The 56,093-nt window shown below is 67.4% G+C and carries 53 protein-coding genes and 2 tRNA genes (2 of these 55 running past the window's edge); 39 read left to right on the top strand and 16 right to left on the bottom strand.

Annotated elements, in window-relative coordinates; all coding sequences use genetic code 11:
• Positions 1–503: the 5' portion of a DMT family transporter gene (locus tag RALTA_RS09850; protein ID WP_012353280.1), read on the bottom strand. The gene continues 448 nt to the left of window position 1, outside the view; 503 of the gene's 951 nt are visible here — the first part of the coding sequence; the start codon lies at positions 501–503; the stop codon falls past the left edge of the window.
• Between the two features lie 308 nt (positions 504–811).
• Here RALTA_RS09850 and acs point away from each other — a divergent pair, with 308 nt between their 5' ends.
• From acs to RALTA_RS09835, 3 genes are all read left to right on the top strand, one after another.
• On the top strand, positions 812–2,794 hold the full coding sequence (gene acs / locus RALTA_RS09845) for an acetate--CoA ligase (protein WP_012353279.1): 1,983 nt from the start codon (positions 812–814) through the stop codon (positions 2,792–2,794).
• 108 nt (positions 2,795–2,902) lie between these two features.
• Positions 2,903–4,954, top strand: a complete 2,052-nt coding sequence (locus tag RALTA_RS09840) for a VC_2705 family sodium/solute symporter (RefSeq protein ID WP_012353278.1) — start codon at positions 2,903–2,905, stop codon at positions 4,952–4,954.
• Between the two features lie 61 nt (positions 4,955–5,015).
• A tRNA-Ser gene (locus tag RALTA_RS09835) sits at positions 5,016–5,106 on the top strand.
• Positions 5,107–5,302: 196 nt separating this feature from the next.
• Here the strand turns inward: RALTA_RS09835 and RALTA_RS09830 are convergent.
• The gene (locus tag RALTA_RS09830; protein ID WP_012353277.1) at positions 5,303–6,280 is read right to left on the bottom strand and encodes an alpha/beta hydrolase; all 978 of its coding nucleotides are present in this window, start codon (positions 6,278–6,280) and stop codon (positions 5,303–5,305) included.
• A 190-nt stretch (positions 6,281–6,470) separates the two neighbouring features.
• Here RALTA_RS09830 and RALTA_RS09825 point away from each other — a divergent pair, with 190 nt between their 5' ends.
• The 3 genes from RALTA_RS09825 to RALTA_RS09815 all read left to right on the top strand — a co-directional run bounded on the left by RALTA_RS09825 (position 6,471) and on the right by RALTA_RS09815 (position 8,253).
• Positions 6,471–6,962 carry a GNAT family N-acetyltransferase gene (locus RALTA_RS09825; RefSeq protein WP_012353276.1) on the top strand — a complete coding sequence of 164 codons (492 nt, stop codon included), beginning with the start codon at positions 6,471–6,473 and terminating at the stop codon, positions 6,960–6,962.
• 110 nt (positions 6,963–7,072) lie between these two features.
• Positions 7,073–7,921 carry a D-amino acid aminotransferase gene (locus RALTA_RS09820; protein WP_041232356.1) on the top strand — a complete coding sequence of 283 codons (849 nt, stop codon included), beginning with the start codon at positions 7,073–7,075 and terminating at the stop codon, positions 7,919–7,921.
• 59 nt (positions 7,922–7,980) lie between these two features.
• Positions 7,981–8,253: a hypothetical protein gene (locus RALTA_RS09815; RefSeq protein WP_012353274.1), complete on the top strand. Its 273-nt coding sequence runs from the start codon at positions 7,981–7,983 to the stop codon at positions 8,251–8,253.
• 9 nt (positions 8,254–8,262) lie between these two features.
• Here RALTA_RS09815 and RALTA_RS09810 read toward each other — a convergent pair whose 3' ends face one another.
• From RALTA_RS09810 to RALTA_RS09800, 3 genes are read right to left on the bottom strand one after another with little or no spacing between them, the layout of a single operon-like run.
• Complete coding sequence (locus RALTA_RS09810; protein ID WP_050976448.1) at positions 8,263–8,784, bottom strand: OmpA family protein; 522 nt, start codon at positions 8,782–8,784, stop codon at positions 8,263–8,265.
• 8 nt (positions 8,785–8,792) lie between these two features.
• The gene (locus RALTA_RS09805; RefSeq protein WP_025585661.1) at positions 8,793–10,058 is read right to left on the bottom strand and encodes a diguanylate cyclase domain-containing protein; all 1,266 of its coding nucleotides are present in this window, start codon (positions 10,056–10,058) and stop codon (positions 8,793–8,795) included.
• The gene (locus RALTA_RS09800; protein ID WP_012353271.1) at positions 10,055–10,657 is read right to left on the bottom strand and encodes a YfiR family protein; all 603 of its coding nucleotides are present in this window, start codon (positions 10,655–10,657) and stop codon (positions 10,055–10,057) included. Before RALTA_RS09800 ends, RALTA_RS09805 begins: the two co-directional genes overlap by 4 nt.
• A 305-nt stretch (positions 10,658–10,962) precedes the next feature.
• Between RALTA_RS09800 and RALTA_RS09795 the strand changes: the two genes are divergently transcribed.
• The 6 genes from RALTA_RS09795 to RALTA_RS09770 all read left to right on the top strand — a co-directional run bounded on the left by RALTA_RS09795 (position 10,963) and on the right by RALTA_RS09770 (position 13,441).
• Complete coding sequence (locus RALTA_RS09795) at positions 10,963–11,424, top strand: CopD family protein (protein ID WP_012353270.1); 462 nt, start codon at positions 10,963–10,965, stop codon at positions 11,422–11,424.
• Positions 11,425–11,489: 65 nt separating this feature from the next.
• Complete coding sequence (locus RALTA_RS09790) at positions 11,490–11,894, top strand: lysozyme inhibitor LprI family protein (protein WP_012353269.1); 405 nt, start codon at positions 11,490–11,492, stop codon at positions 11,892–11,894.
• A gap of 68 nt (positions 11,895–11,962) precedes the next feature.
• Complete coding sequence (locus tag RALTA_RS09785) at positions 11,963–12,166, top strand: hypothetical protein (RefSeq protein ID WP_012353268.1); 204 nt, start codon at positions 11,963–11,965, stop codon at positions 12,164–12,166.
• Positions 12,167–12,303: 137 nt separating this feature from the next.
• On the top strand, positions 12,304–12,714 hold the full coding sequence (locus RALTA_RS09780; RefSeq protein ID WP_012353267.1) for a YXWGXW repeat-containing protein: 411 nt from the start codon (positions 12,304–12,306) through the stop codon (positions 12,712–12,714).
• 113 nt (positions 12,715–12,827) lie between these two features.
• Positions 12,828–13,052, top strand: coding sequence for a hypothetical protein (locus RALTA_RS09775; RefSeq protein ID WP_012353266.1), 225 nt, complete (start codon positions 12,828–12,830; stop codon positions 13,050–13,052).
• Positions 13,053–13,150: 98 nt separating this feature from the next.
• The gene (locus tag RALTA_RS09770) at positions 13,151–13,441 is read left to right on the top strand and encodes a hypothetical protein (protein ID WP_025585656.1); all 291 of its coding nucleotides are present in this window, start codon (positions 13,151–13,153) and stop codon (positions 13,439–13,441) included.
• A 54-nt stretch (positions 13,442–13,495) separates the two neighbouring features.
• Here the strand turns inward: RALTA_RS09770 and RALTA_RS09765 are convergent, their stop codons facing one another.
• From RALTA_RS09765 to glpK, 4 genes are all read right to left on the bottom strand, one after another.
• Positions 13,496–13,876, bottom strand: a complete 381-nt coding sequence (locus tag RALTA_RS09765) for a hypothetical protein (RefSeq protein ID WP_012353264.1) — start codon at positions 13,874–13,876, stop codon at positions 13,496–13,498.
• Positions 13,877–13,967: 91 nt separating this feature from the next.
• Positions 13,968–14,354: an MliC family protein gene (locus RALTA_RS09760; RefSeq protein WP_012353263.1), complete on the bottom strand. Its 387-nt coding sequence runs from the start codon at positions 14,352–14,354 to the stop codon at positions 13,968–13,970.
• Between the two features lie 72 nt (positions 14,355–14,426).
• Positions 14,427–16,031: a glycerol-3-phosphate dehydrogenase/oxidase gene (locus tag RALTA_RS09755; protein WP_012353262.1), complete on the bottom strand. Its 1,605-nt coding sequence runs from the start codon at positions 16,029–16,031 to the stop codon at positions 14,427–14,429.
• Between the two features lie 79 nt (positions 16,032–16,110).
• Entirely contained in the window at positions 16,111–17,682 is a 1,572-nt protein-coding gene (glpK, locus tag RALTA_RS09750; RefSeq protein ID WP_012353261.1) for a glycerol kinase GlpK, read from the bottom strand.
• A 56-nt stretch (positions 17,683–17,738) separates the two neighbouring features.
• On the opposite strand from glpK, the gene RALTA_RS09745 reads away from it, so the two are divergent.
• Both RALTA_RS09745 and purU read left to right on the top strand, forming a co-directional pair.
• A complete protein-coding gene (locus RALTA_RS09745) occupies positions 17,739–18,638 on the top strand; it encodes an NUDIX hydrolase (protein WP_012353260.1) in 900 nt (299 codons plus the stop codon).
• A gap of 126 nt (positions 18,639–18,764) precedes the next feature.
• The gene (gene purU / locus RALTA_RS09740; RefSeq protein ID WP_012353259.1) at positions 18,765–19,631 is read left to right on the top strand and encodes a formyltetrahydrofolate deformylase; all 867 of its coding nucleotides are present in this window, start codon (positions 18,765–18,767) and stop codon (positions 19,629–19,631) included.
• Positions 19,632–19,803: 172 nt separating this feature from the next.
• Here purU and RALTA_RS09735 read toward each other — a convergent pair whose 3' ends face one another.
• Entirely contained in the window at positions 19,804–20,574 is a 771-nt protein-coding gene (locus tag RALTA_RS09735) for a DeoR/GlpR family DNA-binding transcription regulator (protein ID WP_012353258.1), read from the bottom strand.
• 156 nt (positions 20,575–20,730) lie between these two features.
• On the opposite strand from RALTA_RS09735, the gene RALTA_RS09730 reads away from it, so the two are divergent.
• From RALTA_RS09730 to RALTA_RS09705, 6 genes are all read left to right on the top strand, one after another.
• Positions 20,731–21,852 carry an ABC transporter ATP-binding protein gene (locus RALTA_RS09730; RefSeq protein WP_012353257.1) on the top strand — a complete coding sequence of 374 codons (1,122 nt, stop codon included), beginning with the start codon at positions 20,731–20,733 and terminating at the stop codon, positions 21,850–21,852.
• A gap of 3 nt (positions 21,853–21,855) precedes the next feature.
• Positions 21,856–22,962, top strand: a complete 1,107-nt coding sequence (locus RALTA_RS09725) for an ABC transporter ATP-binding protein (RefSeq protein WP_012353256.1) — start codon at positions 21,856–21,858, stop codon at positions 22,960–22,962.
• Positions 22,959–23,843 carry a carbohydrate ABC transporter permease gene (locus RALTA_RS09720; protein WP_012353255.1) on the top strand — a complete coding sequence of 295 codons (885 nt, stop codon included), beginning with the start codon at positions 22,959–22,961 and terminating at the stop codon, positions 23,841–23,843. The genes RALTA_RS09725 and RALTA_RS09720 overlap by 4 nt, the downstream gene beginning before the upstream one ends.
• Entirely contained in the window at positions 23,836–24,702 is an 867-nt protein-coding gene (locus tag RALTA_RS09715; RefSeq protein ID WP_012353254.1) for a carbohydrate ABC transporter permease, read from the top strand. The genes RALTA_RS09720 and RALTA_RS09715 overlap by 8 nt, the downstream gene beginning before the upstream one ends.
• A 28-nt stretch (positions 24,703–24,730) precedes the next feature.
• A complete protein-coding gene (locus tag RALTA_RS09710) occupies positions 24,731–25,039 on the top strand; it encodes a DUF2160 domain-containing protein (RefSeq protein ID WP_012353253.1) in 309 nt (102 codons plus the stop codon).
• A gap of 107 nt (positions 25,040–25,146) precedes the next feature.
• Positions 25,147–26,886 carry an ABC transporter substrate-binding protein gene (locus RALTA_RS09705; RefSeq protein WP_012353252.1) on the top strand — a complete coding sequence of 580 codons (1,740 nt, stop codon included), beginning with the start codon at positions 25,147–25,149 and terminating at the stop codon, positions 26,884–26,886.
• A gap of 105 nt (positions 26,887–26,991) precedes the next feature.
• Here the strand turns inward: RALTA_RS09705 and RALTA_RS09700 are convergent, their stop codons facing one another.
• Positions 26,992–28,992 (bottom strand): sensor domain-containing diguanylate cyclase, encoded by a 2,001-nt coding sequence (locus tag RALTA_RS09700; RefSeq protein ID WP_242405228.1) that lies wholly within the window; start codon positions 28,990–28,992, stop codon positions 26,992–26,994.
• 268 nt (positions 28,993–29,260) lie between these two features.
• On the opposite strand from RALTA_RS09700, the gene RALTA_RS09695 reads away from it, so the two are divergent.
• Positions 29,261–29,866 (top strand): cysteine hydrolase family protein, encoded by a 606-nt coding sequence (locus tag RALTA_RS09695; protein ID WP_012353250.1) that lies wholly within the window; start codon positions 29,261–29,263, stop codon positions 29,864–29,866.
• Between the two features lie 202 nt (positions 29,867–30,068).
• On the opposite strand, the gene RALTA_RS09690 is transcribed toward RALTA_RS09695, so the two are convergent.
• The 4 genes from RALTA_RS09690 to RALTA_RS09675 form a co-directional block, all read right to left on the bottom strand.
• Positions 30,069–30,143, bottom strand: a tRNA-Val gene (locus RALTA_RS09690).
• 89 nt (positions 30,144–30,232) lie between these two features.
• Positions 30,233–30,973, bottom strand: coding sequence for a DNA polymerase III subunit epsilon (dnaQ, locus tag RALTA_RS09685; RefSeq protein WP_012353249.1), 741 nt, complete (start codon positions 30,971–30,973; stop codon positions 30,233–30,235).
• A 57-nt stretch (positions 30,974–31,030) separates the two neighbouring features.
• Positions 31,031–31,468 carry a ribonuclease HI gene (gene rnhA / locus RALTA_RS09680; protein ID WP_012353248.1) on the bottom strand — a complete coding sequence of 146 codons (438 nt, stop codon included), beginning with the start codon at positions 31,466–31,468 and terminating at the stop codon, positions 31,031–31,033.
• 98 nt (positions 31,469–31,566) lie between these two features.
• Positions 31,567–32,367, bottom strand: coding sequence for a class I SAM-dependent methyltransferase (locus RALTA_RS09675; RefSeq protein ID WP_012353247.1), 801 nt, complete (start codon positions 32,365–32,367; stop codon positions 31,567–31,569).
• Positions 32,368–32,379: 12 nt separating this feature from the next.
• On the opposite strand from RALTA_RS09675, the gene gloB reads away from it, so the two are divergent.
• The 15 genes from gloB to RALTA_RS09600 all read left to right on the top strand — a co-directional run bounded on the left by gloB (position 32,380) and on the right by RALTA_RS09600 (position 51,936).
• Positions 32,380–33,180: a hydroxyacylglutathione hydrolase gene (gene gloB / locus RALTA_RS09670; protein ID WP_012353246.1), complete on the top strand. Its 801-nt coding sequence runs from the start codon at positions 32,380–32,382 to the stop codon at positions 33,178–33,180.
• A gap of 141 nt (positions 33,181–33,321) precedes the next feature.
• Complete coding sequence (locus RALTA_RS09665; protein WP_012353245.1) at positions 33,322–35,010, top strand: transglycosylase SLT domain-containing protein; 1,689 nt, start codon at positions 33,322–33,324, stop codon at positions 35,008–35,010.
• A gap of 180 nt (positions 35,011–35,190) precedes the next feature.
• The gene (locus RALTA_RS09660; RefSeq protein WP_012353244.1) at positions 35,191–37,083 is read left to right on the top strand and encodes a propionate--CoA ligase; all 1,893 of its coding nucleotides are present in this window, start codon (positions 35,191–35,193) and stop codon (positions 37,081–37,083) included.
• A 175-nt stretch (positions 37,084–37,258) separates the two neighbouring features.
• Positions 37,259–39,613, top strand: a complete 2,355-nt coding sequence (locus RALTA_RS09655) for a bifunctional salicylyl-CoA 5-hydroxylase/oxidoreductase (RefSeq protein ID WP_012353243.1) — start codon at positions 37,259–37,261, stop codon at positions 39,611–39,613.
• A complete protein-coding gene (locus RALTA_RS09650; RefSeq protein ID WP_012353242.1) occupies positions 39,610–40,413 on the top strand; it encodes an SDR family NAD(P)-dependent oxidoreductase in 804 nt (267 codons plus the stop codon). The genes RALTA_RS09655 and RALTA_RS09650 overlap by 4 nt, the downstream gene beginning before the upstream one ends.
• A 28-nt stretch (positions 40,414–40,441) precedes the next feature.
• Entirely contained in the window at positions 40,442–41,293 is an 852-nt protein-coding gene (locus tag RALTA_RS09645; protein WP_012353241.1) for an enoyl-CoA hydratase family protein, read from the top strand.
• Positions 41,294–41,299: 6 nt separating this feature from the next.
• Entirely contained in the window at positions 41,300–42,469 is a 1,170-nt protein-coding gene (locus RALTA_RS09640) for an acyl-CoA dehydrogenase family protein (RefSeq protein ID WP_012353240.1), read from the top strand.
• A gap of 59 nt (positions 42,470–42,528) precedes the next feature.
• The gene (locus tag RALTA_RS09635; RefSeq protein ID WP_012353239.1) at positions 42,529–44,217 is read left to right on the top strand and encodes an AMP-binding protein; all 1,689 of its coding nucleotides are present in this window, start codon (positions 42,529–42,531) and stop codon (positions 44,215–44,217) included.
• A complete protein-coding gene (locus RALTA_RS09630) occupies positions 44,214–44,639 on the top strand; it encodes an acyl-CoA thioesterase (RefSeq protein WP_012353238.1) in 426 nt (141 codons plus the stop codon). Before RALTA_RS09635 ends, RALTA_RS09630 begins: the two co-directional genes overlap by 4 nt.
• A gap of 45 nt (positions 44,640–44,684) precedes the next feature.
• Positions 44,685–45,095 (top strand): RidA family protein, encoded by a 411-nt coding sequence (locus RALTA_RS09625; protein WP_012353237.1) that lies wholly within the window; start codon positions 44,685–44,687, stop codon positions 45,093–45,095.
• Between the two features lie 357 nt (positions 45,096–45,452).
• The gene (gene carA / locus RALTA_RS09620; RefSeq protein WP_012353236.1) at positions 45,453–46,589 is read left to right on the top strand and encodes a glutamine-hydrolyzing carbamoyl-phosphate synthase small subunit; all 1,137 of its coding nucleotides are present in this window, start codon (positions 45,453–45,455) and stop codon (positions 46,587–46,589) included.
• Between the two features lie 49 nt (positions 46,590–46,638).
• Positions 46,639–47,316, top strand: a complete 678-nt coding sequence (gene leuE, locus RALTA_RS09615) for a leucine efflux protein LeuE (RefSeq protein ID WP_012353235.1) — start codon at positions 46,639–46,641, stop codon at positions 47,314–47,316.
• A gap of 89 nt (positions 47,317–47,405) precedes the next feature.
• Entirely contained in the window at positions 47,406–50,654 is a 3,249-nt protein-coding gene (gene carB, locus RALTA_RS09610) for a carbamoyl-phosphate synthase large subunit (RefSeq protein WP_012353234.1), read from the top strand.
• A 246-nt stretch (positions 50,655–50,900) separates the two neighbouring features.
• Positions 50,901–51,377 (top strand): transcription elongation factor GreA, encoded by a 477-nt coding sequence (greA, locus tag RALTA_RS09605; RefSeq protein ID WP_012353233.1) that lies wholly within the window; start codon positions 50,901–50,903, stop codon positions 51,375–51,377.
• Between the two features lie 55 nt (positions 51,378–51,432).
• Positions 51,433–51,936 (top strand): DUF4149 domain-containing protein, encoded by a 504-nt coding sequence (locus RALTA_RS09600; protein ID WP_012353232.1) that lies wholly within the window; start codon positions 51,433–51,435, stop codon positions 51,934–51,936.
• An 85-nt stretch (positions 51,937–52,021) separates the two neighbouring features.
• Here RALTA_RS09600 and RALTA_RS09595 read toward each other — a convergent pair whose 3' ends face one another.
• Complete coding sequence (locus tag RALTA_RS09595) at positions 52,022–52,525, bottom strand: YhbY family RNA-binding protein (protein WP_012353231.1); 504 nt, start codon at positions 52,523–52,525, stop codon at positions 52,022–52,024.
• 259 nt (positions 52,526–52,784) lie between these two features.
• Between RALTA_RS09595 and RALTA_RS09590 the strand changes: the two genes are divergently transcribed.
• The 3 genes from RALTA_RS09590 to folP all read left to right on the top strand — a co-directional run.
• Entirely contained in the window at positions 52,785–53,450 is a 666-nt protein-coding gene (locus tag RALTA_RS09590) for an RlmE family RNA methyltransferase (RefSeq protein ID WP_012353230.1), read from the top strand.
• Between the two features lie 157 nt (positions 53,451–53,607).
• Positions 53,608–55,491, top strand: coding sequence for an ATP-dependent zinc metalloprotease FtsH (ftsH, locus tag RALTA_RS09585; RefSeq protein WP_012353229.1), 1,884 nt, complete (start codon positions 53,608–53,610; stop codon positions 55,489–55,491).
• Positions 55,492–55,694: 203 nt separating this feature from the next.
• A protein-coding gene (folP, locus tag RALTA_RS09580; protein ID WP_232348020.1) for a dihydropteroate synthase crosses the window boundary here: on the top strand, positions 55,695–56,093 show its 5' portion. Its footprint extends 393 nt past the window's final position; the window shows 399 of its 792 coding nt (coding positions 1–399); its start codon is at positions 55,695–55,697; the stop codon falls past the right edge of the window.

Genomic DNA, 56,093 nt, shown 5'->3' with positions numbered 1-56,093 from the left:
GCGCCCATGATCATCAGGTTGCCCAGCCAGGCCTGGCTGCCTGCGCCGGCGCCGTGGGAATCGCCGCGCGCGATGTTGAGCACCGCGATCCCGGCCACTGCCAGCAGCACCGACACCACCGTGCGCCGCGACAGCCGTTCGCGCAGCAGCAGCCACGACAGCAGCGCCACGGTGGCCGGGATAGTGCTGGTGATCACGCCCGCGGCCATGGCGCTGGTCAGCCGCACGCCGTTGAGCATCAGCAGCGTAAACAGGAAGGTGCCGAAGAACGCCTGCAGGAACAGGTTCAGCCATTCGCCGCGCGAGACGCGGCGCATGCGCGCGGGCCGGTACCAGGGCGCCAGGCAGACGATGGCGATGACAAAGCGCAGCAGCGCGAACAGCAGCACCGGCACATGCGCGATGATCGACTTGCCGAGTCCGACGTTGCTGCCGACCAGCGCCATCGAGGCAATCAGGAACAGCACGTAGACGGGAGCGAAGACAGGAGCGTTGGCGGGCACGGGCAGCTTGCCTTGGATGTTCCGGTCGACGGCCGGCGGGATGCACGGGCAAGTGTCCGCGCTGGTCGGTGCGGCAACGCGCGGCAATGGCCGCCGCCGCATTCAGGTATCAGGCTCGCGGCATTATAGCTGTGCTAGCCTAATGGAGAAGGCTGCACTTTCGCGGCGCGCCCCCCGATTTGTCCCGCTGCATTGCAACACGTTGCAGTGCCTGCGCCTGCCGGCCGCGGGGATTTATCGTCAGGTTTAAGTAAGCCGTCGGGCGTAACGTGGCAGCCAAAGCCAGTCCAAAATCAGGAGACGAGTCCATGTCCGCCATCGAATCGGTGATGCAGGAGCATCGCGTGTTCAACCCGCCCGAGGCGTTTGCCAGCCAGGCCGCCATCCCCAGCATGGACGCCTACCGCGCGCTGTGCGACGAGGCCGAGCGCGACTACGAGGGCTTCTGGGCCCGCTACGCCCGCGAGCTGCTGCACTGGAACAAGCCCTTCACCAAGGTGCTGGACGAGAGCAACGCGCCGTTCTACAAGTGGTTCGAGGACGGCGAGCTCAACGCCTCGTACAACTGCCTGGACCGCAACCTGCAGAACGGCAACGCCGACAAGGTCGCGATCGTGTTCGAGGCCGACGACGGCACCGTGACGCGCGTCACCTACCGCGAGCTGCATGCCAAGGTGTGCCGCCTGGCCAACGGCCTGAAGACGCTCGGCATCAGGAAGGGCGACCGCGTCGTGATCTACATGCCGATGTCGGTCGAGGGCGTGGCCGCGATGCAGGCCTGCGCGCGCCTGGGCGCGACGCACTCGGTGGTGTTCGGCGGCTTCTCCGCCAAGTCGCTGCAGGAGCGGCTGGTCGACGTGGGCGCGGTGGCGCTGATTACCGCGGACGAGCAGATGCGCGGCGGCAAGGCGCTGCCGCTGAAGGCGATTGCCGACGACGCGCTCGCGCTGGGCGGCTGTGAGGCCGTCAAGAACGTGATCGTCTATCGCCGCACCGGCGGCAATGTCGGCTGGACCGAGGGCCGCGACCGCTGGCTCGACGATGTCTGCGCCAACCAGCCCGACACCTGCGAAGCCGAGCCCGTCGGCGCCGAGCACCCGCTGTTCGTGCTGTACACCTCCGGCTCCACCGGCAAGCCCAAGGGCGTGCAGCACAGCACCGGCGGCTACCTGCTGTGGGCGCTGATGACGATGAAGTGGACCTTTGACATCAAGCCCGACGACCTGTTCTGGTGTACCGCCGACATCGGCTGGGTCACCGGCCACACCTATATCGCCTACGGCCCGCTGGCCGCCGGCGCGACCCAGGTGGTGTTCGAGGGCGTGCCGACCTACCCGAATGCCGGCCGCTTCTGGGACATGATCGCGCGCCACAAGGTCAGCATCTTCTACACCGCGCCGACCGCGATCCGCTCGCTGATCAAGGCCGCCGAGGCCGACGAGAAAATCCACCCGAAGCAGTACGACCTGTCCAGCCTGCGCCTGCTCGGCACCGTGGGCGAGCCGATCAACCCCGAGGCGTGGATGTGGTACTACAAGAACGTCGGCAATGAGAACTGCCCGATCGTCGATACCTTCTGGCAGACCGAGACCGGCGGCCACATGATCACGCCGCTGCCGGGCGCGACGCCGCTGGTGCCGGGTTCGTGCACGCTGCCGCTGCCCGGCATCATGGCCGCCATCGTCGACGAGACCGGACACGACGTGCCCAACGGCAGCGGCGGCATCCTGGTGGTCAAGCGCCCGTGGCCGGCGATGATCCGCACCATCTGGGGCGATCCCGAGCGCTTCAAGAAGAGCTATTTCCCCGAAGAGCTCGGCGGCAAGCTCTACCTGGCCGGCGATGGCTCGATCCGCGACAAGGACACCGGCTACTTCACCATCATGGGCCGCATCGACGACGTGCTGAATGTGTCGGGCCACCGCATGGGCACGATGGAGATCGAGTCGGCGCTGGTGGCCAACCCGCTGGTGGCCGAAGCCGCGGTGGTCGGGCGCCCGGATGACATGACCGGCGAAGCGATCTGCGCCTTCGTGGTGCTCAAGCGCTCGCGCCCGAGCGGCGAGGAAGCGGCCAAGCTCGCGACCGAACTGCGCAACTGGGTCGGCAAGGAGATCGGCCCGATCGCCAAGCCCAAGGACATCCGCTTTGGCGACAACCTGCCCAAGACGCGCTCGGGCAAGATCATGCGCCGCCTGCTGCGGTCGCTGGCCAAGGGCGAGGAGATCACGCAGGACACTTCGACGCTGGAGAACCCGGCCATCCTCGAGCAGCTCAAGCAGGCGCAGTAATCCGCTGGTGATCCGGCAAGCCGGAGCCCAAACCTGAACCCGCCGCCGCGCATCCGCGCGCCGGCGGGTTTGTTACGATAGCCTCCCACCGACACGGACTGTCCCCTCATGCCCGAAGCCCAGGCGCGCTTTCGCCGGCGGTTGCTGCTCTACTACGGCCTGTTTACCCTGGGGCTGTTCGGCTTCGTGGGCATGATGGGCTTGCTGGAACGCTCCAATGCCGACGCGCTCTGGCTGGGCTACGTCTTCCTGTTCATCACCATCGCGATCTATGCCTGCATCGGGCTGATCTGCCGCACCTCGGACCTCAACGAGTACTACGTCGCGTCGCGGCGCGTGCCGGCCATGTTCAACGGCATGGCGATTGCGGCGGACTGGATGAGCGCGGCATCGTTCATCGGCCTGGCCGGCATCCTGTTTTCCTCTGGCTACGAAGGGCTGGCCTACGTGATGGGGTGGACCGGCGGCTATTGCCTGGTCGCCTTCCTGCTCGCGCCATATCTGCGCAAGTACGGCGGCTACACCATCCCCGACTTCCTCGCCGCGCGCTACGGCAACGGCAAGCCCGGCGGCAACCTGCCGGTGCGCGCGCTCGCGGTGCTGGCCGCCTCCCTTTGCTCCTTCGTCTACCTGGTGGCGCAGATCCAGGGCGTGGGACTGGTGGTGACGCGCTTCATCGGCGTCGAATTTGCCGTCGGCATCTTCTTCGGCCTGGCCGGCATCCTGGTCTGCTCGTTCCTGGGCGGCATGCGCGCGGTCACGTGGACGCAGGTTGCGCAGTACATCATGATGATCGTGGCGTTCCTGGTCACGGTCTCGATGATCGCGTGGAAACATCACCAGGAACCGCTGCCGCAACTCAGCTACGGCACGCTGCTGACGCAGCTGGACGCGCGTGAACGGCAGCTGGAGCGCGAGCCGGCCGAGCAGGCGGTGCGCGACTACTACCGCCAGCAGGCCATCCTGCTGCAGGAGCGCATCGCGCGCTTGCCTGAGTCCTTCGCGCAGGAGCGCGACGCGCTCGATGCGCGCCTTCAGGACCTGCGCACGCGCAACGCGCCGCTGCGCGAAATCAAGGCGCTCGAGCGCGAACGGCTGGAGTTTCCGCGCGATGTCGCGGCCGCGCAGCAGCAATGGCACCAGCAACGCGAAGAGGCGCTGGCCCGCAGCCGCCATTCGATGTCGTCCACCGAACCCTATCCCGCGGCATCCGAGCAGGAGCGCAAGACCAAGCGGCTCAATTTCGTCCTGCTGGTGTTCTGCCTGATGGTGGGCACCGCCAGCCTGCCGCACATCCTGACACGGCTCTACACCACGCCTTCGGTCCGGGAAACGCGCAATTCGGTGGCCTGGGCCGTGTTCTGCATCGCCTTGCTCTATGTCTCGGCACCCACGCTCGCCGCGCTGGTGAAGTACGAGTTCTTCGAGCACCTGGTCGGCACCCCGTATGCCGACCTGCCGCAGTGGGTGGTGCAATGGCGCAAGGTCGACCCACCGGTGTTCGGGATTCGCGACGTCAACGGCGACGGCATCGTGCAATGGGCCGAAATCCTGCTGCAGCCCGACATGATCGTGCTGGCCGCCCCGGAAATTGCCGGCCTGCCATACGTCATCTCCGGGCTGATCGCCGCCGGCGCGCTGGCCGCCGCGCTGTCGACCGCGGACGGGTTGCTGCTGACCATCGCCAACGCGCTGTCGCACGACGTCTTCTATCACATGGTCGACCGCCAGGCGAGCCACCAGCGGCGCGTCACCACCGCCAAGATCGTGCTGCTGGCGGTGGCGCTGTTCGCCTCGTACGTCACATCGTTGCGCCCCGGCAATATCCTGTTCCTGGTCGGCGCCGCCTTCTCGCTGGCGGCCTCCAGCTTCTTCCCGGTGCTGATCCTCGGCATCTTCTGGCGCCGCACCACCGCCGCCGGCGCCTTCGCCGGCATGGTCGCCGGGCTCGGCGTGGCGGTGTACTACATCTTCGTCAACTATCCCTTCTTCACCCGCATGACCGGCATCTTCGGCAACCGCTGGTTCGGCGTCGACCCCATCGCCTCCGGCGCCTTCGGTGTCCCGGCCGGCTTCGCGGTAGCGATCGTGGTCAGCCTGCTGACGCCCCGCAACGCGCCCGTGATCGACAAGCTGGTGACCTACCTGCGCAAGGGCTAGGGAAGGGTGGCGACGAGATACTGGATTCGACGGGCAACTCTGCTATAATCTCGGACTTCCCGGAGAGATGGATGAGTGGTTTAAGTCGCACGCCTGGAAAGCGTGTATGGGTTAATAGCCCATCGGGGGTTCGAATCCCCCTCTCTCCGCCAGTATTCTGTGAGGCTTTGCGGGTTCGGTTCTAACCGCAGGGTCAACAAAGGGCCGGGGTCATTGACCCCGGCCCTTTTTGTTTGCCTGAGCTCGGCTGCGACCCTGCCTTGTGACGGCAGGCCTGGTCTGCTGGCCGAATGGAATCGGCCGTTGTGTCATGGGGCGTTGGTATCCGCGCTGACCTGGACGGCGGCGTCAGTAGGCCTGCAAGGGCCGACTCGGCGCATGGCGCTCCGCAATCTCTCCACAAAACTCCCGGATCGCGTCGATCATCTGGCTCAATCCAGGCTGCTCGATTGGAAAATGTCCCGCGTTTTCTAACATCACGATCCTTATGGGGACATGGCTGACACGCCTGAGGAACGGCTCACTCAGGCGCAAGGGCGTCCAATGATCCTGCGCGGGCTGCGTCAGCAGGATCGGACAGACATCGAAATCGTCCGGCTCTACCGCGGGCACGTAGCGCATGTAGCTGGCCATGAATGCCATCGTGATCCACTTGCCCGCGGAGGTTTTATCCGCCAGAAGCACTTTCAAGGCTGCCTTGTCGTTCACCAGCTCCCGCATTTTGATCAGCGCGGCAGCGGGCAGGCGAAACCCGCCGAAAGGCGTGCGCGCGGTCCATTGTGCAAGCGGACTTCCCAGCCGGCTCATGAGCAGGTTGAACGCGGCCTGGTCCCGCACCGCCTGCAGCCGCGGATCGAAAAAGCCCATGCCGATGATGCCCTTCACCTTTCGGTTCTTCGCAGCAATGTGGAACGTTTCCAGTCCGCCAGCGCTGAAGCCGTACAGCACGATGGGACGATCGTCCTGCTTTGCTTCCAGATCGACGAGGTCGCTGCCGGCCTGAACCCAGTCGTCATACGTTACTGGTTTGCCGGGGCCCACCTCCGTCAGTCCATACTCGGGCATGTCGACAGCGATGGTTTCAAAGCCGGCGCGAGCCAGCGGCGCTCCTACGATCACGGACAGTTGCCGGCCATTGGTACCCAGGCCGTGCAGGAGAATGACCTTGAGCCTTGCGGAGGCAATGCGATAGCAATCGAGGTGGACGCGGTGTTGCTGCCACTGCCACCATGTCTCCTGCGGTGCTTCCTCGTCGGTCAATTGCAAGTCGGCGGGCAGGAAATTCTGGATTGCGCGCCAGTTCGGCTGCTGTGCATACGTTGTCACTTGGCTGCCTCCGGGTTTCCGACGCTGTAAGAGCTAAGATAGCAGCCCGCTGACGGAAATTCGCGCTTTGACCTGGATGAGTTACGTCCGTCGGCTGTCTTGCCTGCATGCCTGGCGGCCAGTCCGATGCTTCGGGCAAGTTTGCACCAGCATTGGCGATGCATCTCCGCTGGCGGTTATGCTCTCGGCCATGCAAAAACTCATCAGCACATTCGAAATCCGCCCCGCCTTGCCCTCAGACGCGCAAGCGGTGGAAGCCATCCTGATCGACACCTACCTCGGCACATGGAAGCCGCAACTGACGCCGGCGGCCGCTGCCGCCTTCGAGCAGCAAGGCAAGACCCGCAGCTACGTTGAAGCACGTTTGCAGGAATTCCATGTTGCCTGCGTGAACGGGGTGCCGGCCGCGATGGTGGATTGGGAAAACAATTTCATCTGGGCGCTGCATGTTGGCCGGACCTGGCAGCGGATGGGGCTGGGCGGGGCGCTGCTGGCGCATGCGGAGGCCGCGGTGGCCCGCGCCGGGCATCGCGAGGTGCGGCTGGAGACGGATACGTTCAACCAGCAGAGCCGCGCCTTCTATCGGCGCCAGGGCTATGCCGAGATCGATTTCTATGCCGACGAAAGCTGGGATAGCGGCTTCACCACGGTGCTGCTGTCCAAAGCGCTGGCGCCAGTCTGAGCACAAGCGAAGGGCGCACGCCTCGCCGTGTTCATGCGTAGATTGCATGACCTTGCCGGGCCGGCCGTGAAAGAATCCGGCATCTCTTTCGAACGGCCCCGATGCATCCCATGTCCGACCCCATCGTCCACCTCAACGGCACCCTGACTCCGCTCTCCGAGGCCCGCATCCCTGTGCTGGACCGCGGTTTTATCTTTGGCGACGGCATTTATGAGGTGATCCCGTACTACCACGGCAAGCCGTTCCGCGGCGCGCAGCACCTTGCGCGCCTGCACCGGAGCCTGGAGGGCATCGGTATTCCCGACCCGTATAGCGCCGCGCAGTGGCTGGAGCGGGTCGACGAGGTGGTCAAGGCTAACGGCCTGTCGGATCAGCTGGTCTATATCCAGGTGACGCGTGGCGTGGCCCGGCGCACGCATGCGTTCCCGAAGGAGGTGGTGCCGACGGTTTTGATCATGACCAATCCGATGGCGCTGCCGTCGGCGCAGATGGTGGAGCAGGGCGTTGCGTGCGTGACGATGGAGGACCGGCGCTGGCTGAATTGCCAGATCAAGTCGATCTCGCTGCTCGGCAACGTGCTGGCGGCGCAGCATGCGGTGGAGCAGGGGGTGACCGAGGCGATCCAGTTCCGCGACGGCTGGCTGACCGAGGCGTCGGCGTCCAACGTGTGGGTGGTGCGCGATGGCCGCGTGTCGGCGCCGCCCAAGGACAACCTGATCCTGGAGGGCATCCGCTACGGCTTCATGGAGGAAATCTGCGCTGCGATGGGGATTGTGCTGGAATCGCGCCGGATCGCCAGGGACGAGGTGTTTGCCGCCGACGAGGTGCTGCTGTCGTCCGCCAGCAAGGAGTTGCTGCCGGTGGTCAGCATCGATGGCCGTCAGATCGGCGCGGGCGCGCCGGGGCCCGTGTTCACGCGCCTGTACGCGGCTTACCAGGCGGCCAAGGCCGCGCTGTAGGCGCCTCCGGTCCCTGACGCGCGTGCTAGGATGCGTTGGGATTCAGCCAGGAGTCAGTCATGGCCAAGCGTGAGCGTGGCCGGCGTGCCCTGCAGGACGAGGTCAGCCGGCGTATCCAGCAGATCGATGAAATCGGCGAAGACGGTGCCCGCATCCGCGTGCCGGCACCGCAGCCTCATCCGCGCGATGCGCGCGGCCGCAACTGGGACATGGCCTTCGACAACCTGCACGGTTATGCGGCCAGCGTGCGTGCGGTGGTCGACAAGGTGCGCGACGAGTTCGACCTGAACGATTCGCTCGAGAACCGTGCGCCCAATCCCTTCGACGACTGAGCGGGCGCGCTAGTCTACCGAAACGATGATGGCGACGCGCCGGTTCTCGGCGCGTCCAGCGGCGGTACGGTTGTCCGCCACCGGACGGGACTTGCCTAGCCCGCGGACTTCGATGTTGTCGCGGGTAAAGCCGGCATCGGCCAGCAGCCTGGCCACGGCTTCGGCGCGCCGCACCGACAGCGACTGGTTGTATTCCGCCGAGCCGGCATCATCGGTATGGCCGTCCACGCGCAGGCGCTCGATGCCCACGCCGCTCAGCGCCCGGCCAATGCGCAGCACGTTGGCGGCGCGGTCCCCTTCGATCAGGTCCTCGTTGAAGCCGAACAGCACCTTGTCGGTGAGGCCTAGTTCCCAGCCTTCCCCGGTCAGCGTGAAACCCTCCTGCTGCAGCACCGCGAGCTGCGCCGGCGACAGCCGGCCTTCGCGCGGCGCGGTCTGGCAGCCGGCCAGCGCCAGGCCGGCCAGCATGACGGCGGCCAGCCAGGATTGCCAGCGAATTCGGTGATCGGTCAGGAAGCGGCTTGCATGCATGTGGTTTCTCACTGCGTGACGTCCAGGCGCGGCTCGGCGCTTTGCCAGATGCCGCCGGAGCGGCGCTTGGCGCCGTACATGGCGGCATCGGCGGCATGCAGCAGCGCCTGGCTGCCTTGCGCGTGGACAGGGAAGACGGCGAGTCCGATGCTGAGCGAGGCCTGCACCGAGCCGCCGTCCGGCAGGTCGATGGGGTGGGCCATTGCCTGCAGGATATGTTCGGCGATCTGGATCGCATCGCGCGGCGCGCGCAGCGCGGTGGCCAGCACCGCGAATTCGTCGCCGCCGATGCGCGCCACGGTGTCTCGGCCACGCAGGCTGGCACGGATGCGCTGGGCCACCGCGACCAGTACCGCGTCGCCGGCGGCATGGCCGTGGCGATCGTTGACGTGCTTGAAATCGTCGCTGTCCAGATACAGCACCGCGGCATACTCATCGTTGGCGGCGGCGTGGCGCACGGCGTGCTCCAGCGCTTCGACGAAGGCGGCGCGGTTCAGCAGTCCGGTCAGGGCATCGTGGTTGGCGCGGTGGGCGAGCGAGCGGTTCTCGTGCTGCATCTGGTTCTGCCAGGTCTGCAGCTCGTCGAGCAGGCCGTTGAAGTCCTCGCTGAGGGCATTGAGCTCGGCGATGCTGGCAGGCGGCGTGCGCTGCGCGAAATCGCGCTGGGAACGGACCGCGTGGGCCACCCGCATCAGGTTGCGCAACGGCTCGATGATCTGTACCAGCAGCCGGCTGGCCAGGTAGTGGGCGCCCACGGCGGTCAGCAGCAGGCAGGCCAGCAGCCCCAGCGCGCCACGCAGCAGGAAGTGCAGCAAGTTGCGCGGATCGCCGCTGACGCGCAGCATGCCCACCTGCTGCGCCTGGTGCAGGATGGGCTGCTCGACGGCATCGGTGCCGAGCCATTCGACCACCGCATGGCGCAGGCCCGTCAGCGGTGTATCGCCGGGCCGCTGCCATACCGCCAGGACGTGGTGGTCGCGGTCATAGACGGTGGCCCGGGCGATGTCTTCCGAGGCCGCGATCGCGGCCAGCGTTTCCGCGGTGGCCGCCTGGTCGCGGAACACCACCGGCGCTTCCAGCGTGTAGGCGATGGAGCGCGCCACCAGCCGCGCGTTGTGGTCGGCGTAGACACGCAGCGCGGTCACGCCGATCGCGGTCAGCGCCAGGCCGGCGGTGCATACCGCGATCAGTGCCACGCCCAGGTGGATGCGGCGCAGGACGCTGTACAGGGTGGGGCGCGCGCGATGCCCGCGCACCGGCTGGCGCTGGCTCATGACGGCGCTCCCTTGCGGCGGCCGAGCTGCAGCACGCCGGGATGCATGTGCACGCCGCTGCGGGCGAGGGCGTCGAGGTTGACGCGGAACGAGACCTGGTTGTCGCGGATATTGAGGCAGAACATGCTGCCCACCTCGCACTCGAAGTCTTCCTCGGCGATGACCAGCACCGGGCGGCCGGTCAGTTCGGCCGACAGCCGTTTGCGGCGCGGCTCGTTCATGGTCCCGACGTAGAGCGCATCGCACGCCGGATGCAGCATGTCGGCCAGCACGTCGACCTGTCGGGTCTGCACGGTGCGGCCATTGGCGAGCGTGCCGCCTTCCTTCAGCCGCGCCGCATAGCGGCTGGCGTGATCCACGCACAGGCGCACGGGATCGCGCTCCACCGGCCAGCGCGCATAGCCGAGCAGGCTGATGACCACGCGCGCAACCAGGTCGGCCCGCTGCGGGGCAGGCTGCGCAGTGACCGCGGGCGGCAGCATGGCCGGCAGCACCGCCAGCGTCACAGCGAGCAGTAGCGCGGTCAGGCCGCGGCGCAGCCGCGTCCGTGCACGGGAAGCGGGCGCGGTCGGAGGGAGGCTGGCTGGGGCAGGCGCCATGGTCTGGAGTGAAGGGGGCGGAGCGGCCGGTTGCGTGGTTGTGGTCTGGCCGCGCGTATTGTCTGGGGCCGGGTTCCGGACGGTCAAGCGTCCGGCCTCGCGGTGAATCTGGCGAAAACAGCCAGCGCGAGCGGTAAATTCCTAGGCCTGGCTCGTGGCGCGGCGTGATACGAGAATGTTTATCGGCCCGGTGTTGCTTTCCTGAAGCCCGCCTTGACCGCGGACGCATGCTTGCCGGTTTCGCCGTGGCGGGCACAACACTTAGAATGAGGTCATTGCCCCAACGCGCCCTGGCGCCTGCCATCATGACCGCCGATCCCCTTTTGCGCTTGCTGCACCTGACCGGCGTCGCGGTCTGGGTCGGCGGCATGTTCTTCGCTTACCTGTGCCTGCGGCCGGTGGCCGGCAGCCTGCTGGAGCCGCCGCCGCGGCTGCGCCTGTGGCGCGGCGTGTTTGGCCGCTTCTTTCCATGGGTGTGGGCGTCGGTGGCGGCGATCCTGCTGAGCGGCGGCGCGATGATGACGGCCGTGGGCATGGCGGGGGCGCCGCGCAACTGGCACATGATGCTGGGCATCGGCGTGGTCATGGCGGGCATTTTTTGCTACGTGTGGTTCGGCCCCTACCGTGTGCTGGGCCGCGCCGTGGAGGCGCAGGACTGGCCAGCCGCCGGTGCCGCGCTGAACCGCATCCGGCAGGCGGTAGGAACGAACCTGGTGCTGGGGCTGGTCAATATCGTGGTGGCGACGCTGGGCCGCTGGCTCGCCTGAGCGGCCCGGCGCAAGGCCCGGGGGGCGGGCTCATCTTGTCACGATCACGCAAACGGAGAGCTGCTATGCGTGTCCTTGCCTGTGTTGCCGTCGCCGGACTGGCCGTGACGGCCATCCCGCTTGCCGCCGCGCAGAACGGCGGCCTGAGCGCCGACTATGAGCGCTGCACCGGCAAGGCCGTGTCGACCGCGGACATGCTCGGCTGCGCCGCCCAGGAGATGCGCGTCCAGGACGCGGCGCTGAACGGCGCCTACCAGTCGCTGCTGCGGCGGCTGGAAGCGCCGCGCACGGGGCAGTTGCGGGTGGCGCAGCGGGTGTGGCTGGAATACCGTCAGGCAAATTGCGCTTTTGTATCCAATCCGGGCGGCGGCAGCGCCGCGCGCCTGGCCGGCGCGAGCTGCATGCTCGAGATGACGGCCGCGCGGGTGCGCGAATTGCGTGGCTTCACCACCGAGGCCGGCGGCCGGTGAGCCCGCGGGCCTTGTGCTAGAGTTGCCTGACCCCCTGTGCTGCGGCACGTCCGAACCGGAGATGGATCATGGCCAATGAATCGCGCCACAACCTGAAGGCTTTCGTGCAGACCGCCCCCCAGGCGGGGCGCTACGTGTGGGTCATCGCGCTGGTGGATTTCGGCGCGCAACAGGTCAGGCGCGCCATCGTGTCGGACGATACCTTTACCACCTCGGATGCCGCGCGCGTTGCCGGCGAGGCGCAGCTCAAGGCGATGGCCGAGGATCACTAGGGCCGCCTGCGCGCAAGCCGGCTTGCGCGACAGTGTTGCGCGCCGGCATCCGTGGCCGGCCGATAGCGATTCTTGCCTTGCCTGAGGCTCGCGGAGCACTAGACTATGGGCATGTTCCTCCACAAGAAAGGACTCCCATGACGGATTGCGTGCTTCGCCCGGCCAGGGCCCTGCTGCTGGCCGCGTTGCTTGGTTCGGGCCTGACGCTCAGCGCGGCGTCGATGGCCCAGGTCTCGGTCAACATTGCCATTGGTGTCCCGCCGCCGGCGCCGATCTACGAGGCCGTGCCCGCACCGCGCAGTGGCTATGTCTGGGTGCCTGGCTACTGGGACTGGGACGATCACCACCGCAAGCATGACTGGAAGAAGGGCCGCTGGGAGCGCGAGCGGCCCGGCTATGTCTATGAGTCGCCGCGCTGGATCCAGGCGCGCGACGGCTGGGTGCTGGTGCCGGGACGCTGGGACCCGGGCGGGTACAAGGGCAAGGGCAAGGGCAACGACAAGGGCTACCATTGCCCGCCCGGCCATGCCAAGAAGGGCGAGTGCTGACGCGCCCGCCACCCGGCGCCGCACGGTGACGCCGGGCGGCCTTGCCATGCTACGATCCCCGCCATGACACCCGCGCCCGCGCGGCGCATTGGCAGCGGATTCCGGAGGTAGCGATGGCAAGGCACGTCTTCACGCGCGCGCAGTATCTCGACATCCTCAACGACAGCCTGCGCAAGCATCCCGGCTGGCAGCCGGGCATGGCCTTTGTGTTCCTGCCGCCCGGCGCCGATGCCAGCCAGGCCACGGCGGTGGGCTGCACCGGCCCGATGGACGCCATACCGGTCTATGCCGAAATCCAGCGGGTGGCGGCCGAGCTGATCGAAGTCAGCGACGAATAGGCGCTCACTAACCATCCAGCACCCCGCAACGCCACCGCAGCCCCGACAGGCGGGTGCCGAGGACTGCGTACAATACCGCCCTCTACAGACTTTCGGAAATTGCCGTGAAGAAAACGGACCTGGAAAAAAACAAGGGCCTGAAGATCGCCAACAGCCTGAAGCAGGCGGCGGCAGCGCGGGGCGGCATTCCCGCTGCCGCGCCGCGACTGGACCGGCGCGAGCAGCGCCGGCTGGACCAGGAGCAGGGTCTGGTGCCGTTCGCGTGCAAGCTCGACGGCACGCTGGTGAAGCGCCTGCAGGCGCTTGCCGCCGATCACCCGGGCGGCATGACCGGGTTGCTCAATGAAGTGCTGGCCGGCGCGCTGCCGCCGGAACCGGGCCAGGCCTGAACATCGTGCGTCGCCGCGCCGAGGCCGGCGCGGGCGTCGCCCCGGTGACCTGCCTCAGTCCTCTTCCTCGTCGTCGAGGAACTCGCGGCGCAGCATCCAGTTGGCGATGGCTTCGTCGCAGATGCGTTTGAATTTCTGCTTGTCCGGCATCTTGTCGAACAGCTGGAAATTGACCAGCGCCATGCCGGCATCGGTGATGTAGAACATGCGGCTCGGGTCGTCGTCGTGGACGATGCGGCCGTCGATGGCGTCTTCTTCGCTTTCGGCCGGCATGTCCTCCAGCTCGACCACGCGGCAGGTGAAGCGCGGGCTGCGGGTGTGGGTCAGGTACTCGAATTCATCGTGCATGACCTCGCCGCCCTTGCCCGCGATCACGGCGAAGCCCCAGATAAAGCGGGGCATCGGCAGATCGGACAGATCTTCAATCTCGTCCATGGTGTTCTCCCTGATTCAATCCCCGCATTATCGCCCGGAACGCCGCGGCTTCCAAAGGTGGCGCGGTGCGACCGTGCCGCTACCGTGCCAGTCATGGCGCGGCGTGGCAGTTTGCCAGCGCCGGCGGGGCGTTCTCCGCCTGCATCAGGTCGCGCAGCGTGCCTGACTCGCCCTTGGTCCACCATTCGTAGCGGCCGCCGACATAGCGCGCGCCGGACGCCGACACCGTGCTGACCGCCAGCACCGGCTTGCCTTCGATGCGGAACACCGCGGCCTGGTTGTCCGGGCTGTTGAAATAGCGCACCGTCAGCGCCTTGCCGCCATCGCACTGGTAGCGCACGGTGCGCACTTCGGGAAAGCGTACGCCGTCGATGCCGGGCGCGCGGGCGGCCTGGGCCGGGGCGCTGGCGCACAGGGCGGCCAGGGCGGCCAGCAGGGCAACGATGGGCAGGCGGGACAGCATCGGTCGATCGGGCATGGCGTGGTCTGGTCGAAGGTTGGTGTTCGGGTGGATGGCGCAGGATCCCGGCGGCACCGGCCCGGCAAGCGTTCAGCCCAGCATGTAGCCGGCGGCGAGCGCGCGGAAGCTCTCCACCTCGCGTGCCTGCCAGGCGTCATCTTCGCCGAGTTCTTCGGCCAGGACCGCCGCCACCGCCGGTGCCGCCTCGACCGCCGCGCGGGCGTCCAGGAACAGCGCGCGGTTGCGCCGTGCCAGCACGTCCTCGACCCGGCGCGCCAGTTCATGCCGGGCGGCAAAGCGTACATGGGCCTCGGTCAGCCCCGATGCGCCCGCGAGCATCCGGTCGTGCCCCGGCAGCGCGCGCAGCAGCCCGAGCTCGTTGCCGTAGTAGCGGTCCGGCGAACCGGAATCCGGCGGCGGCAGGTCGGTGGGCAATCCGGCGGCGCCGTGCAGCGGCAGCTCCGCCGTCATGCACGGCGCCGCGCGCACCATCTGGCGCTGGATCGCGGTCTCGATCACGTCTTCGGCCATCTTGCGGTAGGTGGTCCATTTGCCGCCGGTGACGGTGATCAGCCCGGCCCTGGACACCAGGATCGTATGCTCGCGCGACAGCGAAGCGGTCGAGGCCTCGCCAGTCGCCCGCACCAGCGGCCGCAGGCCGGCCCAGACGCTGGTGACGTCGGCGCGGGTGGGGTCCCTGGCCAGGTAGCGCGACGCCGTTTCGAGGATGAAATCGACATCGTCGGCGCCGGCATCGGGCTCCAGCGGCAGGTCGCGGCGCGGCGTGTCGGTGGTGCCGACGATGGTGTGCCCGTTCCACGGCACCACGAAGAGCACGCGCCCGTCGTCGGTCTTGGGGATCAGGATGGCACGCTCGCCCGGCAGGAAACTGCGCGGCAGCGTCAGGTGCACGCCCTGGCTGGGCGCGACCATGGTGCGCGCATGCCCGTCTTCCATCTGGCGGATGGCATCGACCCACACGCCGGTGGCGTTGATCACGCAGTCGGCGCGCAGCCGGTAGGTGCCGCCGCCGAGCACGTCCTGCACCGTCACGCCGCTGATCACGCCGCCTTGCTGGCTCAGCCCGGTCGCGCGCAGGTAGTTGAGCGCGGTGCCGCCGACGTCGAACAGCGTCCGCATCAGTGCCACCGCCAGCCGCGCATCGTCGAACTGGCCGTCGAAGTAAAGGTTGCCGCCGCGCAGCGGGCGCCCGCCGACATGTTCGGCCAGGTTGGGCGCGGCGGCCAGCACCTCGCGGTGGTTCAGCCAGCGGCTGCCGGACAGGTTGAGGCTGCCGGCCAGCATGTCGTAGAGCTTGAGGCCGATGCCGTAGAAGGGCTGGTCGAACATCTGGTAGGCCGGCACCACGAAGCCCAGCGGCCACACCAGGTGCGGCGCGTTGCGGGCCAGCAGGCCGCGCTCGTGCAGCGCCTCGCGCACCAGGCTGATATTGCCCTGGGCCAGGTAGCGCACGCCGCCGTGCACCAGCTTGGTCGCCTTGCTCGAGGTGCCCTTGGCAAAGTCCGCGGCTTCGACCAGCAGCGTGCGGTACCCGCGCGAGGCGGCATCGACCGCCGTGCCCAGGCCGGTGGCGCCGCCGCCGATGACGATCACGTCCCAGCGCGGCTCGCGCTCAAGGGTGGCGAGCAGGGCGGCGCGGCTGGGCGGCTGGATCGGGGTGGGAAGGCTGTGCATGACGCTGGTTTCTGGTGTGTGCTGGCTAAGGTGTCGAGGTGGCCCGCGCGGTGCACGGGGCGGGTTTGACGGGCCGCGGTCAGCCGGGGCCGGCGCCGGCATCGTCCTCGCGGGCCCAGTCGCGCGCGCGCGCGACGGCCCGGTGCCAGCGCGCGAGCCGGTGGCCGCGCTCGTCGGCCGACAGGTTGGGCTCGAAGCGCCGCTCCACCTGCCATTGCTGCGCGATCTGCACCGGATCGCTCCAGTAGCCGGTGGCCAGGCCGGCCAGGTAAGCGGCGCCCAGCGCCGTGGTCTCGGTCACGCGCGGCCGTACCACCGGGGTGCCGAGCAGGTCGGCCTGCATCTGCATCAGCAGGTCGCTGCGCGACGCGCCGCCGTCCACGCGCAGCTCGGCCAGCGCGATGCCCGCGTCCTTCTGCATGGCCTCGAGCACGTCCACGCTTTGCAGCGCGATCGATTCCAGCGCCGCCCGCGCGATCTGCGGCCGGCCGGTGCCGCGCGTCATGCCGACCAGCGTGCCGCGCGCAAAGGCGTCCCAGTGCGGCGCGCCCAGCCCGGCAAAGGCCGGCACCAGCACCACGCCGCCGCTGTCGTCGCACTGGCGCGCCAGCGCCTCGGCCTCGGGCGCGCTCTGGATGATCTTCAGGCCGTCGCGCAGCCACTGGATGGTGGCGCCGCCCATGAACACGCCGCCCTCCAGGCAATACTGGGTCTGGCCGCGGTACTGCCAGCCGATGGTGGTCAGCAGCCGGTTGCGCGACGTGACCGGCTGCGCGCCGGTATTCATCAGCAGGAAGCAGCCGGTGCCGTAGGTGTTCTTGGCCATGCCCGGCACCAGGCAGGCCTGGCCGAAGGTGGCGGCCTGCTGGTCGCCGGCGATGCCGGCGATCGGGATCGGCATGCCGAACAGCCGCGCCGAGGTCCGCGCGACCTCGCCGCTGGAGGCGACCACTTCGGGCAGCAGCGCGTGCGGGATGTCGAGCAGCGCCAGCAGCGCGTCGTCCCATTCGAAGCTGTGGATGTTGAACAGCATCGTGCGCGAGGCATTGGAGACATCGGTGACATGGCGCGCGCCGTCGGTCAGTTGCCAGATCAGCCAGCTGTCGACGGTGCCGAAGGCCAGTTCGCCGCGCTGCGCGCGCTCCCGCGCGCCTTCGATGTTGTCCAGCATCCAGCGCAGCTTGGTGCCGGAAAAATAGGCGTCGATGACCAGGCCGGTCTTCTCGCGGAACAGCTCGCCGTGGCCGGCGGCCTGCAGCGCCTCGCACATCGGCGCGGTGCGGCGGTCCTGCCAGACCAGCGCGCGGCCGACCGGCTCGCCGGTCTTGCGGTCCCACAGCACGGTGGTCTCGCGCTGGTTGGTGATGCCGATGGCGCGCACCTGCGACGCGCTGATGCCGGCTTCGGCCAGCACCGTGTGCGCCACCGCCAGCTGCGACTGCCAGATCTCGTAGGGATCGTGCTCGACGTGGCCGGGATGTGGGTAATATTGGCGGAACTCGCGCTGCGCCAGGCGCACCACGTTGCCGGCATGGTCGAACAGGATGGCCCGCGAGCTGCTGGTGCCCTGGTCGAGCGCCAGCACGTATTGGGGCTTGGCGGGAAGCTGGGACGGGGCAGGGCGCTGGTCCTGCGCGGCTGGCTGGTTCATGCGATCGATCCTGACAATGACAAGGCGCGCCGGCGCGGCCGGTGCATGGAATCCTGATGGCTGCAATGTTCTCTTTGCCGGCCGCCGATGCCGGCGGCAACTCCGCCGCCGATGCCGCGGCACGGATCGCCGCCTCGCTGGCGGCGCGCAGCGGCTTCGATGCCGCCGCCAAGCTGCGCCTGATGGCGGACGGCCGGCAGGTCGGCTGGCTGCCGCGCGCGCATGCTGCAATCCTGCGCGGCTTCGGCGCCGTGCTCGGGCCGGAGCGGCCGCTCGCCGACGGCTCCGTGGCGGTGGTCTTGCTGCCCGGCCGCGACGATTTCGACGCGCGCAGTGCCGCGCTGCAAACGCTGTCGCGCCAGCTCGCCGATGCCGGCCATGTGCGCGGCTGGCGCGACGAACTGTTCGCGGTCACCGCCGCGCTGAACGCGCCCGCGGTCGCGGTGGTGGAGCGCGCCGCGGCGCGCTTCCTCGGGCTGCTGACCTTTGCCTCGCACATGAACGGCATCGTCGATGGCGCTGCGGGCGGCCAGCCGGCCCTGTGGATCTCGCGCCGCAGCCCGGCAAAAGCCATCGATCCCGGCATGTGGGACAACCTGGTCGCCGGCGGCATGCCGCACGGCAGCGATCCTCTGGCAACGCTGGTGCGCGAGTGCGAGGAGGAGTCCGGCATCCCGCCCGCGCTGGCGCGGGGCGTGCAGGCGCACGGCATGATCGAGGTGCTGCGCGACCTGCCCGAAGGCGTGCAGTGGGAGCAGGTCTACGTCTACGACCTGCTGCTGCCGCCGGGCTTCATCCCGCACAACCAGGACGGCGAGGTCAGCGAGCACCGGCGCGTCGAGGTGGCACCATTGCTTGCTATCATGTCGGCCGGCGCCATGACGGTCGATGCGACACTGGTGACGCTGGATGCCCTTGGGCGGCGGGGCTGGTTCCGCGCCGGCCGCCACGAATGAGCTGTCGCGGCGTCCATCGCGGCTTGCCGCGGTAGCAGTAGTGTCCGCCCCATTGCCTGCATGACTGACCGAGCCCCCCTGGCTTCCCCGGCCCTGCGCCGCGCCACCCCGACACAACCACACACCATGAGCACCACCGGATTCATCCTGACCCTCTCGTGCCCGGACCAGCCGGGCATCGTCCACGCTGTCTCGGGCCTGCTGTTCCAGCACGGCTGCAATATCGTCGATTCCGACCAGTACGGCGACGAGTTCGCCGGCCGCTTCTTCATGCGCGTGCATTTCACCCCGGCCGCCGGTGGTCCTGACCTTGGCACGCTGAAGGCCGCGTTCGCGCCGGTGGGCGACCAGTTCGGCATGCAGTGGGAGCTGAACGATGCCACGGTGAAGCCGCGCGTGATGATCATGGTGTCGAAGATCGGCCACTGCCTGAACGACCTGCTGTTCCGCGCCAAGGCGGGCGGGCTGCCGGTGGAGATCGCGGCCATCGTCTCGAACCACCGCGACTTCTACCAGCTGGCGGCGTCGTACGACGTGCCGTTCTTCCATCTGCCCCTGATGAACGCTTCGGCGGAGCAGAAGGCCGCGCAGGAAGCGCGCGTGTTCGACGTGGTGCAGGAGCAGAAGATCGACCTGGTGGTGCTGGCGCGCTACATGCAGGTGCTGTCCGACGACCTGTGCCGCAAGCTGGCCGGCCGCGCCATCAATATCCATCATTCGTTCCTGCCCAGCTTCAAGGGCGCCAAGCCGTACTACCAGGCGCACGACCGCGGCGTGAAGCTGATCGGCGCCACCGCGCACTACGTGACCGCCGACCTGGACGAAGGCCCGATCATCGAGCAGGAGATCGAACGCGTTGACCACAGCATGGACCCCGACCAGCTCACCGCCGTCGGCCGCGACGTGGAATGCGTGGCGCTGGCGCGCGCGGTCAAGTGGCATGCCGAACACCGCATCCTGCTGAACGGCCACAAGACCGTGGTGTTCAAGTAAAGGCAAGCCTTTCTTCCGCTGCCGGCTTGCTTCCCTCTCCCGCGCGCGGGAGAGGGGCAGGGTGTGAGGGCAGGCGTGTGCCATGACCAACGCGCCACGCGCCGCCCGCACACCCGGCATTACCACCAGCCCCACCGCCCAAGCGGCAGGAGCGGGCCGGCCAACTCCGCGCTCACTCCCGCTCCGCCACCACACACTTCACCCCACTGTCGGCCAGGATCTGGTCGAACGGCGCCGCCAGCGGCGCGTCGGTAAACAGCCGGTCCACCTGCGACACATGCGCCAGCTCCACCATGGCCTGGCGGTTGAACTTGCTGGCATCCGCCGCCAGCCAGACCTCGCGTGAATGCTCGATGATGGTCCGCGCCACCTTGACCTCGCGGAAGTCATAGTCGCGCAGCGTGCCGTCGGCCTCGATGCCAGAGATGCCGATCAGGCCGATATCGACCTTGAACTGCCGGATGAATTCCACCGTGGCCTCGCCGACGATGCCGCGGTCGCGCGAGCGCAGCACGCCGCCGGCGACGATGACTTCGCAATCGGGGTTGTCGGCCAGGATGTTGGCCACGTTCAGGTTGTTGGTGATCACGCGCAGGCCGCGATGGTGCACCAGCCCGCGCGCAATCTCCTCCACCGTGGTGCCGATGTTCAGGATCAGCGAACAGCCTTCGGGCACGGCCGACGCCACCGCGCGCGCGATGCGGGCCTTGCCTTCGGCGTTGAGCACCTGCCGCTGCCGGTAGGCGATGTTCTCGGTGGTGGAGTCTTCCACCCGCACCCCGCCATGGAAGCGCGCCAGCATGCCATTCTCGGCCAGCATGTTGACATCGCGGCGAACCGTCTGGAGCGTGACGCCGAACTTGCGCGCGAGTTCGTCGATGGAGGCAAAGCCCTGGGTGCGGACTTCTTCGAGCAGGGCCGTCTGGCGGGGATTGAGGGTCATGCGGGGATTCTAGTTCAAACACAAACGAAAACAAATGATGCGGTGCACTATTGTTTTCTGTTCGTTTTGTTGCTAAAACGAGCGTGAAGCCAAGATTGGTGCGCCTGCATCGAGCCCGAGTCGTGATGCCGGCAGCATATCGAACATGGAGACCGGATGCAGCTACGTTTGGAAGGCGTCGCACAGCAGGCAGGTTCGCAGGCGTATCTCTATCCGATGACGCTGGCCCCGGTTTCCGGTGCGGTCACCATCCTGCTGGGCGCGACGCAGGCGGGCAAGACTTCGCTGATGCGGGTCATGGCGGGGCTGGACCGGCCCAGCGCCGGGCGCGTGCTCGTCGACGGCGACGACGTCACCGGCATGCCGGTGCGCGAGCGCAATGTGTCGATGGTCTACCAGCAGTTCATCAACTACCCGTCGCTGCGGGTCTTCGACAACATCGCTTCCCCGCTGCGACTGCGGCGCAAGGCGGCGGCCGGCGAGATCGGCGCCCGTGTGCGCGAGCTGGCGGCGCGGCTGCATATCGACCACCTGCTGGACCGCTATCCGGCCGAGCTCTCCGGCGGCCAGCAACAGCGCGTGGCGCTGGCCCGGGCGCTGGCCAAGGAAGCGCCGCTGATGCTGCTGGACGAGCCGCTGGTCAACCTGGACTACAAGCTGCGCGAAGAGCTGCGCGAAGAGCTGACCCAGCTGTTCGCGCACGGCGATGCCACCGTGATCTACGCCACCACCGAGCCCGGCGAGGCCCTGCTGCTCGGTGGCTACACGGCGGTGCTGGACGCGGGCGAGCTGCTGCAGTACGGCCCCACGCCGCAGGTCTTTCACTATCCCGATTCGCTGCGCGTGGCGCGCGCCTTCAACGATCCGCCGATGAACCTGGTCGAGGGCCGGCTGGAGGGCGGTCGGGTCGCGCTGCCCGGCGGCATCGCGGTGCCCGTGCAAGGCGTGGCGGCGCCCGACGGCCCGGTGACGCTGGGCGTGCGCGCCTCGGCCTTGCGCCTGGCAGGCGAACCCGGCGCGGTCGCGGTGCCGGGGCGCGTGGCGCTGGCCGAGCTGTCCGGTTCGGACACCTTTGTCCATGCCGATACCGCGGTCGGCAACCTGGTGGCGCAATTCGCCGGCGTGCTCGACCTGCAGCTGGGCGAGCCGGTGACGCTGCACCTGCTGCCCGACCAGCTCTACCTGTTCGATGCGGACGGGCGCCGCATCCATGCGCCGCGCCGTCCCGGCGGGCTCGCGGCCGAGGTGCCCGGCGGCACCGCGGCGGCAGGAGGCTGACAGATGGCGCGCATCGACCTGGACCTGGCGCACTCGTATGTGCCCCATCCGCGCACCGACGAAGACTACGCGCTGCTGCCGCTGCGCTTCACCTTTGAAGACGGCGGCGCCTACGCGCTGCTGGGCCCGTCCGGCTGCGGCAAGACCACGCTGCTGAACTGCATTTCGGGGCTGCTGCGTCCTTCGCACGGCACCATCGCCTTCGATGGCCGCGACGTCACCGGCGCCACGCCGCAGGCCCGCAATATCGCCCAGGTGTTCCAGTTCCCCGTGATTTACGACACCATGACCGTCGGTGAAAACCTGGCCTTTCCGCTGCGCAACCGCGGCGTGCCGGAAGCGCAGGTGCGCGAGCGGGTCGGGCGGGTTGCCGAGATGCTGGACCTGTCGTCGACGCTCGGGCGCCGCGCCAGCGGCCTGGCCGCCGATGCCAAGCAGAAGATCTCGCTCGGGCGCGGGCTGGTGCGCCAGGACGTGTCGGCGATCCTCTTCGACGAGCCGCTGACGGTGATCGACCCGCAGCTCAAATGGCAGCTGCGGCGCAAGCTGAAGGAGATCCACCACGAGTTTCGCCTGACGCTGATCTACGTGACCCACGACCAGACCGAGGCGCTGACCTTTGCCGACCAGGTGGTGGTGATGTCGCGCGGCAAGGCGGTGCAGGTGGGGCCGGCCGATGCCCTGTTCGAGCGGCCCGCGCATACCTTCGTCGGGCACTTTATCGGCTCGCCGGGCATGAACTTCCTGTCCGGGCAATGGCGCGACGGCGCCATCGACGTGGCCGGGCGTCGCTATATGCCGCCGCTGGCGCCGCCGGTGGAAGCGGCGCTGCGCGCGGCCGGCAGCTTCCGCATCGGGGTGCGCCCGGAATACCTGCAACTGGCGCCGGAGCGCGACGCGCAGGCGGTGCCGGTGCAGGTACAGCGCGCGCAGGACATCGGCACCTACTGGATGCTGACCGGCACGGTGCAGGAGGCGGGCGCGCAGGCCGGCACGCTGCGCGCGCGGCTGGGTGCCGAGGCGGCCGGCCTGCGGGCGGGCGACACGGCATGGCTGTCGGTGTTCAACCGGCATACCTGCTACTACGTCAACGAGGAGCTGGTGTCATGAAGCCCGTCAACCAGAAGGCCTGGCTGCTGGTGCTGCCGGTGGTGGTGTGCGTGGCGTTCTCCGCCATCCTGCCGCTGATGACCATCGTCAACTACTCGGTGCAGGACATCATTTCGCCCGAACGGCGCGTGTTCGTCGGTACCGAATGGTTCCGCACGGTGCTGCGCGACGGCGAGCTGCACGACGCGCTGCTGCGCCAGCTGGGCTTCTCGCTGGCGGTGCTGCTGGTGGAGATCCCGCTGGGCATCCTGCTGGCGTTGTCGATGCCGGCCCGGGGCTGGAAGGCGTCGGCGGTGCTGGTGATCATCGCGCTGTCGCTGCTGATTCCATGGAATGTGGTCGGCACCATCTGGCAGATCTTCGGCCGCACCGACATCGGCCTGCTGGGCGCCGCGCTCGAAGGGCTGGGCTTCGACTACAACTACACCGGCAGCGCCTTCGATGCCTGGATCACCGTGCTGGTGATGGACGTCTGGCACTGGACGCCGCTGGTGGCGCTGCTGTGCTATGCCGGCCTGCGCGCCATCCCCGACGCCTACTACCAGGCCGCGCAGATCGACGGCGCCTCGCGCCTGGCGGTGTTCCGCTATATCCAGCTGCCCAAGCTGCGCGGCGTGCTGATGATCGCGGTGCTGCTGCGCTTCATGGACAGCTTCATGATCTACACCGAGCCGTTCGTGCTGACCGGCGGCGGACCCGGCAACGCCACCACGTTCCTGTCGCAATACCTGACCCAGAAGGCCGTCGGCCAGTTCGACCTGGGTCCGGCGGCGGCGTTTTCCATCGTCTATTTCCTGATCATCCTGCTCATGTGTTTCATCCTCTACAACTGGATGCAGCGCGCGGGCACCGCCGGCAGCGAGGACATGCCCCATGGCTGAGATCTCTTCGGCAGTCCCCGCCGTGATTCCCACCGCGATCCCGGCAAAGGCCAACCGCGCCGCCTGGTGGCGCGCCGGCTTCCTGCTGGCCTACCTGGTGTTCGCGATCGTGCCGATCTACTGGATGGTCAACATGTCGTTCAAGACCAACGAGGAGATCGTCTCCACGCTGTCGCTGTGGCCGGGCCAGTTCACGCTGGAGCACTACAAGACCATCTTCACCGATCCGTCCTGGTATTCGGGCTACGTCAACTCGATGATCTACGTGGCGCTGAACACGGTGATCTCGATCGGCGTGGCGCTGCCGGCCGCCTACGCCTTCTCGCGCTACCAGTTCATCGGCGACAAGCACGTGTTCTTCTGGCTGCTGACCAACCGCATGACACCGCCGGCGGTGTTCCTGCTGCCGTTCTTCCAGCTCTACAGCACCATCGGGCTGATGGATACGCACCTGGGCGTGGCGCTGGCGCACCTGGTCTTCAACGTGCCGCTGGCGGTGTGGATCCTGGAGGGCTTCATGTCGGGCGTGCCGCGCGAGATCGACGAGACTGCCTATGTCGACGGCTACTCGTTCCCGCGCTTCTTCCTGACCATCTTCCTGCCGCTGATCAAGGCCGGCGTTGGCGTGGCCGCGTTCTTCTGCTTCATGTTCAGCTGGGTCGAACTGCTGCTGGCGCGCACGCTGACCTCGGTCAACGCCAAGCCCATCGTCGCCACCATGACGCGCACGGTGTCGGCATCGGGCATGGACTGGGGCGTGCTGGCCGCGGCCGGCGTGCTGACCATCGTGCCCGGCGGCATCGTGATCTGGTTCGTGCGGCACTACATCGCGAAGGGCTTCGCGATGGGCCGGGTTTAACGCAGGCCTTCGCAAGGAGACGGCGCCAATGCTGAGCTGGATGGTATGGACCACACCGGTGGCGGTGTTCTTTGGCTGCATCGTGGTGATGCTGATCGGCATGACGATCCTGGAAATCCGCTCGCCGTCGGTGCTGCGCAAGGGCTTCCTGCCGGTCGCCACCACCCGCGGCGACCGGCTCTTCATCGGCCTGATGTGCGCGGCGTGGATCAACCTGGCATGGGTCGGGCTTGGCGAGAAGGTTGCCGCATGGCTGGCGCTGCCGGAAGAGCCGTCGGTGTGGATCAGCTTCGCGGCATCGATGCTGGTGCTGGCGCTGATCCTGCGCAAGGGCTAGCGCCGCGCCGGCCGGGATCCACGCATGAACGGGAAACGCGGCTTGTCCCCACCCCGGGGCCGCCACCCAGACCATAACCGGGGCAGGGGATTCTTGAGGAGACACCGATGAAAGTGCAAGTGACGTTGGGGATGTCAGCCCTTGCCTGCGCGGCCGCGCTCGCTTGCGGCACCGCCTGGGCGGGTGAAGCGGAAGCGAAGAAGTGGATCGACAACGAATTCCAGCCCTCGTCGCTGTCCAAGGACAAGCAGGCTGCGGAGATGAAGTGGTTTATCGATGCCGCCGCCCGGCTCAAGGCCAAGGGCGTCACGCAGATCAATGTGGTGTCGGAGACCATCACCACGCACGAGTACGAATCCAAGACCCTGGCCAAGGCGTTCGAGGAAATCACCGGCATCAAGGTCAACCATGACCTGATCCAGGAAGGCGACGTGGTGGAGAAGCTGCAGACGTCGATGCAGTCCGGCAAGTCGATCTACGATGGCTGGATCTCCGACTCCGACCTGATCGGCACGCACTACCGCTATGGCTCGATCCTGCCGCTGACCGACTACATGAACGGCGCCGGCAAGGAGTGGACCAACCCCGGGCTCGATGTGAAGGACTTCATCGGCACCAAGTTCACCACCGCGCCCGATGGCAAGCTGTACCAGCTGCCCGACCAGCAGTTCGCCAACCTGTACTGGTTCCGCGCCGACTGGTTCGCGCGCAAGGACCTGCAGGACAAGTTCAGGGCCAAGTACGGCTATGACCTGGGGGTGCCGACCAACTGGTCCGCCTATGAGGACATCGCCAACTTCTTCACCAACGATGTGAAGGAAATCGACGGCAAGAAGGTCTACGGCCACATGGATTATGGCAAGAAAGACCCGTCGCTGGGATGGCGCTTCACCGACGCCTGGCTGTCGATGGCCGGCACCGCCGACAAGGGCCTGCCCAACGGCATGCCGGTGGACGAGTGGGGCATCCGCGTGGCCGAGGACAAGTGCACGCCGGTCGGCGCCTCGGTGGCGCGCGGCGGCGCCACCAACAGCCCGGCCGCGGTCTATGCGCTGACCAAGTACATCGACTGGATGAAGAAGTACGCCCCGCCGCAAGCGATGGGCATGACCTTCTCCGAGGCTGGCCCGGTGCCCGCGCAGGGGCAGGTGGCGCAGCAGATCTTCTGGTACACGGCCTTTACCGCCGACATGACCAAGAAGGGCCTGCCGGTCGTCAACGCCGACGGCTCGCCCAAGTGGCGCATGGCGCCGTCGCCGTATGGCCCCTACTGGAAACAGGGCATGCAGAACGGCTACCAGGATGTGGGCTCGTGGACCTTCTTCAAGAACACCGATCCCAACAAGCTGGCCGGCGCGTGGCTGTACGCGCAGTTCGTGACCTCGAAGACGGTCTCGCTGAAGAAGTCGCTGACCGGGCTGACCTTTATCCGCGACAGCGACATCCATCACGACTACCTGACCAAGAACGCGGCCAAGTATGGCGGCCTGGTCGAGTTCTATCGCAGCCCCGCGCGTGTGGCGTGGACCCCGACCGGCACCAACGTGCCGGATTATCCGAAGCTGGCGCAGCTGTGGTGGAAAAACGTGGCCACCGCGGTAACCGGCGAGAAGACGCCGCAAGCCGCGATGGACACGCTGGCCGAAGAGATGGACCAGGTCATGGCGCGCCTGCAGCGCGCCGGCATGAGCAACTGTGCGCCCAAGCTGAACGCGAAGGGCGATCCGGCCAAGTGGCTGTCGAACGACCATGCGCCGTGGAAGAAGCTCGCCAACGAGAAACCCACGGGCGAGACCATTCCGTACGACAAGCTGCTGCAGGCGTGGAAGGAAGGCAAGGTGCGCTGAGGTCTTCGAGACCGCGGCAATGAATGAAAGCCGCGGTTTCGCTCTTCTCTCCCGCTCGCGGGAGAGGAGAGTTCGCAACGGGCCATTGGGGGCCCGACGTCGGCGCTAGCCCGCTGGCGAGACCACGTTGGACGGCTCTGCCGCGTGCGCCGCCTGCGCGGCGTGGCGCGCCTTGCCATGCCGCTTGGCCTGATAGAGCGCCATGTCGGCGTGCAGGAACAGCTCGCTCACGGTCATGGCGTGTCGCGCCTCGTGGAGCGCCGAGCCGACGCTGGCCGATGCCGCCAGCGTATGGCCGTCGATCACGAAAGGTATGCGCGCGGCCTGCACGATGGTGTCGGCCACCGATGCCATCGCGTGGCGGTCCGCGATACCTTCCAGGATCACCGCGAATTCGTCGCCGCCGATGCGCGCGACGGCATCGCCCTTGCGCACGCAGGCACGCAGGCGCTGCGCGAATGTCACCAGCAGCTGGTCGCCGATGGGGTGGCCATAAGTGTCGTTGACCGCCTTGAAGTCGTCCAGGTCCACCAGCAGCAGCGCCAGCGGGCAGGCGCTGGCGCCGGCGCGTGCCATGGCTTCGGCCAGGCGCCGGTCGAAGCCCTTGCGGTTGAGCAGGCCGGTCAGGTAGTCCGAGACAGTCTGGGCTTCCAGGCTGCGCAGCTTTTCGCGCTCGTGCGTGACATTGCGACCGAACATGTGCAGGCCCACCACGGTGTCCTGGGCATCGTTCCACGCCGGCTGACAGGTGATTTCGATGCACTCGGTGCCGTCGGCGCTTTCGCGGGTAAAGGTCACGGCCTGGCCGGTGCCGGCTTGCTGCAGATAGGGCTGGCAGGCCAGGTATTCCTGCGTGCCCCACAGCTCGCGCAGCGACAGGCCCACGATCTGCTGCGCCGGCAAGCCGTACCGCCGTGCATAAGCCTCGTTGACGAAGACGTAGCGCTGCTGCGTGTCGATGAACGAAATAAAGTCCGGCACATGGTTGGCAATTGCTTCGATGCGCTTTTCGCTGGCGGCGGCACGGTCCTTGGCGGCCTGCAGCGCAGCCTCGCGCTCCGACAGCTGGGCTACGACGCCGGCGAAGGTTGCCGCCAGCTCGCCGATCTCGTCCGCGTGCCCGACCGGCAATTCCGCCAACGCTCCGGGGTTGCTGCCGAGCTGGCGCACCGCGCGATGCAGCCGCTGCAGCGGCGCCAGCAGCCGCCACATCACCAGCCACATCAGCCCGCCCGCGATCACCATGGTGATCGCCCCCATCACGAGCGTCCGCTGGCGTACGGTGATCAGCGGCGCATAGGCTTCGGCCGCCGGCAGGACCGCAACCACTTCCCAGCCGTTGGATGCCAGCAGGTAGCGTGCAACGATCGGCTGGGTCGGCGTCAGGACTTCCAGCAGGCTGGGCGCCTGCTCGGCGCCGCAGGCCTCGCCGATAGCACGCGCCGGCGTCAGCACGCGCGACAGGTCCGCATGCATCGCATAGCGGGGCTGGGTGCCGGCGGACACCAGGCAAAAGCTGCCGGTGGTGCCCACCCGGCTATGCGCCAGCTCGCGCAGGAAGTTGCTGTCCGCCAGGTTGAGCACGCCGCCGACCACGCCGCGCAATTCGCCGGCGGGCCCCCGCATGGGTACCGCCAGCACCACGCCCGGCGCGTTGGTCTGCTTGCCCTGGATCAGGTCCGACACCGCGAATGACTGGCCGTGCAGGACGTCGCGGAAATAGTCGCGGTCGTTCACGCGCAGGTGCACCCCATCCGGCACGGCGGTGCTGAAGGTCAGTTCGCCGTCGGGCGAGGCGAGGAAGACGGCATTGAAAGTGTCCGGGATATCCACCAGGGCCTCGGCCGCACGGCGCAAGTCGGCCGGCCTGGCGGCATGCATGGCGGAAAACTGGCGCGCCATCCGATGCAGCACGGCGGCGCGGCCCTGCAGCTTTTCATCGAGCTGCTCGCCGACCATCTCGACCAGCGTGTCCTGCTGGGACTGCAGCAGGTTCTTCAGGCTGTCATAGGCGTAATACTGGGCGTAGAGCGCGCGCAGCACGATGATCAGCGTCACCACCCCCGCCGTGGCTAGCGCCATCCGATACTTCAAAGAGTGCTGCATGATTAACTTCTTTCTTGTGCGCACTGACCCGTTTCCCGTTCGCGCTGGCCGCCCAGGGCTGGCGATGGTGTGTTGAGAAGGTTAGCAGAAGTCAAGGGGGATTTAGAAACTGTTTGCAACAAAGTCCGCGCTGGCGCTTGCGGGGGCCTTCACTCGGCCGGAGCTGCGCAGGCAAACGTTGCCGTCACCCGTTAGGATGCTGGCTGCCCGCACTTCCACGCGGGCCGATCCCCGCAGACAACCAGGTCCATCGCCCATGACGACACCCATGATCACGCCCACTACACTGCTCGACCTCGCCGGAGCCAGCCGCATTCCTTCGGCCTGGGATGCCTCTGTCCTGATCCTGATCGACCATCAGCGCGAGTACGTCGATGGTCGCCTGCCTCTGGCCGGCATGCCGGCCGCCGTGGCTGCCTGCGCGGACTTGCTGGCGCTGGCGCGCGCGCACGGCACGCCCGTGATCCATGTGGCGCACCATGGCCGGCCGGGCAGTCTGGCCTTCGATCCGACCGGCCCGTATGCGGCCTTTATCGAAGGGGTGGGGCCGGACGGTGGCGAAATCACGGTCACCAAAGGTTTGCCCAACAGCTTCGCCGGCACCACGCTGGCCGATGAGCTGTCGCGGCTTGGCCGCAAGGAGTTGATCGTCGCCGGCTTTCAGACTCATATGTGCGTCAGCGCCACGGTCCGGGCGGCGCTCGACCACGGCTTTCGCAGCACCGTCGTGGCCGCGGCCTGCGCCACGCGCGACCTGCCGGATCCGCTGGGCGGGCCGGCAGTGCCAGCGGCTGATCTGCATCGCAGCACGCTCGCCGCGCTGAACGACCGGTTTGCCACGGTTGTTGCCGACGCAGGTGCCTGGCGGTCCTGACCGCCAGGGCATCCGTATCGGCTGGCGTGCGGCTGGTCGCTGGCAAGGTAACCCCCGGCGGTGGCCGGGGCCTTGCGGTGCCGGTCGCACGCAGGTCCAGAAATAAGGCGAATCTTGCCCCGGGAGCGGAGTAGTTTCGCGAGTGCCGGGAGAGGGCGTGCCGAAATGAAAAAAGCCAGCGCGAGGCTGGCTTTCCTGAATCTGGTGGGTGGTACAGGGATTGAACCTGTGACCCCTGCCGTGTGAAGGCAGTGCTCTACCGCTGAGCTAACCACCCCTGTCTGCGTCGTCGTTGCCGTCGTGCAGCAGAGAAGTGAGATTATGCAGAGGTTCTTGTATCTTGTAAAGCCCTTTTTTGAATTTTTGTTACGCGGCCAGCGTTCCCGGGCCTTCCGCCGGCTCTTCCTGCCATACCGTCTTGCCGCCGCTGGCCTTGTCGAGACCCTTCAGCAGGGCAAGGTGGGCCTGCTGTTCCTCGTCCGTGGCGCGCAGTACGGGCAAGGTCAGCCTCGAAAGGTCGGCGGTGGTGACCACGCCGTCCTGGCCGCTGCCGCCGTCGAGCGTGTCAATCACCAGCGAATCCTGGCCGCGCGTCATGGCCAGGTAGACCTCGGCCAGCAATTCGGCGTCCAGCAGCGCGCCGTGCAGCTTGCGGTGGGCGTTGCTGATGCCAAGGCGTTCGCACAGGGCATCCAGCGAATTGCGCTTGCCCGGGAACATCTGGCGGGCTTCGCGCAGGGTATCGATCACGTTGCCGACATGCTGGCGAAACGGCGGCAGGCCCAGCAGCTGGAATTCCATGTCGAGGAAGCCCAGGTCGAACTGCGCGTTGTGGATGATCAGCTCGGCGTCCTGGACGAACTCGCGGATGTCGTGGACGACCTCGGCGAAGCGGGGCTTGTCGGCCAGGAACTCGACGGTGATGCCGTGAACGGCGATCGCGCCCTCATCGATATCGCGCTCCGGGTTGACGTAGAAGTGCAGGTGGCGCCCCGTCAGCCGGCGGTTCATCAGCTCGACGCAGCCGATTTCGATCAGGCGGTCGCCGGTGGCGGCATTCAGGCCGGTGGTTTCGGTATCGAGAACGATTTGTCGCATGGCGGGCATTCTAGCGGAGCGGGGCGGGCGTTCCGCGCTTGTTGTCAGCGGTGTTGCGAAACCCGGTCAGCGGCCGATCGATTCGACGCCGCGGTTGGCCAGCGCGTCGGCGCGCTCGTTGCCGGGGTGGCCGTTGTGGCCGCGTACCCAGTGCCAGGAGATCTGGTGCGCTTGCGCCAAGGTGTCCAGCGCCTGCCACAGGTCGGCATTCTTGACTGGCTTCTTGTCGGCGGTCTTCCAGCCGCGCGCCTTCCAGCCGGGCAGCCATTCGCTGATGCCCTTTTGCACGTACTGGGAGTCGGTATAGACGCGCACCACGCAGGGCCGCTTGAGCGCGCGCAGCGCTTCGATCACGGCGGTCATTTCCATGCGGTTGTTGGTGGTGTTCGGTTCGCCGCCGAACAGCTCTTTCTCGCTGGTGCCGGCGACGAGCACCGCGCCCCAGCCGCCGCGGCCGGGATTGCCCTTGCAGGCGCCGTCGGAGTAGATCGTGACTTCTTGCATGTGATTCCGTGGTGGCCACCCGCGGATCGGATGGCGCATTGAGAGCGGGTAGGGCGGATAAGGCGGATAAGGCGCCGGGCGCGCAAAGCCGGGTCGCGTCAGCGCTCCTTGCCTGGGGTCTTGCCATGCGTGCCGGTGGGGGTGGCCACGGGTGCGGACACCGGCGCCAGCGCCGGCTTGCTCTTCCAGGCCGGCCCGACCAGGCGGATATTGCGCACGCGCTTGATCGCCGAAATCATATAGACCGCGCCGAAGATCGGCCACCAGCGGTCGCCGGCCTTCTCCATGAAGGCGGTGCGCTGCAGCCAGCGGTCGGTGCGATACGGCGGGCAATAGCAGCCGAAGCGGCCGCGGATGATATCGAAGCCAAGCAGCTTGAGCCAGTCCTTGATGCGCACGAAGCCGATCTGCTGCGCGTCTGTCGGCAGGAACGGCGTGGCGCCGAGCCGGTTCATGCCCTGGCGCGCGCCCCACAGGCTCACCGGGTTGAAGCAGGTGACCACCACGCGGCCCTCGGGCATCAGCACCCGCGAGACTTCGCGCAGCACTTCATGCGGGTCTTCGGCAAACTCCAGGATGTGGGGCAGGGTGACCAGGTCGATGCTCTGGGTGTCGAACGGCAGTTCGTCGAAACGGCACAGCAGCTGGCGTGCATCCGGATGTGCGGCACGGGGCCCGTGCGGGCCGCTGGACGGGTCCAGCGCCAGCGCCGAGAACGGCATCCGGTTCTCGCGCAGGGTATCGATATAGGGCAGTCCCAGCTGGACCGCGTGATAGCCGAAGATGTCGGCCACGGTCCGGTCGTACTGCTGCGCCTCCCAGCGCAGCATGTACTCGCCGGGCGGCGAGGCCAGCCAGTCTTCCCAGCTTACAATCGGGTGATTGGGACGATTGGACATAGGAGCATGCGCATGTTGAAGGTTGAGCCGATCCCGGCGTTCCAGGATAACTATATCTGGGCCATCCACGACGGGCACTGCGCCGCCGTGGTCGATCCTGGCGAGGCCGCGCCGGTGGAGCGCTTCCTGGCGCAAAGCGGTCTGGCTCTGGGCGCTATTGTAATCACCCATCACCACGGCGATCACCAGGGCGGGGTGGCCGGGTTGCTGGCCGCGCATCCGCGTGCACCTTCGGGCGGTCCGCTGCCGGTGCTGGGGCCGGCGGGCGAGCGTATCGGCGGACGTACCCAGGCGCTGCGCGAGGGCGACGTGGCGACGCTCGAGGCGCCGGCTCTGACACTGCGCGTGCTGGACGTGCCCGGCCACACCGCCGGCCACATCGCTTATGTTGCGGACCTGGGCGAAGCCGGGCCCGCGCTGTTCTGCGGCGATACCCTGTTTGCCAGCGGCTGCGGGCGACTGTTCGAAGGCACGCCGGCGCAGATGCTGGCCTCGCTGGACAAGCTGGCGGCACTGCCCGGCGACACCCGCGTTTATTGCGCCCACGAATACACCCGCAGCAATGTTCGCTTCGCGCGCGCGGTCGAGCCCGGCAATGCCGCACTGGCGGCGTGGGAGGCGCGGGTCGAGGCACTGCGCGCCACGAACCAGCCGACGCTGCCGACCACCATCGCCCACGAGCGCCAGGTGAACCCGTTCCTGCGCTCGCGCGAGCCGGCGGTGCGTGCCGCGGTGTCGGCCCACGGCGGGACTGCCGCCGACGATGCTCAGAACTTCGGCGCGCTGCGCGGCTGGAAAGACAATTTCCGCTGACCCCCGGCCAGGCCGCCGGCCTTGCGCCGCAAGGCCTGGCGGCAGCCGGCCGGATAGCGGCTATATGGAAAATCTGATTGACGCGATACGCGGTTTTTTTTAGCATCACGCAACCTTTTAGCGCCACGATTTGAGAACTTAATGAAAATTGGTCGATTACTGGCGGTGGTCGCGTGCGCCGCGCTGCTTGCAGCGTGCGCCAGCACCCCCACGCCGCCTGAAGGCGCCGACGGTGCCGCGACCGCCCAGACTGCCAAGCGGGACCCGCTCAACACCCTCAGCGACAAGTCCGCGCTCTCTTCCACTTCCACCATCAATGTCGACCAGGGCGGCCTGGACTGGCTGCGCGGCCCGTCCAACGACATCTGGGACCGCATCCGTCGCGGCTTCGCCATGACGGACCTGGAGGGCACGCTGGTCGACGACCGCACCCAGTGGTATGCGCAGCGGCCGGAGTACATGGAACGGATGGTCGGGCGCTCGAGCCGCTACCTCTATCACATCGTCGAGGAGCTGGAACAGCGCAAGATGCCGACCGAGCTGGCGCTGCTGCCCTTTGTCGAGAGCGCGTTCAATCCGCAGGCGCAGTCCACCGCCAAGGCGGCCGGGATGTGGCAGTTCATCCCCAGCACGGGCAAGTCCTACAACCTGAAGCAGAACATGTTCCGCGACGAGCGCCGCGACGTGCTGGCCTCGACCGACGCCGCGCTCGACTACCTGGCGCGGCTCTACGACATGTTCGGCGACTGGCACCTGGCACTGGCCGCGTACAACTGGGGCGAGGGCGCCGTGTCGCGGGCGATCGCGCGCAACCAGGCGCGCGGGCTGCCGACCGACTATGCCAGCCTGCCGATGCCCAACGAGACGCGCTATTACGTGCCGAAGCTGCAGGCGGTCAAGAACATCATCGCCAACCCGGCTGCGTACGGCGTCAAGCTGCCCGAGATCCCGGACCACCCGTACTTCGTCACGGTGACCACCTCGCGCGACATCGACGTGAACCTTGCGGCCAAGCTGGCGGACATGTCGGTGGAGGAGTTCAAGGCACTGAACCCGTCGTTCAACCGGCCGGTGATCCTGGGCGCGTCGAACCCGCAGATCCTGCTGCCGTTCGATAACGCCGAGCGCTTCCAGTACAACCTGAACACCTATCGCGGCGGGCTGTCGAGTTGGGCCGCGGTGACCGTGGACAGCCGCGAGCGCGTCGAGTCCCTCGCGGCGCGCCTGAATGTCGATGCCGACACGCTGCGAGAGATCAACAGCATCCCCAAGGGCATGCGCCTGAAGGCGGGCTCGACCGTGATGATCCCGCGCTCGGGCCGGCATGACCAGGACATCAGCGCCACCCTTGCCGACAGCGCCATGCTGGCGATGGAGCCCGACCTGCCCGATGCCCGCCGCGTGGTGGTGCGCGCCAGCCGTCGCGATACCGTGGCCTCGGTGGCGCGCCGCTACGGCGTCTCGGCGGGGCAGGTGCAGTCTTGGAACAAGCTCTCGGGCACCAAGCTGGTGGCAGGGCAGAGCCTGGTGCTGATGGTGCCGGTGCGCGGCGCCGGCGCCGTGCGCGCGGCCCGTGCCGAACGCGCCGACCGGGCCGACCGGGCCGAACGCGCGGACCGGTCCGAGCGTAGCGAACAGGCCAGCCGCAAGGAATCCACCGGCAAGGGCGGCAAGGGCGCCAGGGTGGTCCGGGTCTCCGCCAAGGGCGAGGCGCGCCAGCGTGCGGTGGTCGAGGCCTCGCCGCGACGCGGGGGCAAGGCGCCGGCCGTCGCCAAGGTGTCGGCCAAGACCACCACCAAGGCCAGCGGGAAAGGCGTCAAGGCGCGCTGACGTGATCGCGCCGGCGCGACGCCGGGACAGCAAAAGGGGCGATGCCGTCGGCACGCCCCTTTTTTCATGTGCCGCTGCCGTCCCGTGCGCCAGCGCGCTGAAAGCGTGGCCACGGGTGCCCGGGCCGGTGGCAAACTACGGGCATATCAACAACCACCGCAACAAGCGGAGGAGACAGACATGACGGCAAGCCATGCCGTGCATGCCCGTTCGCTGGCCGATCCCGAGGGGTTCTGGGCCGAACAGGCTGCGCGCATCGACTGGGAAACCCCGTTCAGCCAGGTGCTCGACAACAGCCGCGCGCCCTTTACGCGCTGGTTCGTGGGCGGGCGCACCAACCTGTGCCACAACGCGGTGGATCGCCACCTGGTGGCCCGCGCGGGCCAGCCGGCGCTGCACTGGGTCTCGACCGAGACCGACCAGGCCCGCAGCTTTACCTACGCTGAGCTGCACGATGAGGTCAGCCGCATGGCCGCGATCCTGCAGCGACTGGGCGTGCAGCGGGGCGACCGCGTGCTGGTCTATATGCCGATGATTCCGGAAGCCGCGTTCGCGATGCTGGCGTGCGCGCGCATCGGCGCCATCCATTCGGTGGTGTTCGGCGGCTTTGCCTCGGTCAGCCTGGCCGCTCGCATCGAGGATGCCCGGCCGCGCGTGGTGATCAGCGCCGACGCCGGTTCGCGCGCGGGCAAGGTGGTGCCGTACAAGCCGCTGCTCGACGAAGCCATCCGGCTGTCCTCGCACCAGCCCGAGAAGGTGCTGCTGGTGGACCGGCAACTGGCGGACATGCCGCGCACCGAGGGCCGCGATGAAGACTATGCCGCGTGGCGGGAGCGCGTCGGCGGCGTGCAGGTGCCATGCGTGTGGCTGGAGTCGGGCGAGCCGTCCTATGTGCTCTATACCTCGGGCACCACCGGCAAGCCCAAGGGCGTGCAGCGCGATACCGGCGGCTATGCCGTGGCGCTGGCCACCTCGATGGAGTACATCTTCTGCGGCAAGGCTGGCGACACCATGTTCACCGCGTCGGACATCGGCTGGGTGGTCGGGCACAGCTATATCGTCTATGGCCCGCTGCTGGCCGGCATGGCCACGCTGATGTACGAAGGTACGCCGATCCGGCCCGATGGCGGCATCCTGTGGCGCCTGGTCGAGCAATACCGGGTCAACCTGATGTTCAGCGCCCCCACCGCGATCCGCGTGCTGAAGAAGCAGGATCCGGCATGGCTGACACGTTACGACCTGTCCAGCCTGCGCCTGCTGTTCCTGGCCGGCGAGCCGCTGGACGAACCGACCGCCCGCTGGATCCAGGACGGCCTGGGCAAGCCCGTGGTCGACAACTACTGGCAGACCGAATCCGGCTGGCCCATCATCGCCATCCAGCGCGGCATCGAGGCGCTGCCGCCCAAGCTGGGTTCGCCCGGCGTGCCGGCCTACGGCTATGACCTGAAGATCGTCGACGAGACTACCGGCGAGGAATGCCCGCCCGGACAGAAGGGCGTGGTCGCGATCGACGGCCCGCTGCCGCCGGGGTGCATGAGCACGGTCTGGGGCGACGACGACCGCTTCGTGCGCACCTACTGGCAGGCGGTGCCGAACCGCCTGTGCTATTCCACCTTTGACTGGGGTGTGCGCGATGCCGACGGCTATGTCTTTATCCTGGGACGCACAGACGATGTGATCAACGTCGCGGGCCACCGGCTGGGCACGCGCGAGATCGAGGAAAGCCTGTCGTCGAGCGCCGCGGTGGCCGAGGTGGCCGTGGTTGGCGTGCAGGACGCGCTCAAGGGGCAGGTGGCGATGGCCTTCTGCATCGCCCGCGATCCCGCGCGCACGGCCACGCCCGAGGCGCGGCTGGCGCTGGAGGGCGAGTTGATGAAGACGGTCGAGCAGCAACTGGGCGCGGTGGCCCGGCCTGCGCGCGTGCTGTTCGTCAATGCGCTGCCGAAGACGCGTTCCGGCAAACTGCTGCGGCGCGCCATGCAGGCCGTGGCAGAGGGCCGCGACCCCGGCGACCTGACCACCATCGAGGATCCGGGGGCACTGGAGCAGCTGCAGGCCGCGTTGAAGGGCTAGCGGAGCAGGGCGATGCGGTGTTGCGCACGGCACACCGCATCGGCACCTTGCCATCGGTCGTGATGCAGTCTAATATTTGAAGCATAAAATATTTAATCTTGATCTAGATGGCGGTGTAGTCCGGGAACGGCGTGCGATATGCGGCGCGCCCGGCACAGCCGGCAGGAGGCAACAGATGCGCGTGCTTTGTATTGGCGGAGGCCCCGCCGGCCTGTACTTCGGCCTGCTGATGAAACTGCAGAATCCGGCCAACGAGGTCATCGTGGTAGAGCGCAACCGGCCGTACGACACCTTCGGCTGGGGCGTGGTGTTCTCCGACGCCACCATGGACAACCTGAAGCAAGCCGATCCGGCCAGCTCCAGCGAGATCAACGCCGCGTTCAATCACTGGGACGACATCGACATCCATATCGGCGGGCGTACCATCCGCTCGGGCGGGCATGGCTTTATCGGCATCGGCCGCAAGCGCCTGCTGAACATCCTGCAGGCGCGCTGCGAGGCGCTCGGGGTGAAGCTGGTGTTCGAGACCGATGTGTCCGACGACCAGGCGCTGGCGATGCAATACCAGGCCGACCTGGTGATCGCCTCCGACGGCCTGAACAGCCGCATCCGCACGCGCTATGCCGACACCTTCCGGCCGGATATCGATACGCGCCAGTGCCGCTTTGTCTGGCTGGGCACGCACAAGCTGTTCGACGCCTTCACCTTTGCCTTTGAGAAGACCGAGCACGGCTGGTTCCAGGCCCATGCCTACCGCTTCGACGACAACACCTCGACCTTTATCGTCGAAACGCCGGAAGCGGTCTGGCGCGCGGCCGGCATCGAGCAGATGAGCCAGGAAGAGGGCGTGGCGTATTGCGAGAAGCTGTTCGCGCGCTACCTCGACGGCAACAAGCTGATCAGCAATGCGGCGCACCTGCGCGGCTCGGCGATCTGGATCCGCTTCCCGCGCGTGATCTGCCGGCAATGGGTGCACTGGAACACCTTGCCCGATGGCCGCCGCGTGCCCGTGGTGCTGATGGGCGACGCCGCGCACACGGCGCATTTCTCGATCGGCTCGGGTACCAAGCTGGCGCTCGAGGATGCCATCGACCTGGCCGAAGAGATCCGTGGCAGCGGCCACGACGGCCTGCCCGATGCGCTGGCGCGCTATGAAGCCACGCGCGGCGTCGAAGTGCTGAAGATCCAGAACGCGGCGCGCAACTCGACCGAATGGTTCGAGAACGTCGAACGCTATGCCGGCAGCCTGCCGCCGGAGCAGTTCGCCTATTCGCTGCTGACGCGCTCGCAACGGATCTCGCATGAAAACCTGCGCGTGCGCGATGCCGGCTATGTCGCGCAGTTCGAGCACTGGCTGGCGCAGCAGGCCGGGGTGCCGGCCGACAGCCTGAAGCTGCGGGCGCACCAGCCGCTGCCGCCGATGTTCACGCCGTTCCGCGTGCGCGGCGTCACGCTGAAGAACCGCGTGGTGGTGTCGCCGATGGCGATGTATTCCTGCACCGACGGCGTGCCGGGCGACTTCCATCTGGTCCACCTGGGCTCGCGTGCGCTCGGCGGCGCCGGCATGGTGGTCGCGGAAATGACCTGTGTCTCGCCCGATGCCCGCATCACGCCGGGTTGCCCCGGCTTGTGGAACGATGCGCAGCGCGACGCCTGGCGGCGCATCGTCGATTTCGTGCATGCCAACAGCGATGCGCGCATTGCCATGCAGATTGGCCACGCGGGCCGCAAGGGCTCGACGCAGCTCGGCTGGGAAGCGATGGACCATCCGCTGCCGCAGGGCAACTGGCCGGTGATCTCGGCCTCGCCGCTGCCGTACCTGCCCGGCGAATCGCAGACCCCGCGCGAAATGACGCGCGCCGACATGGACCGCGTGCGCGACGACTTCGTCGCCAGCGCGCGGCGCGCGGCCGAGGCCGGCTTCGACTGGCTCGAGCTGCACTGCGCGCACGGCTACCTGCTGTCGAGTTTTATCTCGCCGCTGACCAATACGCGCGACGACGAATACGGCGGTTCGCTCGCCGCGCGGCTGCGCTATCCGCTCGAAGTGTTTGCCGCGGTGCGCGCGGTGTGGCCGCAGGACAAGCCCATGTCGGTGCGCATTTCCGCGCATGACTGGGTCGAGGGCGGCATCACGCCCGATGACGCGGTGGAGATCGCGCGTGCGTTCAAGGCCGCGGGCGCCGACATGATCGACTGCTCGTCGGGCCAGGTCAGCCCCGACCAGGCACCGGTCTACGGACGCATGTACCAGACGCCGTTCGCGGACCGCATCCGCAACGAGGCCGGCATTGCCACCATCGCGGTGGGTGCGATTTTCGAGGCGGACCACGTCGACTCGATCATCGCCGCCGGCCGCGCCGACCTGTGCGCGATCGCGCGGCCGCATCTGGCCAACCCGGCGTGGACGCTGCAGGAAGCCGCGCGCATCGGCTATCGCGACATCGCCTGGCCCAAACAGTACCTGGCGGGCAAGCGGCAGCTGGAAACCAATCTCGAACGCGCCGCGGCGCAGGAGAAGCAGGCATGACCCGCAGCACGGCAACACTGGCCGGCCGGCACGCGCTGGTGACGGGCGGCGGGCGCGGCATCGGCGCGGCAATCTCGCGGCGGCTGCTGGCCGATGGCGCCAGCGTCACGCTGCTGGGGCGCGCTGCCGGCACGCTGCAAGCGACGGTGCAAGTCCTGCGCGAGCAGGCACCGGCAGGTGCCATCGTTTCTTTCGTCACGGCCGATATCGCCGATGCCGACAGCGTAGCGCGCGCCTTTGCCGAGGCAACGGAGCAGGGGGGGCCGGTATCGATGCTGGTCAACAACGCCGGGCAGGCGCACAGCGCCCCCTTCATGAAGACCGATGCCGCGCTGTGGCAGCGCATGCTCGACGTCAACCTGACCGGCACCTTCCTGTGCACGCAGGCCGCACTGCCGGCGATGCTCGAGGCCGGCTGGGGGCGCATCGTCAACGTGGCCAGCACCGCCGGGCTGATCGGCTACGGCTACGTCAGCGCCTATTGCGCGGCCAAGCATGGCGTGATCGGACTGACGCGCGCGCTGGCACTGGAGACCGCGGCCAGGGGCGTGACCGTCAACGCGGTTTGCCCGGGCTACACCGAGACCGATATCGTGCGCGACGCCGTCGCCAACATCGTCGGCAAGACCGGCCGCAGCGAGGACCAGGCGCGCGCCGAACTGGCCGCGCGCAATCCGCAGCGCCGTCTGGTGCAGCCCGAGGAAGTGGCCGACGCCGTGGCGTGGCTGTGCCAGCCGTCCGCCGGCGCGATCACCGGACAGGCAATTCCGGTGGCCGGCGGCGAAGTGATGGCGGGCTGAGGACAAGACAAAGACCTGAGAGAGAACCATGACTGACATCGCACTCGACATGCGCCACCACAAGCGCAGCTTCGCCGGCTACGAACCGCGGCACTTCCTGTGGTCGGTGTCCGGCGACGGCAAGGTCGGCACCATCACGCTGAACCGGCCGGAACGCAAGAACCCGCTGACCTTCGACTCCTATGCCGAGCTGCGCGACCTGTTCCGCGGCCTGTGCTACGCCAGCGACATCAAGGCGGTGGTCGTGACCGGCGCCGGCGGCAACTACTGCTCGGGCGGCGACGTGCACGAGATCATCGGCCCGCTGACGCGCATGTCGATGCCGGAGCTGCTCGACTTCACGCGCATGACCGGCGACCTGGTCAAGGCGATGCGCGCGTGCCCGCAGCCCGTGATCAGCGCGGTCGACGGCATCTGTGCCGGCGCGGGCGCGATGATGGCACTGGCTTCCGACATGCGCCTCGGCACGGCACAGGCGAAGACCGCCTTCCTGTTCGTGCGCGTGGGCCTGGCCGGCGCCGACATGGGCGCGTGCTCGCTGCTGCCGCGCGTGATCGGGCAGGGGCGCGCCAGCGAGCTGCTCTACACCGGCCGCTCGATGAGCGCGGAGGAAGGGCTGCAGTGGGGCTTCTTCAACGCGCTGCACCCGTCCGAAGCGGTGCTGGCACAGGCGCAGGCGCTGGCCGCGCAACTGGCCACCGGCCCGACGTTTGCCCATGGCGTGACCAAGAAGCTGTTGCACCAGGAGTGGAACATGGGCCTGGACGAGGCCATCGAGGCCGAGGCCGAGGCGCAGGCGCTCTGCATGCAGACGCGCGATTTCCGCCGCGCCTACGAGGCCTTCGTCGCCAAGACCAAGCCCGTCTTCGAAGGGGACTGAGCCGCCATGTCCGACAAGACCTACCTGGATCTGCCGCTGTTCGACGATACCCACCGCACGCTGGAGCGCGAACTCGACGCCTGGTGCGCGCAGCACCTGCACGTAGACCACAGCGATACGGACGCCGCGTGCCGCGCGCTGGTGCGGCAGCTGGGCGAGGCGGGCTGGCTGCGCTACTGCGTGCCGGCCGCGCATGGCGGTGCGCTGCGGGCGCTGGATTCGCGCTCGCTGTGCCTGCTGCGCGAGACGCTCGCGCGCCATGACGGCCTGGCCGATTTTGCCTTTGCCATGCAGGGGCTGGGTTCTGGCGCGATCACGCTGGCGGGCAGCGACGCGCTGCGCGCGCATTACCTGCCGCGCGTGGCCCGCGGCGAGGCGATCGCCGCGTTCGCGCTGTCGGAGCCCGACGCCGGCTCGGATGTCGCCGCGATGCAATGCAGCGCGAAGCTGTCGGAAGACGGCAGCCACTATGTGATCGATGGCGCCAAGACCTGGATTTCCAACGGCGGCATTGCTGACTTCTACTGCGTGTTCGTGCGCACAGGCGAGGCGCCGGGCGCGCGCGGCATCACCGCGCTGGTGGTCGACGCCGATACGCCCGGCCTGACCATCGCCGAGCGCATCGACGTGATGGCGCCGCATCCGCTGGCCACGCTGCGCTTCGACCAGTGCCGCGTGCCGGTGGGCAACCGGCTCGGCGAGGCGGGGCAGGGCTTCAAGGTGGCGATGATGACGCTCGACATCTTCCGCGCTTCGGTCGCCGCGGCGGCGCTGGGCTTCGGCCGCGCGGCGCTGGACGATGCGCTGGCGCGCGCCCGCGCGCGGCCGATGTTCGGCGGCGTGCTGGCCGACCTGCAGCTGACCCAGGCCGCCATCGGCGACATGGCCACTGCCATCGACGCCGCGGCGCTGCTGACCTACCGCGCCGCCTGGCTGCGCGACGTCAAGGGACAGCGCACCACGCGCGAGGCGGCCATGGCCAAGATGGTCGCCACCGAAAACGCGCAGCAGGTGATCGACCGCGCGGTGCAGATGTTCGGCGGCCTGGGCGTCCGGGTCGGCACGCGCGTGGAAAGCCTGTACCGCGAGATCCGCTCGCTGCGCATCTATGAAGGCGCCACCGAAGTGCAGAAGCTGATCATCGCGCGCGAGACGCTGGCCGGCCACCAGGCCTGACATCGGACCTTGCGCCCCACGAACTGCCGTACCGATACAGAGCAGACAGGAGACAAGCCATGGCGACCACAGCCCACCTCGACACCTTCGCGCGCGACCGCCTGCCGCCGCAGGACCAGTGGCCGGTGTTCCGCTTCAATGCCGACACCGACTACCCCGAGCGGATCAATGCCGCGGCGGAGCTGGTCGACCGCCACGTGCGGGAAGGGCGCGGCGAGCGCATCGCCATCCGCCATCGCCGCGACGGCCGCATCGAGACAGTCACCTATGCACAGCTCGCGGCGCTGGTGAACCGCATTGCCCATGTGCTGGTCGAGGACATGCGGCTGGTGCCCGGCAACCGCGTGCTGCTGCGCGGTCCCAACAACCTGATGATGGCGGCCAGCTGGCTGGCCACGCTGAAGGCAGGGCTGGTGGCGGTGCCGACCATGCCGCTGCTGCGCGCGCGGGAGCTCAAGCAGATCATCGACAAGGCGCAGGTCAGCGCCGCGCTGTGCGATGCGCGGCTGCGCGAGGAACTCGACGCCAACCAGCAGGCCGGTGGCGAATACCATTGCCCGAGCCTGGCGCAAACGCTGTATTTCAACGGCGAAGGCAAGGGCTCGCTGGAAGCGGCGCTGGCCGGCAAGCCGGAGACCTTCGATGCCTGCGACACCGCTCGCGACGATGTCTGCCTGATCGCCTTCACCAGCGGCACCACTGGCCAGCCCAAGGGCACCATGCATTTCCACCGCGACGTGCTGGCCATGTGCGACCTGTTCCCGCGCCATGTGCTGCGCTCCGTGCCGGACGATATCTTTTGCGGCACGCCGCCGATCGCCTTCACCTTCGGGCTGGGCGGCATGCTGTGCTTCCCGTTGCGCATCGGCGCGAGCACGGTGCTGGCGGAGAAGCTCACGCCCGAGGCGCTGCTCGAACTGATCCACGACTTCCGCGCCACCATCGTCTTCACCGCGCCCACGTTCTACCGGCAGATGGCGGCGCTGGCGCCGCGCTTCGACATCTCCAGCCTGCGGCATAGCGTGTCCGCCGGCGAGGCGCTGCCGGACGCGACGCGGCAGAGCTGGAAGGCCGCCACCGGCATCGAGATGACCGATGGCATCGGCGGCACCGAGATGATGCATATCTTTATCTCCAGCGCCGGCGCAGAGGTCAGGCCGGGCGCGATCGGCAAGGTGGTGCCCGGCTACGTGGCGCAGATCGTCGACGACGAGATGCGGCCGCTGCCGCCGGGCCAGGTCGGTAAGCTGGCGGTGCAGGGCCCGACCGGCTGCCGCTACCTGGACGATCCGCGCCAGGCCAATTACGTGAAGGCGGGCTGGAACCTGCCGGGCGATACCTTCACGGTCGACGCCGACGGCTATTACTTCTACCAGGCGCGCTCCGACGACATGATCATCTCGGCCGGCTACAACATCGCCGGGCCCGAGGTGGAAAGCGCGCTGATGCAGCACGAGGCGGTGGCCGAATGCGGCGTGGTCGGCGCGCCGGACGACGGGCGCGGCCAGGTAGTGATGGCCTACGTGGTGCTGCGCGAGGGCGTTGCGGCCGACGACGCCACCCGCACCGCGCTGCAGGACCACGTCAAGCGCCAGATCGCCCCGTACAAATACCCGCGCCGCATCGAATTCGTGCCGGCGCTGCCGCGCACCGAGACCGGCAAGCTGCAGCGCTTCCGGCTGCGCCAGATGGCGGAGCAGGGGCCGGGCGCAGGCAATGGCGGCAAGACGCAGCAGGGGCAGCCATGAGCGACGTGTTCCGCAACACCGTGCTGGTGCGCTTCAAGCACTGCGACGCCGCCGGCATCGTGTTCTACCCGCGCTACTTCGAGATGCTCAACGACCTGATCGAGGACTGGTTCGGCGAGGCGCTGGGCTGGCCGTTCGATGTCATGCATGGCGAGGGCCGCGCCGGCGTGCCGACGGCTGAGCTGGAGTGCCGCTTCCTGGCGCCGAGCCGGCTGGGCGAGGTGCTGACGCGCGAATTGCGCGTGCTGAAGCTGGGCCAGTCCAGCTTCACGCTGGCGATCCGCTTTGCCGGCCCGCACGACGATACCCGCATGGAAGTGACGCAACGGCTGGTCTGCGTCGATACCGGCGCGATCGCGCCCCAGCCGCTGCCCGAATCCGTGCGCGAGGCCATGGCGCGCTATCTGGTCGCGGCGGCCTGAACAGAATTTCCATCCACCCATACCAAGCAACCACAGGGACACGACATGAAGATCCTGCAGCCGCCCGACTGGGCGCCGCCGCGCGGCTACGCCAACGGCATGATGACCGAGATGCAGGCCGGCAGCCGGCTGCTGTTCGTCAGCGGCCAGATCGGCTGGAACAGCCAGTGTGAATTCGAGACCGACGATTTCGGCCTGCAAGTGGCGCAGGCGCTGCGCAACGTCGTCGCAGTGCTGGCGGCCGGCGAAGCGCGGCCGGAACATATCGCGCGCATGACGTGGTATGTGAAGGACAAGGCCGAATATGTCGGCGCCTATGGGGCGATCGGCGAACATTACCGGGCCATCATCGGCCGCCACTTCCCGGCGATGACGGCAGTCGAGGTCGCCGACCTGGTCGAGCCGCGCGCCAAGGTGGAAATCGAGGTCACGGCGGTGGTGCCGCCGCCGCGGTAATCCGGCGTCCGGGGGTGCAACCCGGACCGCGGGCGCGGGCAGCGGGGCGGCCTCCGGCGCGGCGGGATTGCCGCGTGCCGCGCGCAAGTCCTTGAAAACTTGAGAAATTGGGTAGCTCGGGATATAATTCGAAAGTTTCGCTTTCAGAACCCTTCACCCTAGCGCCTACCGCTTTCCACCTTCCGCCGCCCCCATCCGCGCCGCCGTTGTCGTCTGCATCAGATGTGACGCAATGAGCATGCTGCGACCGGATCCGACCGCATCGGCGCAATGCCGCTGCCGCCGTCGCGGATCCAGCCTGGGAGGCACGAGGCGTCGATTGGTCGGTCACGGGGTGAGTCCAGCAGGAGCCTACCCGTGTTACCGTCTTTCCCGTCCGCCATTCTCGCGCTAGCAGACGGCACGGTCTTTCGTGGCTATTCCATCGGCGCTTCCGGCCATACCATCGGCGAAGTGGTGTTCAACACCGCCATCACCGGTTACCAGGAAATTCTCACCGACCCGAGCTATTCGCGGCAGATCGTCACGCTGACGTATCCGCATATCGGCAACTACGGTGTCAATCCTGAGGATGTCGAAGCCACGAAAGTCCATGCCGCCGGCCTGATCATCAAGGATCTGCCGGTCCTGGCCTCCAATTTCCGCAAGGAGCATACCCTTGCCCACTACCTGAAGCAGGAGAAGGTGGTGGCCATCGCCGGCATCGATACGCGCAAGCTGACGCGTATCCTGCGCGAAAAGGGCGCCCAGAACGGCTGCATCCTGGCCGGCGAGGACAACGTCCAGAAGGCCATCGACCTGGCCCGCTCGTTCCCCGGCCTGGCCGGCATGGACCTGGCCAAGGTGGTGTCGGTCAAGGAACCGTACCAATGGACCCAGTCCGAATGGAAGCTGGGCGAGGGCTACGGCAAGCAGCAGCAGCCGCAGTTCCACGTGGTCGCCTATGACTACGGCGTCAAGTACAACATCCTGCGCATGCTGGCCGAGCGCGGCTGCAAGGTCACGGTGCTGCCGGCCCAGGCCAGCGCCGCCGACGCGCTGGCGCTGAATCCGGACGGCGTGTTCCTGTCCAACGGCCCCGGCGATCCCGAGCCGTGCGACTACGCCATCGCCGCCACGCGCGAGTTCATCGAGCGCGGCATCCCGACCTTCGGCATCTGCCTGGGCCACCAGATCATGGCCCTGGCAGTCGGTGCCAAGACCCTGAAGATGAAGTTCGGCCACCACGGCGCCAACCATCCGGTCAAGGACCTGGACGACGGCCGCGTGGTGATCACGTCGCAGAACCACGGTTTCGCAGTGGACGCCGACACGCTGCCGTCCAACGTGCGCGTCACGCACAAGTCGCTGTTCGACGGTTCGCTGCAGGGTTTCGCACTGACCGACAAGCCGGCGTTCTGCTTCCAGGGCCACCCGGAAGCCTCGCCCGGCCCGAACGACGTGGCTTACCTGTTCGACCGCTTCATCCAGCTGATGACCGACGCGCGCAAGTAAGCGGGCGAATAGGCGCGCTGGCACAGCAAGAGAGACACCGGGACATCCCATGAACGCCTTCATGCATACCGCTTTCGGCATCACCGACTTCTGGACCTATGTGCTGGGCACGATCTTTATCGTGCTGCTGCCGGGGCCGAACTCGATGTACGTGCTGTCGGTGGCGGCGCAGCGCGGCGTGCGCGCCGGCTACAAGGGCGCGTGCGGGGTGTTCCTGGGCGACGCGGTGCTGATGGTGCTGTCGGCGGCGGGCGTGGCCTCGCTGCTCAAGGCCAGCCCGGCGCTGTTCTACGTGGTGAAGTACGTCGGCGCGGCCTACCTAGCGTGGATCGGCTTCAACATGCTGCGCGGCGCGCTGCGCAGCTGGGCCGCGCGCGGCGATGCCGCCGGCGCGGCGGCGGTGCCGGCGGCCACGACGGACCAGTCCGACCCGTTCCGCAAGGCGTTGCTGATCAGCCTGCTGAACCCGAAGGCGATCCTGTTCTTCATCTCGTTCTTCATCCAGTTCGTCGACCCGGCCTTTGCTTACCCGGTGCTGTCGTTCGGGGTGCTGGGGCTGGTGTGCCAGATCTGCAGCTTTGCCTACCTGACCACGATCATCTTCGTGGGCGCGAAGCTGGCCGAGGCGTTCCGGCGCCGCCGCCGGCTGTCGGCCGGCATGGCCAGCGGGGTAGGGGCGATGTTCATCGGCTTCGGCGCCAAGCTGGCGACCGCCACGATGAACTGAGCCAGACCACATTTTCGAATCCGGACGGATTCCCTGATTACCGGCGCGGTCCGCAGGCAAGGCGGGCCGGCCCATAAAGAGAGCGTGCAATGCCAAAACGCACAGACATCAAGAGCATCCTGATCATCGGCGCGGGCCCCATCATCATCGGCCAGGCGTGCGAGTTCGACTATTCCGGCGCCCAGGCCTGCAAGGCCCTGCGCGAGGAAGGCTTCAAGGTCATCCTGGTCAACTCCAACCCGGCGACCATCATGACCGATCCGGCCACGGCCGATGTGACCTACATCGAGCCGATCACCTGGGAAGTGGTCGAGCGCATCATCGAGAAGGAGCGCCCGGATGCGATCCTGCCGACCATGGGCGGCCAGACCGCGCTGAACTGCGCGCTGGACCTGCACCGCCATGGCGTGCTGGACAAGTACAAGGTGGAACTGATCGGCGCGTCGCCGGAAGCCATCGACAAGGCCGAGGACCGCCAGAAGTTCAAGGACGCGATGACCAAGATCGGCCTGGGTTCGGCCAAGTCCGGCATCGCCCACTCGATGGACGAGGCCGTGGCCGTGCAGGCCCGCATCGCCCAGGACACCGGCACCAGCGGCTACCCGATCGTGATCCGCCCGTCGTTCACGCTGGGCGGCACCGGCGGCGGCATCGCCTACAACCGCGAAGAGTTCGAAGAGATCTGCAAGCGCGGCCTGGACCTGTCGCCGACGCGCGAGCTGCTGATCGAGGAATCGCTGCTGGGCTGGAAAGAGTATGAGATGGAAGTGGTCCGCGACAAGCAGGACAACTGCATCATCATCTGCTCGATCGAGAACCTGGACCCGATGGGCATCCACACCGGCGACTCGATCACCGTGGCCCCGGCCCAGACCCTGACCGACAAGGAATACCAGATCCTGCGCAACGCCTCGCTGGCCGTGCTGCGCGAGATCGGCGTCGATACCGGCGGCTCCAACGTGCAGTTCTCGATCAACCCGAAGGACGGTCGCATGATCGTCATCGAGATGAACCCGCGCGTGTCGCGTTCGTCGGCGCTGGCGTCCAAGGCCACCGGCTTCCCGATCGCCAAGGTCGCGGCCAAGCTGGCGGTCGGCTACACGCTGGACGAGCTGAAGAACGAGATCACCGGCGGCGCCACCCCGGCCTCGTTCGAACCCTCGATCGACTACGTGGTCACCAAGGTGCCGCGCTTTGCCTTCGAGAAATTCCCCCAGGCCGACAGCCACCTGACCACCCAGATGAAGTCGGTCGGTGAAGTGATGGCGATGGGCCGTACCTTCCAGGAATCGTTCCAGAAGGCGCTGCGCGGCCTGGAAGTCGGCGTCGACGGCCTGGACGAGAAGTCCACCGACCGCGACGAGATCGTCGAGGAGATCGGCGAGCCGGGTCCGGACCGCATCTGGTACGTCGGCGACGCGTTCCGCCTGGGCATGTCGCTGGAAGAGGTCTATCACGAGACCGCCATCGACCCGTGGTTCCTGGCCCAGATCGAAGACATCGTCAAGACCGAAGGTCTGGTGAAGTCGCGCACGCTCGACAGCCTGTCGACCGCCGAACTGCGCTTCCTGAAGCAGAAGGGCTTCTCGGACCGCCGCCTGGCCAGGCTGCTGAAGACCGACGCCAAGGCCGTGCGCGCGGCGCGCATCGCCCAGAATGTGCGCCCGGTCTACAAGCGCGTCGACACCTGCGCGGCCGAGTTCGCCACCAACACCGCCTACATGTACTCGACCTACGAGGCCGAGCATGGCGAGTGCGAGGCCAACCCGACCGACAAAAAGAAGATCATGGTGCTGGGCGGCGGCCCGAACCGGATCGGCCAGGGCATCGAGTTCGACTACTGCTGTGTGCACGCCGCGCTGGCGCTGCGCGAAGACGGGTACGAGACCATCATGGTCAACTGCAACCCGGAAACCGTGTCGACCGACTATGACACCTCGGACCGCCTGTACTTCGAGCCGCTGACGCTGGAAGACGTGCTCGAGATCGTCGACAAGGAAAAGCCGGTCGGCGTGATCGTGCAGTACGGCGGCCAGACCCCGCTGAAGCTGGCGCTGGACCTGGAGCGCAACGGCGTGCCCATCATCGGCACCAGCCCCGACATGATCGACGCGGCCGAAGACCGCGAGCGCTTCCAGAAGCTGCTGCAGGACCTGGGCCTGCGCCAGCCGCCCAACCGCACCGCGCGTGCCGAGGACGAAGCGCTGCGCCTGGCCGAGGAAATCGGCTACCCGCTGGTGGTGCGCCCGTCGTACGTGCTCGGCGGCCGCGCCATGGAAATCGTGCATGAGCCGCGCGACCTCGAGCGCTACATGCGCGAGGCGGTCAAGGTCTCCAACGATTCCCCGGTGCTGCTCGACCGCTTCCTCAACGACGCCATCGAGTGCGATGTCGACGCCCTGTGCGACGGCAAGCGCGTCTTCATCGGCGGCGTGATGGAGCACATCGAGCAGGCCGGCGTGCACTCGGGCGACTCCGCCTGCTCGCTGCCGCCGTACTCGCTGTCGGCCGAGACCGTGGCCGAACTGAAGCGCCAGACCGCGGCCATGGCAAAGGCCCTGAACGTGGTCGGCCTGATGAACGTGCAGTTCGCGATCCAGCAGAACAACGGTGTCGACACCGTCTACGTGCTGGAAGTGAACCCGCGCGCCTCGCGCACCGTGCCGTACGTGTCCAAGGCCACCGGCATGCAGCTGGCCAAGATCGCCGCACGTTGCATGGCCGGCCAGTCGCTGGACGAGCAGGGCATTGCCGACGAGGTCATCCCGCCGTACTACAGCGTCAAGGAAGCGGTGTTCCCGTTCAACAAGTTCCCGGGCGTCGATCCGGTCCTCGGACCTGAAATGCGCTCCACCGGTGAAGTGATGGGCGTGGGCAAGAGCTTCGGCGAGGCCTTGTTCAAGAGCCAGCTGGCCGCGGGCTCGCGCCTGCCGGAAAAGGGCGCCGTGCTGATCACCGTGAAGGACAGCGACAAGCCGCGCGCGGTGGCCGTGGCCCGCATGCTGCACGACATGGGCTACCCCATCGTCGCCACGCGCGGCACCGCGTCGGCGATCGAGGCCGCCGGCATCCCGGTCAAGGTGGTAAACAAGGTCAAGGACGGGCGCCCGCATATCGTCGACATGATCAAGAACGGCGAACTGGCGCTGGTGTTCACCACCGTCGACGAAACCCGCGGCGCGATCGCCGATTCGCGCTCGATCCGTATCTCGGCGCTGGCGCACCGCATTCCTTACTACACCACCATCGCCGGCGCGCGCGCCGCGGTGGAAGGCCTGAAGCATATGCAGAGCCTGGAGGTCTACGACCTGCAGGGCCTGCATGCCTCGCTGGCCTGATGCCGTCAAGGTAAGTCAGCAACACATTGCAAAAGGGCCGGCCGCGTTGCGGCCGCCCGCCCAGGAAGCCCGCCGGAGTTGCTGCCGGCGGGCTTCCTGGCCTAAACTACGTCAAATTCGTCGATCGAACCGGCTTGCCCGCGTTCGATCCTGTCTGAAAGCCGCGGTTGAGCGGAAGTGCCCTGGCGGAGGTTGCCAGGGATGGCTCCAGCTCCGCTGCGGCTCATTTTTTTGTTGAACGAAGACATGAGCACCATTCCGATTACCAAGCGTGGCGCAGAGCTCCTGAAGGAGGAGCTGCAGCGCCTGAAGGCTGTCGAGCGTCCGGCGGTGATCAATGCCATCTCGGAAGCGCGCGCCCAGGGCGACCTGTCTGAAAACGCCGAGTACGATGCCGCCAAGGAAAAGCAGGCCTTTATCGAGGGCCGCATCCTGGAAGTGGAGGCCAAGCTGTCGGCCGCGCAGATCATCGACCCGACCCAGCTCGATACCGATGGCCGCATCGTCTTCGGCGCGACGGTCGACCTGGAAGACCTGGAGTCCGGCAGTCCCGTCAGCTACCAGATCGTCGGCGATGACGAGGCCGATCTGGAGGCCGGCAAGATTTCGGTGAGCTCGCCCATCGCGCGCGCGCTGATCGGCAAGTTCGAAGGCGACGTCGCCACCGTGCTGGCCCCCGGCGGCGAGCGCGAGTACGAAGTCATTACGGTTCGCTATATCTGATGCCGGCCCGGCCGGCGGCGCTTGCGCCTGTGCCGGCCACCGGAAAGGCCGGCTTGTGTTCTCCAGTTCCTATAACAACCTGCCGCCGCTGCCGCACCGCCTCTTCCTGCTGCTGACGGTGGTGTGGGCAGGCGGCCTGTGGACCGTGGGCTACATGGTGGCGCCGACGCTGTTTTCGGTGCTGCCCAGCCGCGAGATGGCGGGCATGATCGCCGGGCACCTGTTCCATACCGAAGCCATCGTCGGCGTGACCATCGGCGTGCTGCAGCTGGTGCTGTGCAACGTGATGATCCGGCGCGGCGCCCAGCGTTATCGCGGCCTGCGCTGGCTGGTGCTGGGCATGCTCTGCTGCGTGCTGGTGGGCTACTTCGGGATCCAGCCGTTTATGGGCAGCCTGAAGGAAAAGGCGCTGGCGCTGGGCGTGGGAGTGTCGGAATCGCCATACAAGGCGCAGTTCGGCATGCTGCACGGCGTCTCGAGCGCCTTCTACCTGCTGCAAAGCCTGCTGGCGCTGGTGCTGGTGTGGCGCGCTTCGGCGCCGCGCTCGGCCGGGGAGTGAGAGTCCGGCCGCCGGCCCGGCCGCGAAGGCGGCGTACCGGCAGCGGGGCACCTGGCGGTGCCCCTCGGGTACTGCCCGGGCGGTCTTAGCCCAGGGACTTCTTCTTCTGGCTGGTCGGGCGTGCGCGCGCGCGCTTCACATTGCCGCCGGCAGTGACGCGCTCGTTGCCGAGCACCGTAACTTCCTTGCGGGTGGGGCGGCGGTTCGGCGCGGCGCTGGGCTTCTTCACCGTGACCGTGCGCGGGGCGGCGCCGCCGCGGCGGGCGGGCGTGTGCCGGCCGAGGTCGTCGGCCTGGTTTTCTTTCAGGCGGGCTTCGCCCGGACGCCAGACCACCAGCAGCTTGCCGATATGCTGGATCGGCGCGGCGCTGAGCTGGTCGCAGATTTCTTCGTAGATGGCGATGCGCGCTTCGCGGTCGTCGCCGAACACGCGGATCTTGATCAGGTCGTGGGCCGCCAGGCTGCGGTCGATCTCGGCCAGCACGGCGCGGGTCAGGCCTTCGGCGCCGACCATCACGACCGGGTTCAGGGCATGGGCGCGGGAGCGCAGGTCAGAGCGCTGGGCAGGGACTAGTTGTAGAGCAGGCATAAGTTGGCGCTGAATAAGGCGCTTGAAATAGTGATAGCGCGCTTGGCGCTGGTAATCGGGCGCTGCAGTCCCGCCGGTCGTGACACGGCGGGGGATACAGGCAGCCGACGGCCACCGGGGGTGGCAAGCCGGGATGCGGATTGGCGCGTATTATCCGTCAATCCGGCACTGTCGGGCAGCAAAATCATCAAAACAGTAGGAAAACCTTCGCCGCCGGCCCGACCAGCGCGCGCGGGCAGGCAACAGGCTGGTATCTGGTATGGCAAAGAACAAGTTCAACCATTCGTGGCTGCATGACCACATCAACGATCCGTACGTCAAAATGGCGCAGCGCGAGGGCTATCGCGCGCGCGCGGCATACAAGCTCAAGGAGATCGACGAGCAGGACAAGCTGATCCGCCCGGGCCAGGTCATTGTCGACCTGGGCGCGGCGCCCGGCAGCTGGAGCCAGTACGCGCGCAACAAGCTGGCGGACTCGCCGCGGGCCAGGGATGGGAGGATCGACGGCGCGGTCGTGGCGATCGACCTGCTGCCCATGGAACCTGTCGCGGACGTCACGTTTATCCAGGGCGACTTCCGCGAGGAATCGGTCTTCCGTGAACTTGAAAGTGTGGTTCTCGACGCCTCCGGCGGCAACAAGATCGATCTTGTTTTGTCCGACATGGCCCCCAATTTGTCCGGTGTGGCCTCCGCCGACGCCGCCCGGATCGAGTACCTGTGCGACCTGGCGCTTGAATTTGCGCAGGCCCACCTGAAGCCGGAGGGAGCATTGCTGGTAAAGTGTTTCCACGGGAGCGGCTACAGCCAGATCGTGGAAAAGTTCAAACGGCAGTTCAAAGTGGTCGCGAAGCGCAAGCCCAAGGCGTCGCGCGACAAGTCTTCCGAAACCTTTATCCTTGGGCGCTACCTGAAGACAGTGGATTGACCGATCTCGATACGAGCCAGGGCGGAATAAGAAATGTAGAGGGAAATACCCTCACCCGGTGCTATCGGCATCATAGTTTCTCTGTTTCCCCTCGAGGGCGGGGGCTGCATTACAATGCAGCTATCCGTTGGCAAGGCAATTGCAAAGGAGTTCGGCCTTGAATAACAACCTGTTTCAAAAGGCGGCAATCTGGCTCGTGATCGCGCTGGTGTTGTTTACCGTCTTCAAGCAGTTCGACAAGCCCCGTGCGCAGGACAGCGTCACCTATTCGCAGTTCATGGATGACGCCAAGAACGGCAAGGTGTCGCGTGTCGACGTGCAGGGCCGCAACCTGGTGGTCTCGCCCAAGGAAGGGGCCAAGTACACCATCATCTCGCCGGGCGACATCTGGATGGTCGGCGACCTGATGAAGTACGGCGTGCAGGTCACCGGCAAGGCGGACGACGAACCCAACGTGCTGGTCCAGGCCTTGTATTACCTCGGGCCGACCCTGCTGATCATCGTGTTCTGGTTCTACATGATGCGTCAGATGCAGGGTGGCGGAAAAGGCGGCGCATTCTCATTCGGCAAGTCACGCGCGCGCCTGATCGACGAAAACCAGAACGCCGTCACGTTCCAGGACGTGGCCGGTTGCGACGAGTCCAAGGAAGAAGTGGTCGAACTGGTCGACTTCCTCAAGGACCCGCAGAAATTCCAGAAGCTGGGCGGCCGCATTCCGCGCGGCGTGCTGCTGGTCGGCCCTCCGGGTACCGGCAAGACGCTGCTGGCGCGTGCCATCGCCGGCGAGGCCAAGGTGCCGTTCTTCAGCATCTCCGGTTCGGACTTCGTTGAAATGTTCGTCGGCGTGGGCGCGGCGCGTGTGCGCGACATGTTCGAGAACGCCAAGAAGCAGGCGCCCTGCATCGTGTTCATCGATGAAATCGACGCGGTCGGCCGCCATCGTGGCGCCGGCATGGGCGGCGGCAACGACGAGCGCGAGCAGACCCTGAACCAGATGCTGGTCGAGATGGACGGCTTCGAGGCCAACTCCGGCGTGATCGTGATTGCCGCGACCAACCGTGCCGACGTGCTGGACAAGGCGCTGCTGCGTCCGGGCCGTTTCGACCGCCAGGTCTACGTGGGCCTGCCGGATATCCGCGGCCGCGAGCAGATCCTGAAGGTCCATATGCGCAAGGTGCCGATCGGCAACGATGTCGACGCGTCGGTGATCGCGCGCGGCACCCCGGGCTTCTCGGGCGCCGACCTGGCCAACCTGGTCAACGAGGCCGCGCTGTTCGCCGCCCGCCGCAACAAGCGTGTGGTGGACATGCAGGACTTCGAGGACGCGAAGGACAAGATCTACATGGGTCCGGAGCGCAAGTCGACGGTGATGCGCGAGGAAGAGCGCCGCGCCACGGCTTACCACGAGTCTGGCCACGCGGTGGTGGCCAAGCTGCTGCCGAAGGCCGACCCGGTGCACAAGGTCACCATCATGCCGCGTGGCTGGGCGCTGGGCGTGACCTGGCAGCTGCCGGAGCATGACAAGTATTCGAAGTACAAGGACAGCATGCTCGAAGAGGTGGCCATCCTCTTCGGCGGCCGCGCGGCGGAAGAGGTTTTCCTCAACGCCATGAGCACAGGTGCTTCCAACGACTTCGAGCGTGCCACCAAGATCGCGCGCGACATGGTGACCCGCTTCGGCATGAGCGATTCGCTGGGTGCGATGGTCTACGTCGATACCGAGCAGGACGGCATGTTCGGCAAGCTGTCGTCGAAGACCGTGTCGGAAGCCACGCAGCAGAAGGTCGACGCCGAGATCCGCCGCATCATCGACGAGCAATACGCGCTGGCCAAGCGCCTGCTCGAAGAGAACCGCGACAAGGTCGAGGCCATGACCAACGCGCTGATGGAATGGGAAACCATCGACGCCGACCAGGTCAACGACATCATGGCCGGCAAGCCGCCGCGTCCGCCGCGCAGCGCGTCGGGCCCGAACGGTGGCGGCAGCACGCCCTCGGGCGGCTCGCCGGTGGCGCCGACCAACGCGCCCGCCACGGCCTGATCCGGCGCTCGTCCCGCTGACGACGCTGTAGCGATGGCTGTGTAGTAGCTCCCTGAAGCCGGTGCCTGGCGCACCGGCTTTTCCTTTTTGCGCGGCGAACCCGCGCGACTCGCCAAAGCCTTCCTACCTTGCAGCAGACCACTCAGACCCGGCACTTCCAGTGCGGCCGTTTCCGCTTTGCCCTGGACCAGCGTCCGCTGGTGATGGGCATCCTCAACGTCACGCCCGACTCCTTTTCCGACGGCGGCCAGCACGCCAGCCGCGACGCGGCGCTGCGCCATGCCGAGCAGATGATCGCCGAGGGCGTCGACATCATCGATATCGGCGGAGAATCGAGCCGGCCGGGTTCGGCGGCGCTGCCGCTGGCGGATGAGCTGGCGCGCGTGATTCCCGTGGTGGAAGCGCTGCGCGACTGCGGCAAGCCGCTGTCGATCGACACCTACAAGCCCGAGGTCATGCGCGCCGCGCTTGCGGCCGGAGCCGATCTCATCAACGATATCTGGGGCCTGCGCATGCCAGGCGCGGTCGAGGCGGTGGCGGCCGGACAGGCGGGCTTGTGCGTGATGCACATGCAGCGCGATCCGCAGACCATGCAGGAAGAC

Source organism: Cupriavidus taiwanensis LMG 19424 (assembly GCF_000069785.1).
In the GTDB taxonomy this organism is placed as follows: Bacteria; Pseudomonadota; Gammaproteobacteria; order Burkholderiales; family Burkholderiaceae; genus Cupriavidus; species Cupriavidus taiwanensis.
This window is presented reverse-complemented; position numbering and strand designations above follow the sequence as displayed.

Excerpts from the sequence above, each read along its gene's own strand:
- acs (WP_012353279.1), top strand. The coding sequence starts at position 812 with ATGTCCGCCATCGAATCGGTGATGCAGGAGCATCGCGTGTTCAACCCG.
- RALTA_RS09840 (WP_012353278.1), top strand. The coding sequence starts at position 2,903 with ATGCCCGAAGCCCAGGCGCGCTTTCGCCGGCGGTTGCTGCTCTACTAC.
- RALTA_RS09825 (WP_012353276.1), top strand. The coding sequence starts at position 6,471 with ATGCAAAAACTCATCAGCACATTCGAAATCCGCCCCGCCTTGCCCTCA.
- RALTA_RS09820 (WP_041232356.1), top strand. The coding sequence starts at position 7,073 with ATGTCCGACCCCATCGTCCACCTCAACGGCACCCTGACTCCGCTCTCC.
- RALTA_RS09815 (WP_012353274.1), top strand. The coding sequence starts at position 7,981 with ATGGCCAAGCGTGAGCGTGGCCGGCGTGCCCTGCAGGACGAGGTCAGC.
- RALTA_RS09810 (WP_050976448.1), bottom strand. The coding sequence starts at position 8,784 with ATGCATGCAAGCCGCTTCCTGACCGATCACCGAATTCGCTGGCAATCC.
- RALTA_RS09805 (WP_025585661.1), bottom strand. The coding sequence starts at position 10,058 with ATGAGCCAGCGCCAGCCGGTGCGCGGGCATCGCGCGCGCCCCACCCTG.
- RALTA_RS09800 (WP_012353271.1), bottom strand. The coding sequence starts at position 10,657 with ATGGCGCCTGCCCCAGCCAGCCTCCCTCCGACCGCGCCCGCTTCCCGT.
- RALTA_RS09795 (WP_012353270.1), top strand. The coding sequence starts at position 10,963 with ATGACCGCCGATCCCCTTTTGCGCTTGCTGCACCTGACCGGCGTCGCG.
- RALTA_RS09790 (WP_012353269.1), top strand. The coding sequence starts at position 11,490 with ATGCGTGTCCTTGCCTGTGTTGCCGTCGCCGGACTGGCCGTGACGGCC.
- RALTA_RS09785 (WP_012353268.1), top strand. The coding sequence starts at position 11,963 with ATGGCCAATGAATCGCGCCACAACCTGAAGGCTTTCGTGCAGACCGCC.
- RALTA_RS09780 (WP_012353267.1), top strand. The coding sequence starts at position 12,304 with ATGACGGATTGCGTGCTTCGCCCGGCCAGGGCCCTGCTGCTGGCCGCG.
- RALTA_RS09775 (WP_012353266.1), top strand. The coding sequence starts at position 12,828 with ATGGCAAGGCACGTCTTCACGCGCGCGCAGTATCTCGACATCCTCAAC.
- RALTA_RS09765 (WP_012353264.1), bottom strand. The coding sequence starts at position 13,876 with ATGGACGAGATTGAAGATCTGTCCGATCTGCCGATGCCCCGCTTTATC.
- RALTA_RS09760 (WP_012353263.1), bottom strand. The coding sequence starts at position 14,354 with ATGCCCGATCGACCGATGCTGTCCCGCCTGCCCATCGTTGCCCTGCTG.
- RALTA_RS09755 (WP_012353262.1), bottom strand. The coding sequence starts at position 16,031 with ATGCACAGCCTTCCCACCCCGATCCAGCCGCCCAGCCGCGCCGCCCTG.
- glpK (WP_012353261.1), bottom strand. The coding sequence starts at position 17,682 with ATGAACCAGCCAGCCGCGCAGGACCAGCGCCCTGCCCCGTCCCAGCTT.
- RALTA_RS09745 (WP_012353260.1), top strand. The coding sequence starts at position 17,739 with ATGGCTGCAATGTTCTCTTTGCCGGCCGCCGATGCCGGCGGCAACTCC.
- purU (WP_012353259.1), top strand. The coding sequence starts at position 18,765 with ATGAGCACCACCGGATTCATCCTGACCCTCTCGTGCCCGGACCAGCCG.
- RALTA_RS09735 (WP_012353258.1), bottom strand. The coding sequence starts at position 20,574 with ATGACCCTCAATCCCCGCCAGACGGCCCTGCTCGAAGAAGTCCGCACC.
- RALTA_RS09730 (WP_012353257.1), top strand. The coding sequence starts at position 20,731 with ATGCAGCTACGTTTGGAAGGCGTCGCACAGCAGGCAGGTTCGCAGGCG.
- RALTA_RS09725 (WP_012353256.1), top strand. The coding sequence starts at position 21,856 with ATGGCGCGCATCGACCTGGACCTGGCGCACTCGTATGTGCCCCATCCG.
- RALTA_RS09720 (WP_012353255.1), top strand. The coding sequence starts at position 22,959 with ATGAAGCCCGTCAACCAGAAGGCCTGGCTGCTGGTGCTGCCGGTGGTG.
- RALTA_RS09715 (WP_012353254.1), top strand. The coding sequence starts at position 23,836 with ATGGCTGAGATCTCTTCGGCAGTCCCCGCCGTGATTCCCACCGCGATC.
- RALTA_RS09710 (WP_012353253.1), top strand. The coding sequence starts at position 24,731 with ATGCTGAGCTGGATGGTATGGACCACACCGGTGGCGGTGTTCTTTGGC.
- RALTA_RS09705 (WP_012353252.1), top strand. The coding sequence starts at position 25,147 with ATGAAAGTGCAAGTGACGTTGGGGATGTCAGCCCTTGCCTGCGCGGCC.
- RALTA_RS09700 (WP_242405228.1), bottom strand. The coding sequence starts at position 28,992 with ATGCAGCACTCTTTGAAGTATCGGATGGCGCTAGCCACGGCGGGGGTG.
- RALTA_RS09695 (WP_012353250.1), top strand. The coding sequence starts at position 29,261 with ATGATCACGCCCACTACACTGCTCGACCTCGCCGGAGCCAGCCGCATT.
- dnaQ (WP_012353249.1), bottom strand. The coding sequence starts at position 30,973 with ATGCCCGCCATGCGACAAATCGTTCTCGATACCGAAACCACCGGCCTG.
- rnhA (WP_012353248.1), bottom strand. The coding sequence starts at position 31,468 with ATGCAAGAAGTCACGATCTACTCCGACGGCGCCTGCAAGGGCAATCCC.
- RALTA_RS09675 (WP_012353247.1), bottom strand. The coding sequence starts at position 32,367 with ATGTCCAATCGTCCCAATCACCCGATTGTAAGCTGGGAAGACTGGCTG.
- gloB (WP_012353246.1), top strand. The coding sequence starts at position 32,380 with ATGTTGAAGGTTGAGCCGATCCCGGCGTTCCAGGATAACTATATCTGG.
- RALTA_RS09665 (WP_012353245.1), top strand. The coding sequence starts at position 33,322 with ATGAAAATTGGTCGATTACTGGCGGTGGTCGCGTGCGCCGCGCTGCTT.
- RALTA_RS09660 (WP_012353244.1), top strand. The coding sequence starts at position 35,191 with ATGACGGCAAGCCATGCCGTGCATGCCCGTTCGCTGGCCGATCCCGAG.
- RALTA_RS09655 (WP_012353243.1), top strand. The coding sequence starts at position 37,259 with ATGCGCGTGCTTTGTATTGGCGGAGGCCCCGCCGGCCTGTACTTCGGC.
- RALTA_RS09650 (WP_012353242.1), top strand. The coding sequence starts at position 39,610 with ATGACCCGCAGCACGGCAACACTGGCCGGCCGGCACGCGCTGGTGACG.
- RALTA_RS09645 (WP_012353241.1), top strand. The coding sequence starts at position 40,442 with ATGACTGACATCGCACTCGACATGCGCCACCACAAGCGCAGCTTCGCC.
- RALTA_RS09640 (WP_012353240.1), top strand. The coding sequence starts at position 41,300 with ATGTCCGACAAGACCTACCTGGATCTGCCGCTGTTCGACGATACCCAC.
- RALTA_RS09635 (WP_012353239.1), top strand. The coding sequence starts at position 42,529 with ATGGCGACCACAGCCCACCTCGACACCTTCGCGCGCGACCGCCTGCCG.
- RALTA_RS09630 (WP_012353238.1), top strand. The coding sequence starts at position 44,214 with ATGAGCGACGTGTTCCGCAACACCGTGCTGGTGCGCTTCAAGCACTGC.
- RALTA_RS09625 (WP_012353237.1), top strand. The coding sequence starts at position 44,685 with ATGAAGATCCTGCAGCCGCCCGACTGGGCGCCGCCGCGCGGCTACGCC.
- leuE (WP_012353235.1), top strand. The coding sequence starts at position 46,639 with ATGAACGCCTTCATGCATACCGCTTTCGGCATCACCGACTTCTGGACC.
- carB (WP_012353234.1), top strand. The coding sequence starts at position 47,406 with ATGCCAAAACGCACAGACATCAAGAGCATCCTGATCATCGGCGCGGGC.
- greA (WP_012353233.1), top strand. The coding sequence starts at position 50,901 with ATGAGCACCATTCCGATTACCAAGCGTGGCGCAGAGCTCCTGAAGGAG.
- RALTA_RS09595 (WP_012353231.1), bottom strand. The coding sequence starts at position 52,525 with ATGCCTGCTCTACAACTAGTCCCTGCCCAGCGCTCTGACCTGCGCTCC.
- RALTA_RS09590 (WP_012353230.1), top strand. The coding sequence starts at position 52,785 with ATGGCAAAGAACAAGTTCAACCATTCGTGGCTGCATGACCACATCAAC.